The following is a 56,188-nucleotide window of genomic DNA, read 5'->3' on the forward strand; positions in this document are numbered from 1 at the left end:
GAGATGCACGGTCGCGGACGCCGCCGCGGGGTTGGTCCCGACGGCCAGCAGCAGCGTGGTGGAGGTGACGCCGTAGGCCATTCCCAGGCTGCCGTCCACCAGTTGGGCGCCCAGGCCCGCCAGTGCCAACAAGATGAGCGTCCGCATGCCGCTGCCCCGATCTGCTTCCCTAGCATTCCTACCGCTTTGATAGGGAAATCTGCCGGACGGGCCGAGGGCCGGTCAACAGCGTCTCGCCGACTGGACACGATCACGGACAGCATGCGGACATGATCTTGCGCCGAACTCTGGTTCTCTCAGGGGTTCGTCCACGATTCGGGCTGCTCCGCCAGCTTGTGGACACGCTCGGGAAGCCTGGAGCACGCCACGTCCGCGAGCGTCACCTCACCCAGGATCGCCCGTACGTTGGCGCGCACCGCGATCCACAGCGGCAGCAGCGACTCGGCCGGTCCGGTGTAGGAGAGCGCCGGGGGGCGTTCGCCGCGCACCGACACCAGCGGACCGTCCACGACGCGGATCACATCGGCGACGGTGATCGTCTCGGCGGGCGCGCCCAGCTTGTAGCCGCCCTGGCCGCCGCGGCGGCTGACGACGAGGCCGCCCCTGCGCATGTCGTTGAGGATGCCCTCGAGGAACTTGCGGGGCACGCCCTGCGCCTCCGCGATCGTCTCGGCCTTGACCGGGCAGTCGTCGCCCGCGGCCGCCAGTTCCAGCGCGGCACGTACCGCGTAGTCCGCTCTCGCCGAGATCCGCATACCGGCATTCTCCTGCACTCGGCGGGGCGAGGACGCCGCCCCTGCGCTCACCGGAACCGGGCCGCGACCCTGCAGGGGCGTGCGGAGTTCCCACGTGTCCGGTCCGTACGCAGCCGGTGCTTTTGTGCCGCGCCCGCCGGACGCCTCCCCGATTAACCGCCGGGCGGGTCCGGACGCGAGGCTCAGCCCCGTTCGGCCACGAACAGGCTCTGCACGCCGCGCCCGATCGGTCCCTCCTCGTCGTGGAGCGCGGCCTCGGTCATGCCGACTCCGGCCGAGTCGACGCTCGTACGCGCGTCCACGCACACCCATTCGCCCACAGGGTGCCGATGGAGGTGAACGGTCAAGTCCGGGTTGACGAAGAGGTGTTGGGAGAAGTCCAGCACGTTGCTCACGCCGTTCCCCGAGTCCGCTGCCGCCAGCACCCGGTCCAGCGGTGCCGTCTTCTCGCCCTCCACCAGCGGCACCCGCATCCGCAGCCAGCAGGCCGCGGGCCCGCGTCCGAGGAACGAGCCGTGGGCGAACCGGGCCTCCATGCCGGTGTGGTAGCCGACGTCCCAGGGGACGGGGAAGAAGGGCTCGACCGCCGCGGCCTCGGGGCCGGGGACCTCGGGCCCCGGTGCCGACTGCGGTACGGAGCCGGGGAGCGTACGGATGCGCAGCGCCCGCGCTCGCATGACCTCGTCGGCGCCCTCGGGGGTCAGCGACGCCTCGACCAGTTCGACGCTGCGTCCCTGCCGTAGCACGCGGGTCGCCACCGTCAGCGGCTTCAGCGGCACGGGGCTGGTGATCTCGAAGGTGATTCTCGCCAGGCGCATGTCCTCGCGGGCGCCGTCGCGCATCCGCACCGCCCGCCCCAGCAGGGCCGCCGGCGGGCCCGCGTGCTGGCTGTCCGCGGACCAGGGTCCGCGGGTGTACTCGGTCGGGACGAACCGGTCGTCCGCGACCCGCTCGAAGAAGGCCTCGGCCGAACTGGTCTCTTCACTCACGGCTGTTCTCCTGCCCGCTGGGTCGCACCGAAGGCTACTGGCAGGTAGTCGACGTGTCACGGCCGTCTCCGCTGCTCCCGCCTCCGCTCGTCCCGCGACGGCCGCGGGGGACACATTCGCGCAGGTGCGGTGCGGCGCGGGGCCCTCGTGGCGCGTTCACGAAGTTGGAGGTGAAGCCATGTTCATGTATATGTTGACCATGGCTATGACCACGTCCGCCGCCGACGACTGGGACGGCGCACCGCTGCCCTCGATGGTGAATCCGGCCCTCCTGCGCGAGACTCCGGCCACCGAACGCGGCGCACGGCGGCGGGCGACGCTGATAGCGGCGGCCCGCAAGGTCTTCGAGCGCTCCGGTTATCTGGACGCCCGCCTCACCGACATCACCAAAGAGGCGAAGTGCTCGACGGGGTCCTTCTACACGTACTTCAAGAACAAGGAAGAGATCTTCGCCGCCGTACTCGAAGTCGCCCAGCAGGACATGCTCCACCCCGGCATGCTGCGGCTGCCCGACAGCGGCGACCCGTACCTCGTGCTGGAGGCGAGCAACAGGGCCTATCTGGAGGCCTATCGGCGCAATGCGAAGCTGATGGCGCTGCTGGAGCAGGTCGCCAGCGTCGACCACACCTTCCGTGAGCTGCGAAGGCGGCGCGGTGAGGCGTTCGTGCACCGCAACGCCCGCGGCATCGCCGACCTTCAAAAGCGCGGCATCGCCGATCCCGACCTCGATCCGATGCTGGCCTCGCGGGCGCTGTCGGGCATGGTCAGCCGCTTCGCGTTCAGCGTGTTCGTGCGGGGCGTGGACCAGCCCGTGGACTTCGAGCAGGTCGTCTACACCGTGACCCGGATCTGGGCCAACGGGCTGCGCTTTCCCGGCCACCGCTGAACGCCGGTCTCGATTCCGCGCTCATCCGGGGCCTCACCCGGTGCTCGGTCCGGCGCTCGACTTCCCGCTGACGCAAGCGAATCGACGCGCCCCGCGCGTGCTGAAGTCCGCCCCCGCCCACCGCAGGGCCCGGGGGCGGTATGTCATCCTCCGCTTCGCCCTGCCGATCTGTGCCCTCCGCTGTCGCCGCAGCGCATGAGGGCGCAGAAGCCTCTGCCGCGACTGTTGACAGCACAACGGCCTTCGCTCAGGCTTCGGCCCAGAAGTTGAACATGACGTCAGCTTACGGCTAGCCCGGTCGCAGCCCTGCCCTTCGAAGGAGTGCCTGATGACTGAAACGGCAGAACCGAGCGGGGAGGCGGCCGGGGAACGGCAGCCCGCGATCCCGCCGAAGAGCCACCGCAAGCTGCTCGCCGCGGGGCTGATCGGCAGCTCCATCGAGTGGTACGACTTCTTCCTCTACGGAACGGCCGCCGCCCTGGTCTTCCCCCACGTCTTCTTCCCGTCCAGCTCGCCGCTGACCGGGACGCTGCTGTCGTTCAGCACCTTCTGGGCGGGCTTCATCGCGCGCCCGCTGGGCGGCATCCTCGCCGGGCACTTCGGCGACCGTTACGGCCGTAAGCCGGCGGTCGTCGCATGTCTGCTCGGCATGGGCCTGGCGACGTTCCTCATCGGATGCCTCCCGAGCGCGGCCTCGATCGGAATGGCCGCCCCGGTGCTGCTCGTCACGCTGCGCTTCGTGCAGGGACTGGCGTGCGGGGGCCAGTGGGGCGGGATCGTGCTGCTGCTGATCGAGTCGACGAGTCCCAAACGACGGGGATTCGCGGGCACCTTCGGGCAGATGGGAGTGCCGTTCGGTGTGATCCTCGGAAACGTGGCGTTCCTGGCGGCCACCGCCGTGATGCCGGAGGCGTCGTTCATGGACTGGGGCTGGCGCATCCCGTTCTTCTTCTCCGCGCTGCTCTTCCCCGTGGTCCTCTACATCCAGACGAAGGTCGAGGACACCCCTGAGTTCCGTGCGCTACAGGCCGAGGTGTCGAAGAAGAAGCCGCAGCGTGTGGCGCGTGCACCGCTGAGCGAGGCCATACGGAAGGACTGGCGGAGGATTCTGCTCGCGTGCGGAATGCTGGCCGCCACCAACTGCCTCTTCTACATCAGCATCGCGGGCGTACTCAGCTACGCGACCGAGAAGCTGGGCATGAGCCATGAGTCGCTGCTGGCCGTCTCGCTCGTCACCTCGCTGATCAGCGCCGCGGCGATCCTCTGGTCCGGCGCGGTCTCCGACCGGGTGGGGCGCAGGCCGATGGTGCTCATCGGCGCGGCGCTGCTGGCGGTGTGGGCGTTCCCCTACTTCTGGCTCGTCGACACCAGGAGCCTGTGGCTGTTCTTCGTGGCGCTTGCTGTCGGCGGCATCTTCCAGTCGATGACATACGGGCCGGTCGCGGCCTACATCGGGGAGATGTTCGCGCCCAACATCCGTTTCTCCGGGGCCTCGTTGGCCTACCAGCTCGCGGCGATCACCGTCAGCGGCGCGACTCCGCTGGTGATGACGGCGCTCATCGCGGAGACGGGGTCGACCACGCTGGTGTCGGTCTTCGTGGCGCTGATGGGGCTGATCACCTTCGGCTGCACCTGGGCGCTGCGGGAGACGAACCCGGCGGAGGTACGGGCCGATCCCGACGCCGTCCCCGGCGAACTGCTGCACGCCTGAAGGTAGTTCGGGCGGCGGTGCCTCGCCACGCCGGGGGAGAGTCAATCGCCTTCGGAGGCAGGGGACTTCGACGCATTCGCGGCTTCCCTGCGTATGCGGGGCACCGTCAGCGCGGTGAGGGCGGCGGCGAGCAGGAACGCGCAGCCTGCCGCCGCCAGCGCCGTATGCATCCCGTCGGGTGCGAAAGCCCCGGCTGACGGCGGCCCGGACGAGGACGAGGGCGCCCCCGGGGAGGAGCCCTCCGCGCCGTACGCCAGTGCGCCCAGCAGTGCGACGCCGATGACTCCTCCCGTCTGTCTCGCTGCGTTGATCACTCCGGAGGCCAGCCCGGCGTGTTCGGCCGGTGCCGCGTCCACGACCGCCGTGGTGGCCGCGGGCATGGTGAAGGACATGCCGAAGCCGACGGCGACGAGCGGTGCGACGAGCACCGCGTACCCGGTCGTCCCCGTACCGGCCCCGGCCATGGCGAGCGCGAAGAGTCCGGCGCTTCCCGTGAGCAGCCCGGCCAGCATCGTCGGCCGTGGGCTGCCGGTGCGCGCCGTGAAGCGGCCGGAGAGCGCCGAGCCGATGGTGGCTATGCCCATCTGAGGGAGGAGTGCGAGCCCCGCGGCCAGCGCGGAGTGACCGGACGTCTGCTGGAAGGCGAGGTTGAGCACGAGGAGTTCGCCGTAGAAGCCGAGATTGATCAGCAGCCCCACCAGGGTGGCGCCGGTGAAGGCACGGTCGCGGAAGAGCCCCAGCGGCAGCATCGGGTGGGCCACTCGGCGCTCGACCGTCAGGAACACGGCGGCTGCCACGACGCACAGGGCGCCGGCGGCGAGCACGGGACGGCCGGCCCCCATGCGTCCGCCTTCGATCAGCGCGTAGGTCAGCGCCGCGAGTGCGACCGCACCGGCGGTCTGCGCCGCGGGGTCCAGGGGGCGCGGGCGTGGGGCGGGTGCCGGGACGTGCCGCGCGGTCAGCACCATCGCGACCACGGCGACGGGCAGATTGACGTAGAAGACGAGCCGCCAGTCGGCATGGCTGACCAGCAGGCCGCCCAGGACGGGGCCGGAGGCCGCGGCCAGCCCCGCGACCGCGCCCCACGCACCGATCGCCCTCGCCCTGGAGGCACGTTCGGGGAACGCGGCCCGCAGCAGCGCCAGCGAGGCGGGCACGCTGAGCGCGGCTGCGGCGCCCTGTACGAGCCGGGCGAGGACCAACAGCCAGATATGCGGCGCGAGTCCGCATGCCGCGGAGGAGAGCGCGAACAGCGCGAGCCCGGCCTGGAACACCCGTCGGGCACCCATGCGGTCGGCCAGCGCGCCTCCGGTGAGAAGCCCCGCGGCGAGCGTGAGCATATAGCCGTCGACGACCCACTGGAGCCCGGACATTCCGGCGTGCAGGTCCCAACGGAGCGCGGGAAGCGCCGCGTTGACGATGGTCGTGTCCAGGATGACCATGAAGTAGCCCAGACATACGGCTACCAGCGCGGGGGAGAGCGTCCGCCCGCCATGGCCGAGGTGCCCGTTGCCCGCCGAGCCCGTGCCCGTGTCTGTGCCCGTGTCCGTGTCCGTGTCTGTGCCTCTGTCGCCGCGCGGATCGGCCCTCTTCGCTCGCATCGCAGCAGTCTCGCCGCGGAACGCTTAGGCCCCCGCCGAAGTGAGCCGTACGTACCGGTCACGCCCAAGCGTTCAAGTCCGCGGGTACCGCCCAGGAGTAACGCCCAGCGCCCTCGTACCGGGTCAGCCGTAAGTGCCGAAGCGTTCCGCGACGGCGGGCAGACGGTCGGCGGCGACGGCGTGCGCGGCGGCACGCGGGGTCGTTCCGGCGGCCTCGGAGCGGTCCATCATCAGGCCGGTCAGTGCGCGCATCGACGCGCGGATGTGGGCGAACGCCTCTTCCGCGTCCGCGCCGATGTCGCCGAACAGGGTCCACCACCACCAGGCGTTGGTGGCGGAGTTGACGGCCACGTCCGGCAGTACGGTGACGCCGCGTGCCGCGAGCAGTTCCTCCGCCTCGGGCAGCACCGGCATGTTGGCGGCCTCGGCGATCCAACTCGCCTTGATCCGTGCCTGGTTGTCGGTGTCGATCGCATAGGAGACGGCTGCCGGTACGAGTATCTCGGCGTCGGTGGACAGCCAGGCGTCGCCCGGCAGCCGGGCGTCCCCGGACCGCAGGGCGGAGCGGTTCACGCTGCCGTACTCGTCGCGGGCGGCGAGCAGCCTCTCCACGTTCAGCCCTTCGGGGTTGGCGATCGTGCCCCGCACGTCGGCGACCGCGACGATGCTCAGGCCCGCACGGGAGAGGAAGCGCGCCGTCGCCCCGCCCATGGTGCCGAAGCCCTGCACCGCCACCCGCGTCCCGCTGTAGGGGACTTGGGCCCTGTCGAGGACGGTCAGCACGGTCTCGGCGACGCCGCAGCCGCCCGCCAGTTCGTCGAGTCCGATGCCGTCGACGGTGACGGCGAAGGCGTCCTCCAGCCGCCGGCGCGCGGCGAGTTCGTCGTCGAGAAGGGGGTGGACGGCCTCGATGGTGGAGGTCAGCCCGGCCTCCGCAGCGGCGGCGTCGACGGTGCCGCGGCTCAGGCCGAGGTCCTCACCGGTGGTCCAGAAGTCCCGGATGTACGGGCGCATCGCACGCAGATACCGCACGAGCACCCCGTACGCGTCCGGGTCGCGGGGGTCGCAGTCGATGCCGCCCTTGGCGCCGCCGAGGGGGATGTAGCGGGCGTGCGGGTCGTAGTGCAGCGCCTCCTTCATCGTCATCCCCCGCGCCAGGCCCGCGACTTCGTCGAGGGTGCAGCCCTTGCGCATCCGCAGACCGCCGCTGGCCACGCCTCGAATCAGCCGGTCGATCACCAAGTGACCCTCGCGGCCGGTCACTTGGTCGGTCCAGGTGAGGGAGATCAGCGGGGCGTCCGTGGCCCGCGGCGGTCTGTGCGGCTGTCCGTCCGCGCCGTGCGGCGGCGGGGCAGCGCTCATCGTGGCTTCACCGTGCTCATCGTGGCCTCCCCGCTTCCCTTCGACTGCGCGCGGCGCGAACCGCGTCGAGTGCTCAGCGTCCGGCTTCGCCGCCGGAGTCCTCGCCGTTCCCGCCGTCCGGGCCACTCTCGCCGTCCTGCCGCTTGCCGCCGTTCCCGGAAGGGAGATTGGCCAGACGTACCTCGCCGCGTGCGACGTGCCGGTCCTTGTCGTCGGTGACGGTGACGAGCCAGAGCTGCTGGGTGCGGCCCCGGTGAATGGGGGTCGCCGTGGCGGTGACCGTCCCGGTCCCGATGGCGCGCAGGAAGTTGGTGTGGTTGGAGACGCCGACGACGTTGCCGCGGTCCCCGTACCAGATGGCCGCGGCGAGACTGGCGGCCGTCTCCACGAGCGAGCAGTACACACCGCCGTGGACGATGCCGTACGGCTGTAGGAGTTCGGGCGTGATCTCGCAGGTCACGACGGTCCTGTCGGCCGTCATCTCGGGGAACTCCATCCCCACGGTCTTCTCGAATCCCGACCCGAATCCGTCGGCGTTCATTCACTCTCCCCGTCGTCGAGGGCTTTCCAGTGGCGGTCCGCGGCGGGCCGCCAGGCGCTGTGGCGTTCATGGAAGAGCGCGGCGGCCTGTGCGCCGCGCCACTCGTCGGGCAGCAGGCGGTGCGGCAGGCCCGGGTCGAGAAAGGGGAAGCGCCGCCACTCCTGCACGAGGCGGGTGTGGGCGGCGAACGTCTCGACGTCGTCCGCCGGTTCGAGGGCGCGTACCTCGTCGAGGAAGCGTTCGTAGGCGCGCTCGACGGCGTCGAGGTCCCATGCCTGACGAGCGACCTCGCGTGCCTCCGCGAGATCGCCGAGGCGGGCGTGGAAGATCCGGGAGGTCTCGCCGACGCCCACGTCGTGCAGCACCTGCCGCACCTCCGGTTCGCGGTCCGGGTGGGGGCTGAGCCAGACGCCGGTCGAGAGATTGCCCAGCCCGTTCCAGGACAGGCGGGTACGCAGCAGATGGCGCAGCCTGCGGTTGGTCTCGGGAACGGTGACGAGGACCATCAGCCACTGTCCGTCCCATTCGCCGACCGGCCTGCCGAATCCGTAGATCCTTTCGGTGCCGTCGGTCAGCAGGCGGCGGCCCGACGACGTCAGCCGCCATGAGGTGCGCCGGCCGTGGCGCTCGCCGGTCAGCCAGCCCTCGGCGGCGCTACGGGCGAGCGCCTGGCGCACGGCCTTCTCCTCCACGCCGAGCACGCCGAGGGCGCTCAGGAACGTGGCCGTCCAGACGGGCCGTCCGCCCGGCAGTACGAACTCGCCGAGCACCGTGAGCAGCAGGGAGCGGGCGCTGGCGGCGCCGAGTTCGCGGCGGCGCAGGAACCCCGGCTCGGCTGTGTGCGATGCGTCGGGGTGCGTCGCGTCGCCAGGCATCGCGTCAGAGTGCGTCGCGCCGTGGTGCGCTGCCTCCGCGTGTGCGCCCTCGCGCCGGGGCGCGAGAGCGTCGGCGGCGTCGGCGTCTGTGGGCGGCGTCGTGCCGCGCCCGCCGTGCCGTGCGGCCATGCACCTCTCCCGCCGTCCTCTGCCGGTCTGCCGGTCGTGCGGCCCGGTCTTCCGCGCTGGTCCTCCGCGCCGGTTCTTCCAGTGCGTGCTGCCCTGCGTCTGCTTGCGTGCTGTGCTTACGTGCCCTGCGTCCCGTCTATGTGTGGGCACCAAGTATGCGCCGTACGGCCGTTGCCCTGTCCAGTCGTTCCACACTGCTATTGACGAGCGTCCGGAACGTGTAGAGCATGACGCCACGGTTCCAGGCGAAGGGGAGACCCGATGACCGCCCACAGCGCGACACCGCCCATCACTGCCGTCACACCCGTCGTCTCCGACATGTTCAACGCCTCCGACTACCTTCTCCAGGCCGCCGTACAGCCGGAGACCGCCGGGCGCATCGCGGTCACCGGCCCCGCGGGAGAGCTGACCTACGCCGGGCTCGCCGAGCTGGCCGGGCACATCGCCGCGGGGCTTCAGGCGTGGGGCGTACGGGCCGAGGAGCGGGTGATGCTGCTGATGGCCGACGGGCCCGGCGCGGCGGCGGCGATCCTGGCGGCGATGCGGCTCGGCGCCGTGCCCGTACCGGTGTCGACGATGCTCACGGGGCCCGAACTCGCCGAACTGCTGGGCGACTCGAGGGCGAGAGTGCTGCTGGTGAGCGAGGAGTTCGCCGGTGCCGCACAGCAGGCCGTGACCCGCGTACCCGGCATCCGCTACGTCGCCGTGACGGGCGAGGCGGGCGCCGCGGGCGAGGCGGGCGGACTGGCCGTGCCCGCCGGTGTGCGGCTGCGCCCCTTCGACGAGCTGGTCGAGGAGGGCAGGCGCCGTGGCGGTGAGCTTCAGGACCCGTACATCACCTGCGAGGACTCCGCAGCGCTGTGGCTCTACACCTCGGGCACCACCGGCAAGCCGAAGGGCGCGATGCACCGGCACGCCAACATCCGGCATGTGGTGGAGAGTTACGCACGCCAGGTGCTCGGCATCACCTCCGCCGACCGCTGTCTGTCCGTCGCGAAGCTCTTCTTCGCCTACGGCATCGGCAACTCCCTCTTCTTCCCGCTCGCCGCGGGCGCCGAGACGGTGCTCGATCCGCAGCGGCCCACACCGCACTCGGTCGCCGAACGCCTCACCGAGTACCGGCCCACGCTCTTCTTCGCCGTTCCCACCTTCTACGCCGCGCTGCTGCGCTCCGACGTGCCGCGAGACGCCTTCGAATCCGTGAGGCTGGCCGTATCGGCAGGGGAGGTGCTGCCCGCGGACCTGTGCCGCAGGTTCGCGGAACGCTTCGGCGTGGAGATCCTCGACGGCATCGGCTCCACGGAGGCGCTGCACATCTTCCTCTCCAACCGGCCCGGACGCTCCCGGCCCGGCACCACGGGCACCCCCGTCGACGGCTACGAACTGCGCGTCGTCGACGGCGCCGGGCGGGACGTCCCGCCAGGCGAACCGGGATCGCTGCTGGTCAAGGGCGAGTCGCTGGCCACCGGTTACTGGTGCAGGACCGATGTCACCAGGCGCGTGTTCCAGGGGGAGTGGCTGCACACCGGCGACACCTACGTCGTGGACGACGACGGCTACTACACCTGTCTCGGGCGGACCGGCGAAATGCTCAAGGCAGGCGGCATCTGGGTCGCGCCGTCGGAGGTGGAGGCCCGGCTCCTGGAGCATCCGGCGGTCACGCAGGCCGCCGTCGTGGGACTGCCGGACGAGGACGGCATCGACAAGCCGGTGGCGTGCACCGTACTGGCGGAGGGCGCGAAGGCCGGTCCCGAGGAGCTGATCGAGTTCTGCCGCGACGGACTCGCGGCGTTCAAGCGCCCGCGTGAAGTGCTCGTCGTGGACGAACTCCCCACGACGGCAAGCGGAAAGCTGCGGCGCCATGCCGTGCGGGAGCTTGCCGCGGAACGGCTGGGGCACACACGCGGGTGACGGCGGCCGGGCCCAGACGGCCGGAGCGGCAGCGGCCCTCTGGGCCTGCCACGAGGCCGGGCCGCCCCGACTGCCGTGCTGCCGCCGTCACTTGGACCCCCGACCCTCTGGCAGGTGAGAGATGCTCGACGGCCACTTCCTCGTGGACGCGCATGTGCATGCCGCGCGGCTGCCGACGCTGCGGCCCGCGTGGCGGCGCTGGGCCGAGGAGTTCGGCGACGCCGACGCGCTGGCGGGCCTCTACGACGGCAGCGGCACCCTCGTGCCCGAACGCGTCGACGCCTGCTTCGAGGCCGAAGGCGTCGATGTGGCCCTGCTGTTGTGCGAGCACAGCCCCAAGACGACGGGGGAGCAGCCGATCGAGGACGTGCTGCCGCTGGTGAAGTACAACCCCCGCCGCTTCCGCCCCGTCGCCAACGTCAACCCGCATCTGCACTATCCCGTCGACGCCGAGGTGGAGCGGCAGTTGGCCCTGGGCGCCGTGGCTCTCAAACTCCACCCCGTCCACGGCGGGTTCAGCCCCGCCGACCCCGCGCTGTATCCCGCGTATCAGGCGTGCGTGACCGCGGGCGTGCCCGTGGTGGTGCACTGCGGCACGAGTTCCTTCCCCGGGTCGATGAACAAGTACGCCGACCCGGTGCTGCTCGACGACGTGCTGCGCGACTTCCCCGGGCTGACGCTGGTGCTGGCGCACGGCGGGCGCGGGTGGTGGTACCAGGCCGCCGCCTTCCTCGCGCTCTCCCGGGAGAACGTGTGGATCGAGCTGTCCGGCTTGCCCCCGCACCGGCTGCCCGGCTACTACGCCCAGTACGAACTGCGCCGCCTGGCAAGGAAGTTCATCTTCGGCACCGACTGGCCCGGCGTGCCGGGCATCGCACGCAACGCACGGGCGCTCGCCGCGCTCGGCCTCGACGAGGAGACCCTCGCCGGAGTCTTGGGTCGCAACGCGCTGGAGGTCTACCCGGGGCTGCGCGTCGCGTAGCGGCCCCGGTCACGGGTCCCGGTCGTGCGCCTCGATCACGCCCCGGATCACGGGTCCATCGGCGGCGGGGAGGCGAGCACGACGCACGAACTGCGGCCCAGTTCCCCGAACTCCGGCCCAGCTCCCGCAGCATGGCGTGGAAGGACTCCCGGTGGTCGAGGTCGAGTACGGAGGCGGGCTCGTCCAGGACCAGCAACTCCGGCTCGTTGACGATGGCCTGGGCGATGCCGGTTCCGCGCTTCATCTCTACGGAGAGAGAGTGCGCAGCTTGCGGTCGATACGGCCGGACAGTCCCACGCGGCAGGCGGCCTCCTCCACGGCCGCGGGGACGGCCGTGCCGGGGGAATCTGCTGGAGCCAGGCGACGTAGGTGACGAACTCCCGCACCGTGACGCGCCGGCAGACGCCGAACTCCTGTGGCAGACAGCCGAGCCGGCGGCGGATCGCCGGCCGCCGGCCGAGCACGCCGGGGTCGCGGTCGAGGAGCGTGATGCCGCCCTCGTCGGGTGCGAGCGCGGGTGGCGAGAGCAGGGATGAGCGTGCTCGTGCCTGCGCCGTCGGGCCCGAGCAGGCCGTGCACGCCGGTGCCGCGCGCCCATGAAGTTCTACAAACTATTGACGTCACGGGAGAATGATGTGGAACATAGGGCTATCCCAGGCTGGAGGACGCTGGAGGAGACCGCATGACCACCACCGCCGAGACCGAGCCGGAAACAGCTGCCGACCAGCCCGTACACGTGGACTTCCGGACCGAGCCGTCCCGATACCGGCACTGGCGCATCGACGTCGAAAGCCCGGTCGCCACGCTGACCATGGACGTCGACGAGCAGGGCGGACTGCTTCCCGGCTACGAGCTGAAGCTCAACTCCTACGACCTGGGCGTCGACATCGAACTCCACGACGCCGTACAGCGGTTGCGCTTCGAACATCCCGGGGTGCGCGCCGTCGTGGTGACCAGCGCCAAGGAGAAGGTCTTCTGCGCGGGCGCCAACATCCGCATGCTGGCGGCCTCCCCGCACGGCTGGAAGGTGAACTTCTGCAAGTTCACCAACGAGACCCGCAACGGCATCGAGGACGCCACCGCCCACTCCGGGCAGACCTACATCGCCGCGGTCAACGGCGCCGCGTCCGGCGGCGGTTACGAACTGGCGCTGGCCTGCGACCGCATCATGCTCGTCGACGACCGCTCCACCACCGTCTCCCTGCCCGAACTGCCGCTGCTGGGCGTGCTTCCCGGCACCGGAGGGCTGACGCGCGTCACCGACAAGCGACATGTACGGCGTGACATCGCGGACTTCTTCGCCACCAGGTCCGAGGGCGTGGGCGGCAAGAAGGCCGTCGCCTGGCGGCTCGTCGACGAGACCGTGCCGCGCACCGCATGGGACGAGGCGGTCGCGGGACGCGCCGCGGAGGCCGCCGCAGCGGCCGGCAGCACCGTCGGCGCCGAAGCCGGGACCGCCGGGATCGAACTGACGCCGCTGGTCAAGTCCCGTACGGACAGCGCTATTTCGTACCGTCATGTCTCCGCCCGCATGGACCGGAAAGCGAAAGCCGTGGAGATCAACGTCGCGGGCCCGGAGGCGGCGCCGCCGTCCGGGATGGCCGAAGTCCACCGGCAGGGCGCGCAGTTCTGGACGCTCGCGATGACACGCGAACTGGACGACCTGATCCTCGATCTGCGTACCAACGAACCCGAGCTGGGCACCTGGGTGCTGCGCACCAGCGGCGACCCGCAGCACGTCCTCGACCACGACCGGCTGCTGCTCGACAACGACGGGGACTGGCTGGCCCGCGAGATCCTGCTCTACCTCAAGCGCACCCTGAAACGCCTCGACGTCACCAGCCGCAGCCTCATCGCCCTTGTGGAGCCCCGCAGTTGTTTCGCCGGGTCGCTGCTGGAACTCGCCCTCGCCGCCGACCGCGGCTATCAGCTCCTCGGCGTCTTCGAGGACGAGGACCCCGACGCGCCGCCGGCGACCGTGACCGCCGGGCCCGCCAACTTCGGTGCTCTGCCCATGTCCAACGGCCTCTCCCGGCTGGCGACCCGCCACTACCACGACCCGGAGGCGCTGGCCGCCGTCGAGGCCGTGGCCGGCAAGCCCCTGGGGGCCGTCGAAGCCGAACGTCTCGGCCTGGTCACCTTCGCCCCCGACGACATCGACTGGGCGGAGGAGGTCCGCATCGCCGTGGAGGAACGGGCGAGCTTCAGCCCCGACGCGCTCACCGGCCTGGAGGCCAACTACCGCTTCCCGGGCCCGGAAACGCTGGAGACCAAGATCTTCGGACGGCTCAGCGCCTGGCAGAACTGGATCTTCACCCGGCCCGGCGCCTCCGGGCCCGAGGGTGCCCTGCGCTCCTACGGCACGGGCCGCCGCGCCGACTTCGACCGAAAGCGAGTCTGAGATGCCCGTGAACGGAGCCGACTACAGCGAGAAGATCCCCAACAACGTCGACCTGCGCGAGGACCGCCGCCTCCAGCGGGCCCTGGAGTCCTGGCAGCCCGACTTCCTCAACTGGTGGGAGTCGATGGGCCCTTCACTGCCCACCCAGGACGTCTATCTGCGTACGGCGGTCGACGTGGGCCGCGAAGGCTGGGCGCACTTCGGGCACGTAGCCATGAAGGACTACCGCTGGGGGATCTTCCTCGCCGAACGCGACCGCGACCGCCGCATCGGCTTCGGCGCCCACAAGGGCGAACCGGCCTGGCAGAAGGTCCCCGGCGAGTACCGCGCCGACCTCCAGCGCCTCATCGTCATCCAGGGCGACACCGAACCGGCCAGCGTCGAACAGCAGCGCAACCTCGGTGCGACCGCGCCCAGCCTCTACGACCTGCGCAACCTCTTCCAGGTCAACGTCGAGGAGGGCCGCCACCTTTGGGCCATGGTCTATCTGCTGCACGCCTACTTCGGACGCGAAGGACGCGAGGAGGCCGAGGAGTTGCTGCACCGCAACTCCGGCAGCGACGAATCGCCGCGCATACTCGGCGCGTTCAACGAGGAGACCCCCGACTGGCTGTCGTTCTTCATGTTCACCTACTTCACCGACCGCGACGGCAAGTACCAGCTCGGCACCCTCAAGGAGTCCGGCTTCGACCCGCTCTCGCGCACCTGCGAGTTCATGCTCAAGGAAGAGGCGCACCACATGTTCGTCGGTACGACGGGCATCGACCGCGTCGTCGAGCGGACCGCCCGGCTGATGATCGACCACGACACGGACGACGTGGCCGCCCTCGGCGCCATCCCGCTCGACGTGGTCCAGAAGTACCTCAACTTCCACTACTCCGTCTCGCTCGACCTCTTCGGCAGCGAGACCTCCAGCAACGTCGCCAACTACTACACGGCGGGCCTCAAGGGCCGCTGGCGCGAGGACCGGCGCAAGGACGACCACCGGCTCACCGACGACTCGTTCCTCGTGGACGCCCTCGTCGACGGCGAGATCGGCACCACCGAGGTCGCGGCGCTCGTCGGCCTCAACACCGATCTGCGGCGCGAGTACATCGGCGACTGCCAAAGCGGCGTCAACCGCTGGAACAAGATCCTCGAAGACGCCGGGCTCGCACCGCGGTTCCGGCTGCCGAGCGTCGCGTTCAACCGCAAGGTGGGCGCCTTCGCGGGAATCGAGGCCACACCCGACGGCACGGTGCTCTCACCGCAGGAGTGGGAGCGGCGCAGGGACGCGTGGCTGCCGACGGACGCCGACAAGGCGTATGTGTGCTCCCTGATGCGGCCCGTGCACGAACGCGGCAAGATCGCCGGCTGGATCGCCCCGCCCCGCCGGGGCATCAACGGTCAGCCCTTCGACTACGAGTACGTCCATCTGGCGTGAGGGCGCGGGGAGTCGGCGGACCGGAGAAGCGGGTGTGTCGGGGAGTCGGGGAGTCGGGGAGCTGCGCCGTGGCGGCACCGGTTCGCCCCGAGACCCCGCGCTCAACTCCCGGCGCGTTCCTGCTGCTCGGCCTTCCGCCCGGCTCCCCGCGCCGCCTGCGGCTCGTCCTCGTGCACGCCCTGGTGCTGGTCGTTCTGCTCGCTCGTGGCCGGTGCGCTCGCATGCCGCCGCCCCCGTAGCCTCAGCCCGATCAGCGCGACGGCCAGCAGCACCCCGAACACGCCCGCGACAACGGGGACTCCGGTCCACTCCAGGGCGTTCGCGATGGTCCGCTGCACCGTGCCCGCCCCGTCGACCACCGGATCGCCGCCCGTGGTGCCGCCGCCGAGTGCGCGGATCTCGTACCAGCCGTAGTACGAGGTGTAGGCGCCCACGAGGACGAGCAGCGCGCCGCCCAGACGCGAGGCGACCGCGCCCAGCCGCCGCAGGCCGCCCACCGTGGCCGTACGGGCGAGGGCCACGGCCAGAGCCGCCGTGCCCACGACGGCGCCCATCCCCGCCGCGTACGCCCCGAAGAGCAGCACCCCGCCCCAGGTCGAACCGCTGCGGAACGCCGACACCACGATGGCGAGGAACGGCGCGATCGTGCAGCCGAGCGACGCCACGGCGTACGCACCGCCGAACAGTGCCATCGACGGCACGGACCGGGTGACCGACGGCGCACGGCGCACCTTCGGCAGCAGCGACGGAAGCCCGCGCCCCGCCAGCAGCCACACGCCGAGAGCGGCCAGAAGCAGCCCGAACACCACGGTGAACCACGGCAGATGCTGCTGCACCTGGCTCGCCACGGGCGCCACGACCAGCCCGAAGACGCCGAAGACGGCCGCGAAACCCACCGTCATCGCGGCGGTCGCGGCCAGCGCCCGCCCCACGGCCGCGCCCCGCGAGGGCGAGTCGTCGCCCAGCACCAGCAGCGACAGATAGGCGGGCAGCAGCGCGAAGCCGCAGGGGTTGACCGCCGCGAGCATGCCCGCGGTCAGCGCCAGTGCGAGGGGGACGTCGGCCATGTGTCGGCGGGTGCGCGGCAGTTCAGCCGGCCAGCCCGGCCACCTGCTTGGTGAGCTGGTCGGGACTCGTCGCAGCCCCCTCGTGGACCGTCTTGCCGTTCTTGTCGAGCATCACGTACGAACTCTGCTGCGAGATGCCGAACTTCTTCCAGACGGCGCCCTTCTGGTCGTTGAGGTGCGGGAAGTTGCCGACCTTCTGCGTCTTGACGAAGCCGCGTATCGGCTCGGTCTTGTCCAGACCGGCCACGCCCACGAAGTTGATCTTGCCCTTGTACTTGTCGGCGAGCTTCGCCGTCTGCGCTGCCTGCCCCTGGCACGTCCCGCACCACGGCGCCCAGAACCACAGCACGGACGGCTTCCCGGCCAGCGTCTCGCCCTTGAACGACTTTCCGTCGAGGGTCGTGCTCGCGAACCTCAGCTTCGCGGGGGCGGACTTGCCGTCCGGCGCCTTCTCGCCCGGTGCGATCCCGGCCGGGGCGTCCTTGTCCTTGCCGGCGTCGCCGCCCTTCTCGCCGCCGGCGTCGTTGCCCTTGTCCTCGTCCGCCGCGGCCTTGCCCGACGGCTTCGGCTGGTCGTCCATGCCGCAGCCCGCCACGGACAACGCGCTCGCCACGAGCAGGGCAGTGAGGACGGTACGGGTTCGACCGGCACGCATCATCTGAATCCTCTGGTCACGGATCGGGCTCGTCACGCTAGGACGTCACGCCCGGCACCAGTCGGTCTTTAGCGGCACCTGACTAATCCGCACTGATCCGCGGCGGGGAACGGGCTGTTGCCGCCCGGAGCTACGGAGGCGGATGCCCTCCCGGGCCGCCCGCGCGCTCTGTGCCCCCGTCACCGGTGAGACCTCCGCGACCTGCGCGGCCTCTGCGCCCTTTGATCCCGCTCCATCCGCGTGACCTCCACGGCCGAGGGGCGGGTCCCCGGGAAACCGGAAGCCCAGGAGGAGCACGATGCGCAGACCGTGGGGCCCGGACGGTGACGCGGCCCACGGCCCGCGGCCCTCGGGCCCCGCGTCGAGGGGCGGGCCCGCCGCCGCCCACGGCCCGGCGCCCGCTCCGCAGCGCCGGACCACCGGAAGGACGACGGGGATGGACACCCACTGGCACGCCTTCAGCTACACGGGCCACGCAAGACCCCGGGACGCCGAGGCCCGCGACCCGGAATCGGCCACTCCGCCCATCGAGTTGGACAAGTGGTTCCGCAAACCCCGCTCGATGATGTCCGGCACCTTCACCGACGCCGCCGCTGCCGCGGACTGGCTGGAGCGCGAACTCACCGAGTCGCCGCCGCCCGACGGTGCCCTCCCCGTACGTACGCACATGCGCGCCGCACGCGACGCGCTGCGCCGAGGCTCCGACGCATACGTCGGCTACTACACGGCCCACGGCCGCTTCCTCGTCCGTACGCTGCTGGCCTGCCCCCGGGGGAACCTGCGCTGCCCGGCGCCGCCTCGGCGCTAGGCGACGCCGCGCCCCGCTTCCCGGACCGCCCGTGGTTTCCCGGGACTGCCCCCGACCGTCCGGCACGTCCGGCCGCGGGGCCGGGTCACTGCCGCCGGTCACGACGACCTCCGACCCGGCCCCACGCCGGGGCCCTCACAAGTGCGAGAGCTGACCGGGCTCGTAGTCGCCCGCGGGCTGCCGCACGATGACGTTCATCCTGTTGAAGGCGTTGATGAGGGCGATCAGCGACGCCAGGGTGGCGAGCTGTTCCTCGTCGTAGTGCTTGGCCGCCCTCGCCCAGACCTCGTCGGAGACGCCACCGGCCGCGTCCGCGATACGGGTGCCCTCCTCCGCCAGCTCCAGCGCGGCCCGCTCGGCCTCGGTGAAGACCGTCGCCTCCCGCCATGCCGCGACGAGGTTGAGCCGCAGCGTGGTCTCACCGGCCGCGATGGCGTCCTTGGTGTGCATGTCGGTGCAGAAGCCGCACCCGTTGATCTGGCTCGCGCGGATCTTCACCAGCTCCTGCGTGGCCGCCGGAAGCGACGACTCCGAGAGCACCTTGTTCGCCGAGACGATGTGCTTGAGGAACTTGCCCACGGTCGGGCTGCCGAAGACGTTCAGACGGGGATCCACGGTGACTCCTTAGCGGTTGTTCGTTGACTGCACCCCTACGACGAGACGGCCCGGCGGAATGTGACACGGCGCCCGGCACGGTTTTCGCGGGCGAGGGGCTGGGGCGGTACGCGGGTGCGGCCGGGTGGGGGCGGCCAGGCCCGCAGCGGGGACCGCAGAAGCATCGGCCACGATTCACGAGGGGGCAAAAGCCACACCGGGCAGATGGAGTCATCGGAGAGCAGGCGCGCCGTTCCCGAATCCGGGTCGGCAATGGAGCGTGCTCGACGCCACGAATTCGCCAGCCGTCCAGCACGCTTTCTTCACGACTGGCGAAGGGGCGGGCCGTAGGCAGACGTCCGAAATCCGCCGCATCACCCGATACCCCTATGGAAAGCCTCCCTCGTCGAGTACGTATCTGGGAGGGGAAGGCATGGGCTGGCGCATTTTCAAGGACTGGTCGAAAGAAGTCGCCGTAATCACAAAGCGACTGGACACAATGCACAGCGACATCGTCCGTCTCAGCACCGTCGGCGAATGTCGGTCACGAACACCGGACGACGCTCAGTCCGGCCTCCCCAAGGGACTAGACGACTACCAGAAGCACGTCAAACTCCTGCGCGTCGCCGCCGATATCGCGACTGCGGAGCTTCGCTGCCACCGCGACACATGGGCCTATGTCGCCGAGAAGGCCGCGCCTCAGCCACAACACTTCCGTACCCCCGGCAGCATCGCCGACGAGGAAGGCCGTGTCCGAACCACTCTCTCCGGACGCTCACTCGTCGCCGTACTGACCGCCTTGTGGACCATCGCCCACAAGAAACACACCACCGACGCCGAACTCGTCGACTGGGCCCTCGCGGTCACCCTCTACAAACAAGTAGCCAACGCGATCGAACAATTGCGGCACGGGGAACAAGACGATTGCACGAAGGTCGTCATCATCATCGACCGCCGACGCCGGCGCCCCTTGCGGGCGGGCGCGTGTGACGACTCCGATAACGACGAAGGCAGCTAGCGGGCGTCATTCGTGAGAAAGCCCCCCGCCGCCGACGTCGGCGGGGGAGCCGCGGGTTCACGGATGCGCTCGTGCACACGCCGTCACCTTGGTCACCGTGCCGGATGCGCCTTCGTGCCCGCATATATTGCCCCGATGAGCGGCGAAAAGGTCACTTTGGCCCTGTGCGGTGACGTCATGCTCGGCCGGGGCGTCGATCAGATCCTGCCGTGCCCCGGGGACCCGGAGCTGCGGGAGGCGTACATGCGGGACGCGCGGTCGTACGTCGAGCTCGTGGAGGCGGTCAGCGGGCGCATCGATGCGCCCGTCGGGTTCTCCTGGCCGTGGGGGGAGGCACTGGAGGTGCTGGACGAGGCCGCTCCCGATGTGCGGGTGGTCAATCTGGAGACGAGCGTCACCCGGCACGGCGGGTTCGACCCCGGCAAGGGCGTCAACTACCGCATGAATCCCGCGAATCTGGGCTGTCTCGGTGCCGCACGCCCCGATGTGTGCGTACTGGCGAACAATCACGTCCTGGACTTCGGGCGGCGCGGCCTTGAGGAGACGCTGGACTCGCTCGCGGGTGCCGGGCTGCGTACGGCGGGTGCCGGGCGGAGCGCCGATGAGGCGCGCAGGCCCGCGGTGGTGCCGGTCGGCGGCGGACGGCGGGTGCTGGTGCTGTCGGTGGGGACGCCCTCCAGCGGGATTCCCGCGGCGTGGGCGGCGCGGCCGGACCGTCCCGGGGTGAACTTCCTCGACCGGCTCACCCCGGCCGCCGCCACCGGGATCGCGGCCCGCATGAGGGAGGCCAAGCGGCCGGGCGACGTCGTGGTGGTGTCGGTGCACTGGGGCTCCAACTGGGGCTATGGCGTGGCCCGTGACCAGGTCGCCTTCGCGCATGCGCTCGTCGACGCCGGCGGCGTCGACGTCGTGCACGGGCATTCGTCGCACCATCCGCGCCCGTTGGAGGTCTACCGGGGCAAGCTCGTGCTCTACGGCTGCGGCGACTTCATCGACGATTACGAGGGCGTCGAGGGATTCGAGGAGTACCGGGACGAGTTGAGGCTGCTGTATCTGGCGTCCGTCGACGCGGATACGGGCGCGCTGGCCGAGCTGCGCATGGTGCCGTTCCGTTCGAGCGGGATGCGGCTGGAACGCGCGGACGCGGCGGACAGCGAGTGGATGCGGGCCGTACTCGACCGCGTCAGCCGGGAGTTCGGCGTACGGGTCGGCAACGGCGGTGACGGGATGCTGACAGCGCGGGCCGAGGAGCGTCCGGCCCGTGGGCACACGCCCTAGGCGGGTGCGCGGCAGCCGGGTGCCGCCCGGCCGCTGCCCGTCCGGCGGGCCCCAGCGCCAGCCCCGGCCCAAGCCCCAGCGCCAGCCCCGGCCCAAGCCCCAGCCCCGGCCCCGGGCTCAGCTCCCGTCTCCCGCCGCCGCGACCTGCTCGCCGCAGCTCGGGCACCGGTCCCTGCCGTCCCACTCCTCCCAGCCGAAGGTCGCGGGCGACAGCGAACGGTCCTCCAACTCGCCCCGCACGGCGACCCGGTAGTTCCACACCGCCTCGATGTACGGGTGGTACGCGTCGTGGAAGGCGCGCGAGTCCTGGGCGGCACCGGCGGCGACCACCCGCTGAAGCGCACGCAGCCGCTCGAACATCGCCTGCCCGGCACCGGCGACCGCCGTGGTCGCGTCGATGAACAGCCGCTCGCGCACCTCGTAGACGGACGCCTCGCTCAGTGCGGCACGGGTCGCCGCTTCCAGGTCTGTGCCGGTCTGTTCCCGGCCTGTCCCGGTCGCTTCCGGGCCGGCCACGGTCCCGGGTCCGGACTTGGCGATCTCACGCAGCCGTGCGTGGCACGCACCGGCCGCCGTGATGAACTCGATGTACACCGACCGGCGGCGGGCCTCGATGCCTCGGCCGTCCTCGTGGCGGCGGCGCAGATAGTCGGCCATGACGGTGCCCGAGATCGCGATCGTGCCGCCGCTTATCGTCGCGACGAGCGTTCCCCAGTCCAAGCTCTTCCCCCGTGCCGGTGACGATGCCCGACGGGAATCTACGGCAGCCGACTCCCGGACGCCCCGGGCGGGTCGGGCGACCCGTGCCGACCCGTGCGCCAGCTCGTGTGACCCCCAACTCCCCGCCCGCGACTGCCCGTTGGGTGAACGACTCGGCCGCTGCGTTGGCGCACCCGCGACGCCCCGCTCTGCCGGGGGCGCCCGGCGACGCCCCGACACGCGACGCCTCGCCCGCCGCCGGGCGGCTCACCACTCGGCGAAGGCCCCGTCCCCGTACCGCCACAGCGGGTTGTGCCAGCTCTCCGACGCGCCGTCCGCGGCCCGTACCGCCTTCTCGTCGATCTCCACGCCCAGCCCCGGGCCCGTGGGGCGCAGCAGATGCCCCTCCTCGAAGCGGAAGACGGAACGGTCGGCGACGTAGTCGAGCAGTTCCGCGTCCTTGTTGTAGTGGATGCCGATCGACTGCTCCTGGATGAGGAAGTTCGGTGTGACGAAGGCGAGTTGGAGAGAGGCCGCCAGAGCGAGCGGCCCCAGCGGGCAGTGCGGTGCGATCGCCACGTCGAAGGTCTCGGCGAGCGTCGCGATGCGGCGGCTCTCGGAGATGCCGCCCGCATGCGACAGGTCCGGCTGGAGCACCGCGATGCCGGCACGCAGCGCGGGCAGTACGTCCGTACGGGAGTACAGCCGTTCTCCCGTGGCGACGGGAAGCGCCGTCGACTCCGTGACCCGGCCCAGCAGATGGGTGTACTCGGGCAGGACGGGCTCCTCGACGAACATCGGCGCATACGGTTCGAGTACGCCCGCTGCCCTGATCGCGCCCGCCGTGGAGAAGCGCCCGTGCAGATCGACCGCGAAGTCCCGTTCGGGGCCGAGGACTTCGCGGGCGGCTTCCGCCCTCGCCGCGACCGCGTTCAGCTCCGCGACGGTGGGCAGGCGGCCCATGCGCCCCGAGGCGTTCATCTTCACGGCGGTGAATCCGGCCTCCACCTGGGCGGCGACCTGGTCCCGTACCGCCGCCGGTTCGTCGCCGCCCACCCAGCTGTAGGCGCGTGCCCGCTCCCGTACGGGCCCGCCCAGCAGCCGGTGCACGGGCGCTCCGAGCGCCTTGCCCGCGATGTCCCACAGCGCCTGGTCGATTCCGGCGACGGCGCTGGAGAGCACCGGCCCGCCGCGGTAGAAGGAGCCCTTCGTCATCACCTGCCACAGGTCCTCGATGCGGGAGGGGTCCGCGCCGACGAGGAACTGCTCCGCGAGTTCGTGCACGGCGGTGCGTACCGTCTCGGCCCTGCCCTCCACGACCGGCTCTCCCCAGCCCACGAGCCCGTCGTCCGTCTCGATACGGCAGAACAGCCAGCGCGGCGGCACGGCGAAGGTCTCGACTCGGGTGATCTTCAAGTGGTGCTCCAGGTGGTGCGGTTCGTAACTGTCACTGCTTCGAGGCGGCAGGCCGCTGGGGTCGCGTCACATGGGTCGTGTCACCCCTTGAGGCTCCCTTCGGTCAGTCCGGTCCTCCAGTAGCGCTGGAGGACCAGCATCGCCGCGGCCAGCGGGATGACCGACAGGAACGCCCCGCCGACGGTGTACTGCACGAGCTGCGGCACCCGGTCGGCGGCGGTCTGCCAGGTGGCCAGGCCCAGGGTGATGGGGTATTTGCGGTCGTCGGAGAGCATGACCAGGGGCAGGAAGTAGTTGTTCCAGATCCCTACGAACTGGAAGAGGAACACCGTCACCAGCGCGGGCGACATCAGCCGCAGCACGAGCTGGAAGAAGATCCGCCCCTCGCGTGCCCCGTCGACGCGTGCCGCCTCCAGCAGCGTGTCGTCGACGGCCGACTCCGCGTAGATGCGGCACAGATAGACGCCGAACGGGCTGACGACGCCGGGGATCAGCACAGCCCAGTAGGTGTTGGTCAGACCGAGCTGGTTGAAGAGCAGATACAGGGGGAGGGCGAGCGCGGTGTGCGGCAGCAGCACGCCCGCGAGTACCGCCTTGAACGCCGCCTCCCGCCCGCGGAAGCGGTACTTGGCGAGCGCGAAGCCCGCGGCGGCGGCCAGCAGTGTGGCCAGCAGCGCCCCGGCTCCCGCGTACAGCAGGGAGTTGAGCGCCCACTGGAGGTAGATGTGGCCGTCGTAGCTGAGGATCTTGCCGATGTTCTCCAGCAGTTGAGGGCTGTCGAACCACAGTCCGCTGCTTCCGTAGAGCCTTTCCGTGGACTTGGTGGCGGCGATGATCAGCCAGTAGACGGGCAGCAGGAAGTAGCCGGTGGCGATCGCGAGCGCAGCGACCATCAGGATGCGTCCGGGCCGGGGCGTGCGGCGTGGCGCCGAGGGCGCGGGAGTGGGCGCGGTGCGGGTCCGGTGTTCCCCGGCTGCGTCGGCCGTGCTCGTGGTGAGGCTCATCGCCCCCTCCGTTCCTTGCGGGTGACCAGGCTGAGGAACCCGAACGACAAGGCGCACGCCACGAGGGCGAGCAGCACGGCCTTCGCGGCGGCCAGATAGACGTTGGCGTTGGCGAACGCGTCGTTGTACGCGCTGAGGTTGGGCGTGTAGTTGGCGGTGACCGCAGGGGAGAGCACCCTCATCACCAGCGGCTCCGCGAAGAGCTGCATCGTGCCGATGATGGAGAAGACGCAGGTGAGGACGAGCGCCGGGCGCACCAGCGGGATCTTGATGCGCAGCGCCGTCTGCCAGGGCCCGGCGCCGTCGATGCGTGCCGCCTCGTACAGCTCCTGAGGGATGGACTTGAGCTGGGCGACGATGATCAGCATGTTGTAGCCGGCGAACTCCCAGACGACGATGTTCGCGACGGACCACAGCATGTTGTCGTAGCTGAGGAACTCGGGGGACGCGCTGCCGAGCGCCTCGGTGATGGGGCTGATCCCCGGCACGTACAGGAAGCCCCACAGGATGGTGGCGATGACGCCGGGGATTCCGTACGGCAGGAAGTAGGAGGCGCGCAGCAGGCCCGCCCAGCGGTCGGCGAGCTGGTCCAGCAGCAGTGCGAGGACGAGCGCCAGCAGCAGCATCACCGGTACCTGGACGATGCCGAAGAGCAGCACGCGGCCGAAACTCTCGACGAAGTCGGCCTGTTGGAGGGCGAGCGCGTAGTTCTCCAGACCGGCGAAGCCGACGGTCGGCTTGCCCAGGCCCAGCGGTCCGTGCCGTTCGACCTTGAGCAAGCTCTGGTAGACGGCGTAGCCGATCGGGAGGACGAAGGCGAAGAGGAAGAGCGCCAGGAAGGGGCCGAGGAAGAACCAGGCGGCGCGGTCGGGCCGCGGGGACCGGCGCCCGCCCGCCGCCGGTGCGACAGGGGCCGGGGCCGCGGTGCTCGCCGGGCCGCCCGGCGGTGATGATGCGGAGGCGGGCCCGGGGGCGCCGTCGCCGGCCGCTTCGGTCCGGGGGGCCATCATGCGCTCCTCACCTTGAGTCCCTTGGCCTTCAAGTCGTCGACGACGCGGCCCTGTACGTCCTTCATGGCGCCGGTGATGCTGCCGTTGCCGGCGGTGGCGCGGCCGAAGGCGTCCTTGATGTGCTCGAAGGACTGGATGGTGGTCGGCGCCCACTTCCACGAGGTGTCGACGTGGCTGTCGGACTCCTGGAAGACCTCGTTGTAGCGCTGGCCGCCGAAGAACGGGTCCGGCTTGCCCAGTGCGGTGTCCTTCAGATCGATGCGGGCGGCGGGCCATCCGTAACCGGCCGCAACGAGGAGGTCGATGCTCTCGGGGTCGGTGTTCAGCCAGTGCGCGAACTCCAGCGCCTCCGCCGGGTGCTGGGTGCCCTGGAGGATCGCGGTGGACGAACCTCCCCAGTTCGCCGAGGCGTTGTCGCCCGCCTCCCACTGGGGCAGCGTCGTCACCCGCCATTTGCCCTTGGTGCCGGGGGCGTTGCCGCGCAGCAGCGCGTCGCCCCACTGCGCGGCGGGCCAGCTCACCAACTGCCCTGACTGCACGGCCTTGTACCAGGCGCTCTGCGTGTCGGGCATGACGGCGAGGAGCTTGTCGCGCAGCAGCCCGTCCCAGAAGTCGGCGACTTCGAGTGACGCCTCGCTGTCGATGTCGACGAGCCAGGTGTCGCCCTCGGAGCGGATCCACTGCGCGCCGCGCTGCCAGGGGAAAGCGGCGTACCACATGGCGTTGTTGGGCGGGAACGCGCAGATGTGGGCGCCGGCCCCGCGCTTTTTGACCTTCACGGCGGCCCGTCTGAACTCGTCCCAGGTGCGCGGGACTTCGATGTCCCAGCGTTCGAAGAGGTCCTTGCGGTAGTAGAAGCCCATGGGGCCGGAGCCCTGCGGCATGGCGAAGAGTTCACCGCCGAAGACGCCCTGCTTCCACTGCCAGTCGACGTAGGAGTCCTTGAGCTTGTCGCCGCCGTGCTCGCTGAGGTTCGTAAGGCCGTTGACGAGCATGAACTCGGGCAGCGCGTAGTACTCGATCTGGGCGAGGTCGGGTGGCGACCCGGCCTTCAGGGAGGAGTGCATCTTCTGGTAGCCGCCCTGGGTGTTGGCCGGGACGATCTGCACCTCCACGTGGATGTCGGGGCGCTTTCTGTTCCACAGCGCGACCGCCTTCTGAAGCGGCACCCACGTCCAGAAGACCAGCCTCGTCTTCTGGCCTTTCCGGCGCGGCGCCTGCCTCGTGAGCCGGGCGGCGCCCGCCGATTCGCCGCACGCGGCGAGCGCGGGCGCGGCGGCTGCGGCGGCACCCCAGGCGAGGACCTTTCTGCGGACGGGCATCCGACCTCCCTGTCAGGCCTGTCGAATCAAGCAGCCGGGCCGGCCGTCCGGCCCGGTGACCGCTCAGTGCTCCATGACGGCGACGCCGCGCGGCGGCAGCGTCACGGTGGTGACCGGGCCGTGGCCCTCGGGGCTCAGCCGGTCGCGCATCGGCTCGGGCAGTTCCACGACGGCTTCGCTGCCGCCGTGGTTGAGCAGGAACAGGAAGCGGCGCTCGTCGTCCTCGCGCACGGTTGCCTGTACGCGGTCGGGCAGCCCCTCGATCACGGGGTGCACGCCCGCCTCCTGCCTTACGTGGTCCAAGAGGCCGCGCAGATCGGCGTGCTGGAGGCGGGTGCCCACGTACCAGGCCGTGCCGGAGCCGTAGGCGTGGCGGGTGACGGCGGGGCGCCCGGACAACTCGCCGCCGGCGAAGGCCGCGACGGCCTCGGCACCCTCCAACTCGATGTGCTCCGACCACAGATCGCCCTCGACGCCGGACGCCGAGACCGGCCCTCCCGGCAGTACGCCCTCCACGGACACGGCCGCGCCCTCGTCCAGCGGCCAGAACTCCTCCACCCGCAGCCCGAGCAACTGCCGCAGCGGCGCCGGATATCCGCCGAGGTGGACGCGGTCGCACTCGTCGACGATTCCGGAGAAGAACGACACGACCAGATGTCCGCCGCCCTCCACGTACTCCTCCAGACGCCGGGCGTCGTCCTCGCCGAGCAGATACAGATTGGGCACGACGAGGAGCCGGTAGCCCGCCAGATCGGCCGACGGCGGCACCACGTCGCAGGCCACGCCCGCCTCGAACAGCGCACGGTGGTGGGCGCGGTTGAGCTGCGTCTGGTCGAGCGCCGTCGAGGGGTGGGAGTCGAGTTCGAGGGCCCACCAGCTCTGCCAGTCCACGACCAGCGCCGCGTCGGCGTGCGAGCGGGTGCCGGCGATCTCCGGCACGGACGCCAACTCCCGTCCCAGTTCGCTCACTTCGCGGAAGATGCGGGTGCCGCTGCCGCCGTGCGGAAGCATCGCCGAGTGGAACTTCTCCGCGCCGCCGCGCGACTGGCGCCACTGGAAGTACATCAGTGCGTCCGCGCCCTGGGCGACGGCCTGCCAGCTCCAAAGCCGCATCACACCGGGCGGCTTGGGGCTGTTGCGCGGACGCCAGTTGACGGCGCTGGGCGCCTGCTCCAGCAGCATCCACGGCTGGCCGTCGCGTGCCGAGCGCATCACGTCGAAGCTGAGGGCGGCGCCGAGGTGGGTGTCCGGATCGTAGGGGTCCTGGTAGAAGTCCAGCGACATCACGTCCTGGTGCCGCGCCCACTCGAAGGCGTCGACCGGCTTGTGGTGCGGCATCAGGTTCGTCGTCACGGGCACGCCAGGCGTCACGAGGCGCAGCACCGCCAGCTCCGCGAGATAGCACTGGCGGAGCGCGTCGTCGCTGAAGCGCCAATAGTCGAGCTGCTGCGAGGGGTTGGCGAAGGTGGGCGCCAGCCTGGGCGGCAGCACCTCGTCGAACGACTCGTAGCGCTGCGACCAGAAGGCCGTGGACCAGGCGTCGTTGAGGGCGTCGACCGTGCCGTAGCGCTGCCGCAGCCAGTGCCGGAAGTCCGCGGCCGACACGTCGCAGAAGCACTGCCGGATGTGGCAGCCGTACTCGTTGCCCACGTGCCACAGCTCCAGCGCCGGGTGCTGTGCGTAGCGGGTCGCGACCTGCTTGACGAGCCGGGTGGCGTACTCGCGGTACACGGGGCTGGAGGGGCAGTAGTGCTGCCTGCCGCCGGGCCATTTGCGGCGGCCGTCCTCCGTCTCGGGCAGGATCTCCGGGTGCAGTCGCGCCAGCCAGGGCGGCGGTGAGGCGGTCATCGTCGCGAGACACACGCGCAGACCGGCCTGCGAGAGGTTGTCCATTACGCGGTCGAACCAGCCGAAGTCGTACTCGCCCGGGCGCGGTTCGACTCTCGCCCATGCGAAGACGCCCGCGGTCACCATGGTGACCCCGGCCTCCTTCATCAGCCGGGTGTCCTCGGCCCACACCTCCTCGGGCCACTGTTCCGGGTAGTAGTCGCCGCCGAAGTGGATCCGCCTGTTGGGACTGTCTGCCCTCATGCCTGTGCGCACCTTCGGGTCGTCGGTTGCCGTCACATGCCAAGCCGGCCGAATACGCCGAACACCAAGCCATGGTCAATCCATTAATTATGAATTAACGTAAGGGCAGCTCAGGGAGGGGTCAACCCTCCGGACGCGGTCTACGCGCCCCGTTCACGCATCCGTTACCGGCGCCGCCGCCCGGTCCGTGCAGAAGGTGAGGAGCAGCCCATGTCAGGCCCGGAAGCAGGGCAGTTGAGCGACACCGCCACCGCCGGTGCGCGCTTCCGCGGCCGTACGGCCGTCGTCACCGGCTCCGCCACGGGCATCGGCGCGGCCACCGCACGCCGCCTCGCCGCCGAGGGTGCGGCCGTCGTCGTCGCCGACATCGACGAACGGCACGGCGCACAGGTCGCCTCTCGGATACGCGAGGCGGGCGGCGACGCCGTCTTCGTGGCCGCCGACGTCGGCCACGAGGAAGCCTGGCGGCGCATCGTCGAATCCGCCCACGCCTACGGGCCGGTCGGTGTACTCGTCAGCAACGCCGTGCGGGTCGAGGTCGCCCCAGCCCACGAGACGACGCCCGCCTCCTGGGACCGGCAGATCTCCGTCGGTCTCACCGCCGCCTACCTGGGCGTGCGCGCCTGCCTGGACGATCTGCGCACCCAGCGCGGAGCGGTCGTCCTCGTCTCCTCCGTACACGCGCACCGGGGCATCCCCGGCCACCCCGCGTACGCGGCCGCGAAGGGCGGACTGCTGTCCCTCAGCGGCCAGTTGACCGTCGAGTACGGGCCCGAGGTGCGGTTCAACACCGTGCTGCCGGGGCCGGTGCTCACCGGCCTGTGGGACCGGGTGCCGCAGGAGGAGCGGGACGCGAGCGTCGCCGAGACCGCCGCACGCCGCTTCGGCACACCGGAGGAGGTCGCCTCGGCCATCGCGTACCTTGCTTCGCCGGAGGCTTCGTACGTCACCGGCGCGAGCCTTCTCGTCGACGGGGGCTGGAGCGTCATGAAGTCCTCGGCATGACGGGGGAGTCGCGAGCGGAGCCCGCGCGGGAGACGAAGCCGCGCCGAGGGCGCCGCGTAACGGGAGCCGGGCCCGCGTGAGCGGGGCACCGGCCGTGAGGGAGAAGATCAGGGCGATGTCCGGTTACGCGCGCCGCGGGGTCCACGGCCAGACCGTCGAAGCCATAGCGCACCGGGTGCTCGGCGGCCGCATCGGCGAAGGCGACACCCTCGACCTGGGGGCGCTCCAGAGCGAACTCGGCGTCAGCCTCACGGTGTTGCGAGAATCGCTGAAGGTACTGGCCGCCAAGGGCATGGTCGACGCCCGGCAGAAGCGGGGCACGTTCGTACGGCCTCGGTCCGACTGGCACTTCCTCGACGCGGACGTACTGCGCTGGCAGTTCGAGACCGCGGAGGGCCCGGCGGGCGCCGATCATCCGCTGCTGCGCGACCTCGGCGAGGTGCGCGGCATCGTCGAACCGGCCGCGGTACGGCTCGCGGCGGAACGCCGCACCGACGCCGACCTCGCCGCCCTCGACGAGGCCATCGCCGCGATGACCAGCGCCTCGGCCGTCGGCGACGAGGCAGTGGACGCCGACCTCGCCTTCCATCGTGCGCTGCTGGCCGCGTCGCACAACGAGATGCTCGAACGCATGGAGATGGTCATCGCCACGGGTCTCGCCTTCCGCGACCGCCTGGTCCACGCGTCCGGCCACCGCCCGCAGGACCCCGTACCCAGCCACAGTGTCGTACTCGACGCCGTACGGTCACGCGACGCGGACGCGGCGGAGACGGCCATGCGTGCGCTGCTCCAGCAGTCGGCCCGCGACCTGGAGGAGATCCGCCGCACGGCGACGGGGTGAGGATCGCTACCGCGTGAGGGCCGCGGACGGCCCCGTCCCGGTGCGTCAGTGCGTGGTGCGGCCCGCGGCGTAGGTGACGAACCGGGCCCACTGGGACGTCGGTACGGCCAGGAGGGGGCCGTGGGGTGACTTGGAGTCCCGTACGTGGACGGTGTGGGGGCGTGCGGCGACTTCGACGCAGTCGCCGCCGTCCGAGCCGCTGTAGCTGCTCTTGAACCACCGCAGGTCACCTGAACCGGCCTTGTGCTGCTGGGTGTTCATAGCTCTCCCGCAAGCTGTTCGATGAACGACGTCGACTCCCTGAGGTTCAGAGCCATCGAGCGCAGCTTGCCATATCGAAGGGAGAAGGAACTCACTTCTGCGCGGTCGCTTACGACATGACCGATTCCCTGCGATTCGAAGTAGCCGAAATGCTGGTGCTCTTCGTTCTCGATGAGCACCATCGGGCCGTTCAGCCCTGGGTGGAAGCCCCGTCCCAGCGGCATGACTTGAATTTCCACGTTGCGCAACCGGCCCTGCGCCAGAAGATGACCGATCTGCTCTCGCATGGTCTCCGGCGACCCGAGTGGGTTTCGCAGCGCCGCCTCCTCGATGACGAACGAGCAGTTGACGGGCGGATGCCTGGTCAGGAGCCGCTGCCTGTTCAGCCGGGCTTCCACGTGCTGTTCGACGACGCTTTCCTCAAGGGGAGGGCACCTGCCGTCGAACACGGCACGGGCGTAGTCCTCTGTCTGGAGGAGCCCAGGTACGAGTTGCGGATCGTAGGAACTGCGGCTCACCGCCTCCATTTCGATCAGCACGAAGTCCCGGAAGAACGCCGGGAGTTTGGCGAAGTCCACCTCTTCCTGGAGGACTTGGAGCGCGCCGCCCGCTGCCAGCTCCCGCTCGGCGGCGGCGGTGAACGGCGCCTTCGCGGGGCGGCGGCCCTGTTCGATCGACGCGACCGACTCGGGTGAGTAGCTGATGCGTTCGGCCAACTCCTCTTGCGTCAGCCCGGAGTTGTCCCTGAAGAGCTTCAGCAGCTTTCCGTAGCCCACCCAGATCGCGGGCCGGTCCTCGTTCTTCCTGACGGTCTGCTTGCCGTTCGCATTGCTGCCCATGAGCGCCCCACGTCGTCAACGTTGATGAAAGGACCAACGCCGATCGCCAGAGCGGGGGCACGGGCGGCGGCCCGTACAGGACGCGGTGCCGCTCGTACACGACGGTCCGTGCCCCGCCTCGAACTGAACCGGCTGCCGTCGGAGGCGTGTTCAGCGCGCAGCGCTCTCTCCCGGAACCCCCAACGCCAGCAGCGCCGCGTCGTCTTCGAGGCCCTCGCCGAAGGCGTTGAGGAGTTGGGCCATCGCCGCGACCGTGTCCTCGGCGGTGCTGGGGGCCAGGACGGCGGCGTAGTCGAGCAGGGCGTCGTCGCCGTAGCGGTCGCCCTTGTCCGTCGCGGTGTGGGCCTCGGTGAGTCCGTCGGTGTACAGCAGCAGCGTGTCCCCGGCGCCGAGGTTGACCGTGGCGGTGGACACCCGGGGCGCGGCCAGTGCGCCGATCAACTGTCCGCCCGGGGTGGGTACGTAGACGGCACCCCCTCCGGCGCGCAGCAGCAGCGCTTCGGGGTGGCCTCCGCTGGCCAACGTGACCTCGAATCCGCCCTGCCGGGGCTTCAGCAGCCCGAACAGGACGGTGCAGAAGCGGGGATCGTGCCCGGTGTCCGCCGTGTTGAGCACGGTGTTGAGATTGCCCAGCACCCTCCCGGGATCGGAGTCGTACACGGCGGCGGCGCGCAGCGTGTAGCGGGCGAGGGAGGTCAGCACCGCGGCGGGCGCGCCCTTGCCGCACACGTCGCCGATGAACAGCCCCCATGTGTCCTTGCCGAGCGGGAAGACGTCGTAGAAGTCGCCGCTGACCGCGTCGGGGGATGCGATGTGGTAGTACGCGGTGACGTCGAGACCGGGCGGCGAGGCCAACGCCGGCGGCACCAGCGTCTGTTGGAGCGTGCTCGACAGCCGCTGGGATTTCTCGCGTTCTTCCTCGGCCTTCTTGCGGGAACGCAGCAGTTCGTCCTCGTAGGAGCGGCGGTCGCGGGCGTCGTTGACGGTCGTGCGGATCAGCCGAGGCCGGCCCGTGTCGTCCCTTTTGACCACGGAGCTGATCAGAACGGGCAGCCGGGTCCCGTCGGCGGTCTTCAGTTCGAGGGCGATGCCGTTGACCTCACGCTGAAGGTGGAGGAGCGGGGCGAAGTGGGTCTCGTGGTAGAGCTTGCCGCCGACGGTCAGCAGATCGGCGAAGCGCATGCGGCCGACGACCTCGCCGGGCGAGCGGCCCAGCCAGTTCAGCAGGGTGCGGTTGGCCTTGACGATCAGGCCGTCGCTCAGGGTGGAGAGATAGCCGCACGGGGCGTTTTCGTAGAGGTCCTCGGGGTCCTCCGCCAACTCGGCGTAGGGGAGGGCGGCTTCGTCGCGGACAGGGCCGCCGCCGGCCGCCGCGTCGTGCCACGGCGGCTCGGGCGCCGCTCGTTCCGGCCGCTCCGCCCGCTCCGGCTGCTGCTCAGGCGGTTCGGCTCGCTTCGGCTGCTGCTTCATCGGTTCGGCCGCCTCCGCACGCTCCTTCCGGCCCGGCTGCTCAGGTCGCTGTGCCCCTTCCGGGCGCCCTGCGCCCTCCGTCATCGGTCACTGGCCGCGAACTCGGCGATGGCCCTGGCCGTCAGCTCGGGCGAGCTGAGCTGAGGGCAGTGGCCCACGGCGTCGAGGGTGACCAGCTCACTGCCGTGGATCGACTCGTGCACGAACGCCCCCACTTCACGGGGGGCGATCACGTCCTGGGCCACCTCGATCACACGCGTGGGCACCGTCACGCGGCCCAGGTCGCCACGGTTGTCGGAGAGGAAGGTCGCACGGGCGAAGACCCTCGCCACGTCCGGGTCGAGCCGGCAGAAGCTGTTCGTCAGCTCCTCGGTCAGCTCGGGGCGGCCGGTGTCACCCATGACGACGGGCGCCAACGACTGTGACCAGCCGAGGTAGTTGCTCTCGAGGGACTCCAGCAGTTCGTCGATGTCCTCGGCGCTGAAGCCGCCGCGGTAGCCGGCGTCGTCGATGTAGCGCGGCGAGGGGGTGAGGAGGATCAGCTTCTCGAAGAGGTCGGGGCGCCACGCCACGGCCAGTACGGCGATGACGGCGCTCACCGAGTGGCCGACGAGCACGAGCGGCCCCAGCCGGAGGCCGTCGCAGATCGCCAGCAGGTCCTCCGCGTAGGCGTCGAGCGAGGAGTACCGCTCCTCGCTCCATGAGGAGACGTCCGCCTTTCCCGTCCCCACGTGGTCGAACTGAACGACCTTGAAGTCCCTGGCCAGTTCGGGTGTCACCAGGCGCCACATGTTCTGGTCGCAGCCGAAGCCGTTCGCCAGCATGATCACAGGCCCGTCGCCGCGGCCCGTGATCACGACGTTGTTCCTGGTCACCACATCCATAACGTCTCTATTGTCCCACTTCGCCCCGGTCGAGCCGCAGCCCGGACGAGCTCACAGACCCCGCCGGGGCGCTGCTGCGCCGACGGCGTTGCCTTCGCCACGAGGGGACGGTATGCATGAGTCATGCATGATGCAGCCCGCGGGACCGACGAAAACCGCAGGCACGGCGGCGCGGACGGGAACAGCGCGAGCCGGAACCGTACGGCCAATCTCCTCGGTGCCGCCGCGCTCGCCGTCACCGATCTGGCCGTCACCGGGGCGGCCAAGGCCGCGGGCGTCAGCACCAGCGCCGCCGCCGCCCTCGTAGTGCTCACAGCCTCGCCCGGCCTGAGCGTCACCGAACTGGGCCGCCGCATCGGCCTGTCCCAGCCCGCCGCGGCGCGCATGGTCGACTCGCTCCAGTCGGGCGGCCTGGCCGAGCGCCGCCCGGGCAGCGGACGGCAGGTCTCCGTGACGGCCACCGCCGCAGGCGCCCGTACCGCCCGGGCGGTGCTCGCCGCCCGTGGCGGACCGCTCGGCGAGATCGTGGACGTACTGGGGGAGAAGGAGCGGGAGACGCTTGACGCTCTGCTGGTGCGGCTGCTGACGCGGCTCTACGGCGAGGCCGGCGACGCGGATCTGCTGTGCCGTCTCTGCGACCGTGCGGGCTGTGTGCGCGGTGGTGCTGTCTGCCCCGTAGGCCGGGCCGAGCGCGAGGCACACCGGGACGGGCAGCGCGGCGGGCCGCCCGACGGGCATGGCCGTGGATGACGGGCGCCGTGGATGACACGCACCCGGTGACGGCGGCGCCGCGATGACGGGCGCTCTGCCGGCGCTCGCCTCGGCCGCCTGCTACGGCATAGCCGACTTCACCGGCGGCCTCCTGGCCCGCCGAGGCGGCTTCGCGCTCGTCGCCCTCGCCGGACAGGCCGGCGGCCTGGTCTTCTCGCTGGCGCTCGCCCCGCTGACGGCGGCCCCCGCGCCCACGGCGGGCGACCTCGCCTGGGGCGGCCTCTCCGGCGCGGGCACCGGCCTCGGAATGGTCTTCCTCTACCGGGGCCTGAGCCGGGGCGCGATGAGCGTCGTCGTCCCGGTCAGCGCCGTCGGAGGCGTGACGCTTCCCGTGCTGGCAGGTGTCGTCGTGCTGGGCGACCGGCCCGGCGGACTGCCGTGGCTGGGCATCCTGACCGCCGTGCCCGCCCTGTGGCTGGTCTCGCGCGACGGCCCGGCCCACGCCGCGTCTCCCGCCGCGAAAGGCGCCTCCCTGGACGGTCTGATCGCGGGCGCGGGGATCGCCCTCCAGTACATGGCCCTGTCGCAGGCCGGCCACGGCTCCGGGATCTGGCCCGTCGCCACGGGCCGGGTCACGGCACTAGCGGTGATCGTGCCCGTGGTGCTGCTGTCGGGCACACGGCTCGGAGGGCCGCCCAGGCGGCGGGCACTGACGGTTCCGCAGGCGGCGGGTGCGGCGGCGACCGGCGCCGTGGCGGCGCTCGCCCTGGTGCTGTACCTGCTGGCCGTGCGGGAGCAGATCGTCACCGTCGCCGTCGTGCTCTCCTCGCTGTATCCCGTGATCCCCGTACTCCTCGGGCTCACGGTCCTCGGCGAACGCCCCTCCCGGCTTCAGACCGCCGGCCTGCTCTGCGCGGCTGCGGCGGTGGTCCTGCTCACCGCAGACTGAAAGGCCCGCCCCCATCCCGAGTCCGCACGCGAGGGCCCGTACCCCAGGCCGTACGCCCGGGATCGCACGCCGCGAACACCGCGCCCCCACCGCCCGCCGACGTGTCGTACGGCCGTACGAGGGAACCCCGAACCGGAAGCTTGACGCAGTCGACACAGCGTGGCCCGGCGACGTCGGGTCAGCGGGACGGATACCTATGACCAGCGGGTACATGGGTCCCGAGGACTTCGGCAGGGACCCGTTCGGAGACTTCATCGCGCGCTTTCTCGGCGGCACGGGCTCGCCCGGCGGCGGCAGGCGAGACCCCCGCTACTACGACTTCCTCCGGCTGATGAGCGAACCGGCCAGGCAGTTGGTCTCCGAGGCCGCCTCCTACGCGGCGGAGCACGGCAGCAGCGATCTCGACACCGAGCATCTGCTGCGTGCCGCGCTCACCACCGAACCGACCCGGACGATGATCACCAGGGCCGGCGCCGACGCCGACACCCTCGCCCGGAACATCGACCGCGAGGTCGGGGACGGCACGCCCCGCAAGTCCATCTCCGTAAGCCCCGCCGTCAAGCGCGCCCTGCTCGACGCCCACGACATCGCCCGCACCAGGGGTGCCTCCTACATCGGCAGCGAGCACGTGCTGATCGCCCTCGCCGCCAACCGGGACTCCACGGCCGGGCAGATCCTCAACGCGGCGCACTTCGACCCCCGTTCGGCATCCTCCGGCTATCCGCCCGGGCACCCCGGCCAGGGCGGCCCCGGAATCCCCGGCGGGCAGGGCGCGGGCGGCGAGGCGGCACCCGGCCGGGGACCGCAGGGCAAACCCCGCAGTGAGACGCCCAACCTCGACAAGTACGGCACCGACCTGACCGAGATGGCACGCGACGGCCGCATCGACCCCGTCATCGGCCGCGACGAGGAGATCGAGCAGACCATCGAGATCCTCGCCAGGCGCGGCAAGAACAACCCCGTGCTCATCGGCGAGGCAGGAGTCGGCAAGACCGCCATCGTGGAGGGACTCGCCCAGCGCATCATGGACGGCGACGTGCCGGACAACCTGCTGGGCCGCCGCGTCGTACAGCTCGACGTGTCGGGCGTCGTCGCAGGCACCCGCTACCGCGGCGACTTCGAGGAACGCCTCCAGGGCATCATCGACGAAATCCGCGAACACTCCGAGAAGTTGATCATCTTCATCGACGAGCTGCACACCGTCGTCGGCGCCGGAGGCGGAGGCACCGAAGGCGGCTCGATGGACGCGGGCAACATGCTCAAGCCGCCGCTCTCCCGCGGTGAGCTGCACGTCATCGGCGCCACCACCCTCGAGGAACACCGCCGCCACATCGAGAAGGACGCGGCACTCGCACGGCGCTTCCAGCCCGTCCTCGTACCCGAGCCGAGCGTGCCCGACGCCGTGGAGATCCTGCGCGGACTGCGCGACCGCTACGAGGCACACCACCAGGTCCGCTACACCGGCGACGCGCTGATCGCCGCCGTCGAACTCTCCGACCGCTACCTCACCGGCCGCTACCTCCCCGACAAGGCCATCGACCTCCTCGACCAGGCGGGGGCCCGCGTGAGGCTGCGTACCGCGACCCGCGGCACCGACGTGAAGGCACTGGAACGCGAGGCCGAGCAGATCCACCGCGACAAGGACCAGGCCGTCGCCGCCGAGGACTACGAACGCGCCACACAGCTACGGGACCGGCTCGCCGAGGTCGAGAAGGAGATCAGCCGCGACGAGCGCAACCGCCAGCCCAACGGCCGCATCGCCGAGGTCACCGTCGAGGACATCGCCGACATCGTCTCCCGCCAGACCGGCATCCCCGTCAGCAACCTCACCCAGGAGGAGAAGGAACGCCTCCTGGGCATGGAAGACCGCCTGCGTGAACGCGTCATCGGCCAGGACGAGGCGGTCGCCGCCGTCGCCGACGCCGTGCTGCGCTCCCGCGCCGGACTCTCCAGCCCGTCCAGGCCCATCGGCAGCTTCCTCTTCCTCGGCCCCACCGGCGTCGGCAAGACCGAACTCGCCCGCGCCCTCGCGGAGTCGCTGTTCGGCTCCGACGACCGGATGGTGCGGCTCGACATGAGCGAATACCAGGAGCGGCACACCGTCAGCCGCCTCGTCGGCGCCCCTCCCGGCTACGTAGGCCACGAGGACGCCGGGCAGCTCACCGAGACCGTCCGCCGCAACCCGTACTCGCTGCTGCTGCTCGACGAGATCGAGAAGGCACACGCCGACGTCTTCAACATGCTGCTCCAAGTCCTCGACGACGGGCGCCTCACCGACTCCCAGGGCCGCACCGTCGACTTCACCAACACCGTCGTCGTGATGACCAGCAACCTCGGCTCCGAGGCGATCACCGGACGCGGCGCCGGAATCGGCTTCGGCGGCGGCGACGAGGAAGACGAGGAGGACGCACGCCGCGAACGCGTGATGCGCCCGCTGCGGGAGCACTTCAGGCCGGAGTTCCTCAACCGCATCGACGAGATCGTCATCTTCCGCAGGCTCTCCGACGAGCAACTGCGCACCATCACCGACATGCTGCTCGACGAGACCCGCCACCGCGTCCACGCGCAGGACCTCACCATCGACTTCGCGCCCGCCGCCGTCGACTGGCTCGTGCAGCGCGGCTACCAACCCGAATACGGGGCACGGCCGTTGCGCCGCACCATCCAGCGGGAAGTGGACAACAAGCTCTCGCGGATGCTGCTCAGCGGCGAACTGAAGCCGCACACCGGGCTGCTGGTCGACGTCGAGGGCGACGAGCTGGTCTTCCACGCCGACGGCGCGGAAGCCGCCGCGGACCAGGGCGGAATGGAATCCCGCAGCCGCCGCGGCGGCGAGGGTGGGGACGGCGGCGCGGAGGAAGGGTAGTAGTGCCCTGAGGGCGACTACCGGCGGCCGTAGGGTCGTTGACCGACCGGCTCACTGAACGGCCGAGCCGCCCCGCCGACTGCGGGCTGCCGGTGCAGTTGCCTGCCGACGCTGACCGACGCCCGACGACCGCTGCCCCGTGCCCGACGGCCAATGCCCGATGCCCGATGCTCGACGACCGATTGAAAGTCCCACGACGACAGGGGCCCGTGGCCCGCTGCCGAGGAGGCGACGATGCCGCTGACCTTCCGCCGGAGCTTCCGGGTGCTGCCCGGCGTCCGGCTGAACATCAACCGCAGGTCGTGGTCGGTGACCACCGGCGGCCGGTGGGGACCGCGCCGCACCTTCAGCTCCACCGGACGCCGCACGACGTCGATGGACCTGCCGGGCCCCCTGGGCTACCGGCACACCTCGACCCGCGGCAGCCGCCTGCGCAGCAGTACCCGCACGGGAGGCCGGATCGTGCCCCGCATCCTGGGAAGGCTCAGCGGCCGGAGCCGCCGCGGCTGACCGGCACCGGCCGCGGGCATCGCGGCAGCCGCATCAACGCCGCCGCTGCGCCCCGGGGATCTCCCCGGTCTCGATGACCGTACGCACTATCTCGCGCAGCTTGATGTTCCGGTCCTGGGAGCTCTTCCGCAGCACGGCGAACGCCTGCTCCTCGTCGAGCTTGTAGCGCTCCATGACGATGCCGATGGCCTCGCCGATGCTGTGCCGCGACTCCATCGCCGCATGCAGCTGCGCATGCGTACGGGCACTCGAGAAGGCGACCGCGGCGTGCGAGGCGAGCAGCCAGCCGATGTGCTCGGAACGCTTGGTGAAGGCGTTCGGTGTGGAGGAGTACAGGTCGAGAGCGCCGAGTTCGTCGTCCTCGGTGTAGAGCAGGAAGCCCATCATGCTTCCGACGCCCAGCTTCCGCGCCTCAGGGGCGTAACGGGGCCAGCGTCTGACGGTCTCCGTCATGTCCCCGATGCGGTAGACCTCCTCCGGCATGCGGGCGGCGTCGAAGCACGGGCCCTCGCACAGCTCACCCTGTATCCGGTCCGACTCCTGCACCATCTCACTGGTCCTCGCCAGCGTCCTGACCTGCTTGCTCTCCACGGTCATCACACCGGCCGCCTCACAACCGGGGACCAGCTCCACCGCATGCGCCACCACACGGTCGAGCGTCTTCTGCACCGAGCGCTGCGCGAGCAGATCCCGCGCCATATGGGCCAGGCCCGTGGCGAACTCCTCCAGCTCCTCCTCCGTCACCACTGCCCCTCTCGCCCGCTTCCCACGGCCCCCAGCGGACCCCTGCGCGACAGCCACAGTAACCGCACCCGCCACGGCACACCGCCGCCGAGCAGTACGGCTACTTCAGCAGGCGAGACATGCGGCGGTCCGCCAGCGGCTTCCCGCCGGTCTGGCAGGTCGGGCAGTACTGGAGGGAGCTGTCGCTGAAGGAGACCTCCCGCACGGTGTCCCCGCACACCGGGCACGGCTGCCCCGTGCGTCCGTGCACCCGCAGCCCCGTCTTCTTCTCCGACTTCAGCTCACCCGCGGCCAGCCCCCGCGAACGCTCGACCGCGTCGCGAAGGGTGGCACGCAGCGCCTCGTACAGGCCCGTGACCTCCTCCTCCGACAACTCCCCTGCGATCTTGAACGGGGAGAGGCGAGCAGCGTGCAGGATCTCGTCGGAGTAGGCGTTGCCCACACCGGCGATCACGCTCTGATCGCGCAGCAGACCCTTGATCCGGTGCCGTTCGCCGTGCAGCAGCCCCGCGAAGACCTCCGGCGAGAAGCCGTCCGCGAGAGGATCGGGGCCCAGCCGCGCGACGCCGGGCACCTCCAGCGGATCGCGCACGCAGTAGACGGCGAGACGCTTACGCGTCCCGGCCTCGGTGAGGTCGAACCCGCCGCCGTCGCCGCCCTGTTCGGGCCCCGCCAGCGACAGACGCAGCGCCAGCGGGCCCTTGCCCGGACGGGGCGGGCCCGGCGGCACCGAATCCCGCCACCGCAGCCAGCCCGCCCGTGCCAGATGGACGACCAGATGGAGACCGCCCGTACCGCCCGTACCGGCCGCGCCGCCGGCACCGGATGCGTCCCCGCCGCCCGTCGCGCCCGCGTCCGCCTCCCCGGGCGCGGTCTCCAGATCGAGGAACTTCCCATGCCGGGACACCCTCGTGAAGGCCCGCCCCTGAAGCGCCGACGGCTGAGGCTCGTACGTCTTGAGCACACTGATCGCGACCGGCGTGACGCGCTCCACCACACGCCCCCTGAGGCGCTCGTCGAGGAAGTCGCGCAGCGCCTCGACCTCGGGCAGTTCCGGCATGTCTCCTCCTGGGAGGGCTCAGCCCAGCTTCGCGGTGAGCGTGATCGTCGTACCCGAAAGGGCCTGTGAGACCGGGCAGTTGGCCTTGGCCTCCTCGGCCGCTGCGACGAATGCGGCCTCGTCGATGCCGGGCACCTCGCCCTGCGCGGTGAGGTGGACACCGGTGATCCCGGTGCCCGGCTGGAACGTCACATCGGCCCGCGTACTGAGCCGCGAGGGCGGACTGCCAGCCGAGGCCAGCCCGTTGGACAACGCCATCGAGAAGCAGCTCGAATGCGCGGCGGCGATCAGCTCCTCCGGGCTGGTCCTGCCGTTCGGCTCCTCCGCACGTGACGCCCACGTGACGGCCTGCTTGCCGATCCCGGACGAGTCGAAGGCGACCTCGCCCGACCCGTTCTTCAGATCCCCGTTCCACTCGGTGTGCGCGGTGCGCGTCGTCGCCATGTCCTACTCCTCGTCGGCTGTCTCTCCACCAGTGTGCCGGGTGCGCCCGCAGCGGCACCCGAACCGATCCTGCGCCCGCGGGCGCCGTCGGCGCCGGGGCGACGCGCCGGGACGAAGCGCCCTCAGCGCGCCGCGCAGCGCACCCGTGCGGTGACCCGGAGCGACTGATTCAGGGCCCGACAGCGCACCGTTCACGGTACGGTGCGCCGCGTTACGGGTATCGGAACGGATGAGCGATACGCCGCCGGACGGCAGAAGGAGTGCATCGTGATCAAAGGCGTCGACGTCTCGTCGTACCAACCGTCGGACTACAGCACGAAAGGTCTCGACTTCGTCTTCATCAAGATCACGGAAGGCACTTCGTATGTGAACCCCAAGTGGGTCGACCAGCGGCAGACCGCCCGCGACGCCGAACTCGTCACCGGCTTCTACCACTTCGGCCGCGCAGGCAGCATGAAGGAGCAGGCCGACTACTTCATGTCGAAGATCGACCTGGTCAAGGGCGACATGCTCGTACTGGACTGGGAAGACACCGAGGTCAGCAACGCGGAGAAGGACTCCTGGATCAAGTACGTCCAGGAGGAACGCCCGCACACCAGAGTGCTGCTGTACTGCAACACCAACTTCTGGCTCAACCACGACACCACGTCGTTCGCCGGCGACGGGCTGTGGATAGCGCACTACAACGGCAAGCCGGGCAAGCCCGGAATCGAACACCCCTGGCGCTTCCACCAGTACACCAACGACCCCATCGACACGAACCTCGGCAACTACGACAGCCGCGACGAACTGCGCAAGTGGACCCACAAGGAGCCCTAGACGCAAGGGAGTCGGACCCCGCACGCCGGCGCGCCCCGGCGGCCCGGGACGGGCTGCCGCCCCTGCTCACCCGGGCGCGACAGGCGGTGCCTAATGCCGATAACCTCCCGTCATGCCGGAAGCCAACATAAGCACGACGACCGACGACGAGACGACCGCACCGGCGGACCGTGCCAAAGCCGCAGCCGCAGGGGACCCGGAGAAGAAGGAGTCAGCGTCGGCGCCGGCGCAGGGGGAGGAGCGGCGGCGGAAGCCGCCGTCGGACGGCCCCGAAGACCCCGCGCAGGGCGGGGAATTCGGCGACGAGGAAGACTTCGGGGACGGCGCCGGAGACGACGCGGCTGAGGGGGCTTACCAGGGGGAGAGAGACGGCGAGGACGCCCGTACCGGACTGACGCCGCGCCAGGCACGCAGAGTCCGCGCCATCGTCTCCGCCGTCGTCATGGCGGCCGTCGCCGTCGCACTCGTCGTACGTCTCGGCAGCGCCCCCTCCGTACTCACCGTCGGCTTCTACGGCATCGCGCTCATCCTCTCCGGCGTGGCCATCGGCCTCAGCCGCCGGGGCCGTACCCGCGTCGCGACGGGCGTGCTCGCGCTGGGCTTCGCGTCGGTGGCCCTGGCCGAGTGGCTTCTGGCGTCCGTGGAGTGAGGGCCACGTCCGTACGGGGACGCCGGTGTGAGCCGATATGAGTCGGTACGAGGCAGTACGAGGCGATATGGGTCGGCACGAGAGTCGGCACGAGGGTCGGCATGAGTACGCCCGTAGAGCACGTCGGCACGGGCAGGCCATGAACGTCGAGCGAGGCGACGCCCGACGACGCCCACCGAGGCCAGACGAGGACGCCCCGGTGAGGACGACCCGGTGAGGGGAAGCGGGGGAATAAGGTGACGGCATGAGCGACGAGCTGCCCGAGATGCGTGCTTCCGACGCGGAGCGAGAGCGCGTCGCCGAGGTGCTGCGCGACGCGCTCGCCGAGGGACGGCTCGGCATGGACGAGTTCCAGGAGCGTCTCGACAGCACCTACCAGGCCCGTACACGCGGCGAGTTGGTCCCCCTCGTAAGGGATCTCCCGTACCACGACAGCCCCGACACCGACGGGGACGCGAACCCCGAGCCGGCCGCGACGGGACAGAACCCGCAGGCTCCGGCGCTGCGCAAGAAGCGGCGCTGGGCGGAGCGGATCGGCGGGAAAGCCACGTCACGCTGGGGCGTCGGCATCATGGGCGGCTTCGGGCGCAAGGGGGAGTGGACGGTGCCGCGCGTCTTCACCGGCGTAGGCATCATGGGCGGCGGTGAACTCGACCTGCGCGAGGCACGGTTCGAGGAACGCGACGTGGTGATCCGCTGCTTCGCACTGATGGGCGGCTTCAGCGTCACAGTGCCGCCGGGGATGGGCGTCGAAGTCCGAGGCATCGGCATCATGGGCGGATTCGACTCCTCCGCCTCGGGATTCGCCGACGCCGACGCACCACGCGTAGTGATCACCGGGCTGACGGTGATGGGCGGCGTAGGCGTGGAACGGAAGCTGCCGCGCGAGGAAAAGCTACGGCTGCGCTCCGAGCGCCGTGAGCGGCGCGAACTGGAACGCCGGGAACGCCGCGAGGGGCGCGAACGCAGGCGCGGGCACGGCGGACCGCACGGCGGGTACGGCGGACCGCACGGCGGTCATGGCAAGTCCCTCTGACGGGACGTCTCTCTGAGCGACAAGTCGCTTTGCAGCGGGGCGAGTTGTGCCCGGCAGCGGCAGGCGTGTGGGAGCGATAACGATTGTGCGTTCAGCGGGCCGGGCGCCGGGGCCGGGTCACCACCAGGCGGCCGGGTCGGTGCCCGCAGGGACGGTCGGCCGCGACCAGTCGGAGGGCGAGCCTTCGTAGCCGACGGGCGGCAGCACATAGCGCATCCGCCCCAGCGGGCTGTCGGCTTCGGCCAGCCAGGCGGCCGGGTCGGCGAGATCCTGCCGCCGCGATTGATCGCCCCCCGGCTCCTCCCCGGGCGTCGTACCCGGCGCTGACGTGGAGGCCGACGGGGCGTGCTGCGCTTGCGAAGTCAGGCCGTTCATCAGCCAGTCGGCAGTCTGCGCCAGCGCCACCCGTACGAGCCTGGAACCGCACCGTCCACGCCGCTGCTCGGTCAAAGCCCTCATCACGGCGGCGGCGAGCAGATAGCCCGTGCCGTGATCCAGGGCCTGCGCGGGCAGCGCTCCGGGAATCTCCTCGCCTTCCTCGTCCCGCTGCCCTTCGAGGAGCGAGATGCCGGTCGCCGCCTGTACGAGGCTGTCGAAACCGCGCCGCCGATGCCACGGCCCGTAAGCGCCCCAGGCACTGAGCTGGCCGACGATCACGCCGGGACGCCGGTCGGCAAGCGACTCCGGAGCGAGCCCGAAACGGTCGAGCGCGCCGGGACGGTAACCCGTGACGACGACGTCCGCCGCCGACAGCAACTCCTCGAATGCTGACTGCCCCGCGCGGGAGGCGAGATCGAGCAGCGCCGAACGCTTCCCCATGCCCGTGTCGGCGTGCGTGTCGGCGTTCTCGCGTAGCTGAGGCGAGTCGATACGGAGCACATCCGCACCGAACAGCGCGAGAGCACGCGTGGCGACCGGACCCGCCAGCACCCGTGTGAGATCCAGTACGCGCACCCCGTGCAGCGGGCCGGGCCCCGCCGGTTCGGGCAGGGTCCGGAGAGGCGTCTGGTCCATGCGCACGGTGGTGAGCAGCGGGCGCTCGGAGACTCGGACGCCCTGAGGATGCTCGGCCCACTCCGCCGAGGTGCGTACGGCGACGGCCAGGCCCCCGGCCGCGAGCACCGTCTCCTCGACCTCCACGGCATCGCGCCCGGCCAGCTCCGCGGCGAGCATCTCCGCGAGCATGGCGTCGTCGCGCTCGTCGCGCTCGTCGCGCTCGTCGCGGGCGTCGCGGGCGTCGGGGGCCGTGCGGGGGGCGGGGTCCCTGCGCGTGCCGGGGGCGTCGAGGTCGTCGAGGTCGTCGCGGTGCTCTCCGTTCTCGGCGGAGATACCGAGGGCGGCGAGCAGCCGAGCCCGGTGGTGCGGGTAGTTGGCGTGGGTACGCAGCCAGCCGTCCCGCGTGCGCCAGAAACGAGACAGCGCGGAGAACGTCACCGGCGCGCGCCCGTCCGTCCGCAGATGACGCTCGCTGGTGAACGCGGCGGCCACCGCGCCATCGTCCACATGCACAGCAGGAACGGGCGCCGGGCCGCCGCCCGCGCCCTCGGACCGTACGGACGACAACTCCGCGGCCGCCAGCGAGCACACGGACACCGTCGCGCGGGCCAGCGCCAGTACGGGCAGCCGAGCCGGGAGCACCGCACGCGGGGTGCATGAGACCCGGTCGAGCAGCGCGGGATCGCCGCCGAGCGCTCTCCAGGCGTGGGCGGCGCCGGGCACCGACGGAGCGTAATCAGCCGCGTCCGCCTGCGCCGTGGGGAGGCCCGCACTCAGCGCGTCGCCGCCGAAGTGGCCCGACCGGGCCGCGGGTGCTGCTGTACCGACTGCCGCTGGTGAAGATCGTTCCATGACGGGCATTCTGGCACCGGCGCCTCGATCCCCGGCGGTAACGAACCTTGCGGGCGGCAATGAGCCCCGCGGGCGGTAGCGAACCGCGCGGGGGCAATGAACCCTGTGGGCGGCAATGAACCATGTGGCCAGCGGCGTCGCGGATAGGGATGCGGGAGACGGTCCGGGTAGCGGGGGGGAGTAGGGCGGGGATGGGACGGTGCGCGGCGGGGGGCGACGGGGCCGCGAGGCGAGTAGCGGGAGAGCGTGCTGCCGAGTGTGCTGCCGGGGGCCCTCCCCCTCCCCCCTCCCTCCCCCCGGCGTCCTTCTGTGTCCAGCAGGAACCGTCGCTGTGCCCACCGCCCACCATTCGCCGTCGGCCTGCCCGTCGCCCTGGCGTGGGTCTAACGCGGGTCTCCCCGTCCAGGCGCGCAGTCCCTCAGCGTCCGGCCGTCGATGGCGCCGCTGCCACCACGCGCAGCCCCTGGTCGGTGAACTCCTGCTGTGATTCCTCGTCCATGCCCGTGTCCGTTATGAGCGTGCCGAAGACGTCGGCTCCGCCTACGCGTGCGAAGCAGCGCAGCCCCAGCTTCGAGGAGTCCGCGACCATCACGGCGCGTTCCGCCCGTTCGGCCATCAGTCTGTTCGTCGTCGCCTCGGCCTCGTCGTGGACGGTGCCGCCCCACTGTGTGTCGACTGCGTTCACGCCGATGAAGGCGATGTCCAGGGTGAGCTGGCGCAGCACGGACTCGCTGTAGGGGCCGGTGAGTTCGAACGACCGTGAATGGGCGACGCCTCCGGTCAGCACTATCTTGATCTGCGGGCGGACCGCCAACTCGTAGGCGATGTTCAGGGAGTTGGTGACGATCGTCAGCCGCGGGTCGGGTCCTGTCTCCGCGAACTCCGGTCGGGTGGCGAGGGTGCGGGCGATCTCCGTCGTCGTCGTGCCGCCGCTGAGTCCCACGATGTCGCCCGGCTCGACCATCTCCGCCGCCGCTTCCGCTACGGCGTGCTTCTGCACGGCGTGGTGGCTGTGCTTGTAGCGGATCGGCAGGTCGTAGGTGACGGAGCTGAGCACCGCGCCGCCGCGGGTGCGTGTCAGCAACTGCTGTTCGGCGAGGGCGTCCATGTCGCGGCGCATTGTCGCCACCGACACCTCAAGCGATGTGGCCGCCTCCTCCACGTCGAGCCGCCCCCGTTCGCCGAGGAGTTCCAGCAGGGCGTTCAGCCGTTCGTGCCGTCTCATGGCGCCTCCGTTCCCAGCAGCCGAAGCAGCCGTTCCGCCTCTGTCGACACGGCGTCCCTGGCGGGCCCCACGTACTTACGGGAGTCGATGAGCGTCGGGGTCTGCGCCAACGTTCGGCGCACTTCCCCGGTGAAGACCGACACCAGATGCGTCGAGATATTGATCTTCGTCATGCCGGCGGCGACGGCGGCGCGCAGTTCCTCGTCCGGCACTCCCGAGGAGCCGTGCAGCACGAGGGGCACGGGGAGACGCTGCCGCAGGCTGCGGATCAACTCCTTGTCCAGTACCGCCGTACGCTCCCGCATGGCGTGTGAGGAGCCCACGGCGACCGCGAGGGCGTCGACGCCCGTGGAGTCCACGAAGGCGAGCGCCTCCGCCGGGTCCGTGCGCGCACCGGGCGCGTGCACACCGTCCTTTCCTCCGACCTCTCCCAACTCGGCCTCGACGTAGACCTGGTGGCGACGGCACCAGTCCGCCAGCTCGGCGGTGGTGGCGACGTTCTCCTCGTAGGGCAGAGCGGAGGCGTCGATCATCACTGAGCGGGCCCCCGCGTCGACGCCTTCCCGCAGCAGACCGGGGTCGGTGATGTGGTCCAGATGCACGGAGACTTCCGCGTCGGAGGTCTCGGCGAGGGCGAGGGTGGCGAGCAGGAGGGGCCGCAGACTCCCGTGGTAGCGAACGCAGTTCTCGCTGATCTGGAGTATGAGCGGCGTGGCGGCCCGTTCCGCCGCGGCGATGAGCGCCTCGGCGGTCTCCAGGTGCAGCACGTTGAAGGCGGGCGCACCGACACCTGCCGCTCGCGCCCCGTCGACGATGGACGCGGTGGAGACAAGGGGCATGCTGCGAACCTCCGTTGGACGCATGACAGTTGAGCACAGGCCGAGCACAGGCCGAGCACAGGCCGAGGACAGGCCGAGCACATGACGGACGTGATGGACGTGATGGAACAAGCGGGCCGGGTCGGCCCCCGGGATGGACAAGCGCGAGGGGCTGGGGCACCGCTCGGTGCCTCGCACCGCCGCGTACGGCACGCGGGGCGCCGCTTCCTGCGACCCGGCCGCGACGGCGGCAGGGTCAGGACGCGTCCAGCATGACCGAGCGGGTCAGGCTGCGTGGGGTGTCGGGGTCGAGGCCGCGTGCCTGTGCGCGAGCCAGCGCTATGCGCTGCACCAGCACCAGCTCGGCCAGCGGATCACGCTGCTCGTGGTGTACGAACGTGCCCCCGGTGCGGGCGACTTCGTCTCCGAGTCCTTCCGGCGGCGGCCCGAACATCCATGTCACCCGGCCCGGTGCGGCGATGGATATCGGTCCGTGCCGGTACTCCATGGCCGGGTAGGACTCCGTCCAGGACTGCGACGCCTCTCGCATCTTCAGTGCCGCCTCGTGCGCCAGTCCGACCGTCCAGCCGGTGCCGAGGAAGGTGAACTGTTCGGCGTCGACCCACTCCTGCCGGATCTCCGCCGTCAGTGCCCCCTCGGCGTCGTGTGCCGCCGCGCCCATGTCCTCCCCGAGGTGGGCGCGCAGCAGTGCGAGGGCGCTGGTGGCGAACCGGGTCTGCACGACGGACCGTTCGTCGGCGAAGGGGAGGGCGACCGTCTCGTCCGAAAGGCCGGTCGCCGGTGTGCCGGGGTCGCCGATGACGGTCACCGTGGGAACGCGTCCCCGAAGCGACTCCAGCAGCCGCAGCACCTCCGTCGTCGTGCCGGAGCGGGTGAGGGCCAGCACCTCGTCGTACTCCCGGTCCGCTCCCAGCAGCGCCTCGGACGCCGCGAACGCGTCCGTCACGCCGTGCCCGGCTCCCTCGCGCAGGGCGGCGTACGCCTGAGCCATGAACCACGAGGTGCCGCATCCGACCGCGGCGACCCGCAGCCCGTGCCGTGGCAGCCGTGCCGATCCGGCCAGTCGCGCGGCCTCTCGCCACGTATCCGGCTGGCTGCTCAACTCCCGCTCCATATATGTGTTTCCGCTCATCGCGCCCCGCCCCTTTCTCGCCTGACCGGCGCTTCCACTCCGCCCGGCGGTCCGCTCGCGAGCGTTGCCGCGAACCGAACTCGTAGTGCGCGAAACTGATTGTTTCCTCCAAGCTGCAATCAGTATCGCGCATTCGCCGTGCGGGGCGCCATTGCACGTAAGGGTGGGCTGCGGTGGACGATGTTGACGCTTGCGGCGACCGGCGCCCGCCTCGCCGACCCGCCTGTCGCCGCCGCTCTCCGCCCCCGCCCCGGGCGGCCCTCGCCCATGTGGTGCATGCCACGCAGCGGCCGTGCCCGACCGGTCCTCCCGGGCTTGTGGAATGGGCAGCGCCTCCTTAGCATCCCTGGTGTTACATCAGTTGTGTCAAAGTGTCGGAGGACGGGGCGAGATGACGGCAGCGACGCAGCGGGACGGAGGTCGCCAAGGTCCGCTCCGCGGCGTACGCGTCGTGGAGTTGGCAGGGATCGGCCCCGGCCCGTTCGCCGGGATGCTGCTCGGCGATCTGGGCGCCGACGTCGTACGCGTCGACCGCCCCGGCGGCGCCCCGCTCGGCATCGACCCCGCCGGTGACATCACCAACCGCAACAAGCGCTCCGTGACCCTCGACCTCAAGGACCCCGCCGGTCTGGCCACCGCGCTCGACCTCGTCGAGCGCGCCGACGTGCTCATCGAGGGCAACCGGCCCGGTGTCGCCGAACGCCTCGGCATCGGGCCCGAAGACTGCCTCGCCCGCAACCCCTCCCTCGTCTACGCCCGCATGACCGGCTGGGGCCAGGACGGCCCCCTCGCACAGCGCGCGGGACACGACATCGGCTACATCGCCCTCACCGGCGCCCTCGGGATGACCGGCCCCGCCGGCGGCCCCTTACGCGGCCGCGAACCTGCTCGGGGACTACGCCGGCGGTTCGCTCTATCTGGTGGTCGGCGTGCTGGCCGCCCTGCATCACGCACGCACCCCGGAGGGCCGGGGCCAGGTCGTCGACGCCGCCATCGTGGACGGCACGAGCCATCTCACGGCCATGATCCACGGAATGCTCGCCGCCGGTGCCTGGCAGGACAGGCGAGGCTCCAACCTGCTGGACGGAGGCGCTCCCTTCTACGGCACCTACGAGACCGCCGACGGCGGGCACATGGCCGTCGGAGCGCTGGAACCGCAGTTCTACCGGGAGTTCGTGCGCCTGCTCGGAATCGGGGGCGCGGACGGCGGCGAGGCGGAGCTGCCCGACCGTGAAGACCCCGGCGCCTGGGGCGAGTTGCGTGCCCTCGTCGCCGACCGGTTCAAGACCCGTACCAGGGACGAGTGGGACGAGGTCTTCCGCGACTCGGACGCCTGCGTCGCCCCCGTGCTGTCCCTGCGGGAAGCGCCGCGGCACCCCCATCTCGTCGCGCGGGACACCTTCGTCGAGCACTCGGGCATCACACAGCCCGCGCCCGCACCGCGCTTCTCCGCCACCCCGGCCGCCGTCTCGCGACCGCCCGCCGTGCCCGGCGCCGACGCCGCCGACGTGGCGCGCGACTGGCACTTGCCCGCCCTGGCGGAACCGTCCGCCGCCCACACCCGCAGCGGCTCCGACAGCGGCCGAGACACCCACACCGGCACCAGCCCCGCCCCCGACCCCGTCAAGGACAGTGACGCATGAAGATCGCCACGCCCCTCCAGTACGCCGACAACCCCCGTACCGCCGCCGAAGAGGTCGTGAAGCTGGAGGCCGCGGGCCTCGACGCGGTGTGGGTCGCCGAGGCGTACGGCTTCGACTCGCCCACCGTGATGGGCTACATCGCCGCCCGCACCGAGCGCCTGCTCATCGGCGCCGGCATCCTCAACGTCTACTCCCGTACGCCCGCGCTCATCGCGCAGACCGGTGCGGGCCTCGACGTGCTCTCCGAGGGGCGTGCCCTGCTGGGCCTCGGCGCCTCCGGACCGCAGGTCGTGGAGGGCTGGCACGGCAAGGCCTACGACAAGCCGCTGGGCCGCACCCGGGAGACCGTGGAGCTGTGCAGGCGGATCTGGCGGCGCGAGGTCATCGACCACCACGGCATCACCGACATGCCGCTGCCCGCCGAGAAGGGCGGCAAGCTCGGCAAGCCGCTGAAGTTCCTCAACCGGCCGCAGCGGGCGGAGATTCCGCTGTACATCGCCTCGCTGGGACCGGCCAACGTCCGCATGACCGCCGAGATCGCCGACGGATGGCTGCCGCATCTCTTCGTGCCCGAGAAGGCGAAGCAGGTGTGGGGCAAGGCCCTGGAGGAAGGCACCGCGCTGCGCGACCCCGAGCGCGGCCCCCTGGAGATCTCCGCGGGCACGCTCCTGGCGATCGGGGAGGACGCCGCCGCCGTACGGGAGCATGTGCGGCCGCTGATCGCCCTGTACATCGGGGGCATGGGGGCCAAGGGGAAGAACTTCTACAACGACGTGGCCCGGGCGTACGGTTATGAGGAGGCGGCCGAGAAGGTGCAGGACCTCTACCTCGCGGGAAAGAAGCGGGAGGCTGAGGCCGCGGTCCCCGCCGAGTTCTGCGAACTGGTCTCCCTCTGCGGTCCCGAGGGATATGTGCGTGAGCGCATCGAGGCGTTCCGCGAGGCCGGGGTGACGATGCTCAACGTCACGCCCGTCGGGCCCGAACCGGCCAGGCTCATCGAGAAGATCAAGAGCTGGGTCTGAAGGGCGCGGCAGGCCAGCGCACGGCCGGACGGCACACGCGCAGACGGGCATCCATGCAGACGGCCAGGCCACGCAGGGCAGCGAGCAGCGGGCAGCGAGACGCGAAGGCTCAAAGGGGAGCACCGACCATATGAAGCGCCAGATCTTCACCGAGGACCACGAAGCGTTCCGGCAGACCGTCCGCACCTTCCTCGCCAAGGAGGTCGAGCCGCACTACGAGCAGTGGGAGAAGGACGGCATCGTCTCCCGTGAGGCGTGGCTGGCGGCCGGACGTCAGGGACTGCTGGGCCTGGCCGTGCCCGAGGAGTACGGAGGCGGCGGCAACGGCGACTTCCGCTACGCCGCGGTGCTCGGCGAGGAGTTCGCCCGCGCCGGGGTCGCGGGCCTCGCGCTCGGCCTGCACAACGACATCATCGGCCCCTATCTCACCTCGCTGGCCACCGAGGAGCAGAAGAGACGCTGGCTGCCCGGCTTCTGCTCCGGCGAGATCGTCACGGCCATCGCCATGACCGAGCCCGGCGCCGGCTCCGACCTCCAGGGCATCCGCACCACCGCGCAGGACGAGGGCGACCACTGGGTGCTCAACGGCTCCAAGACGTTCATCTCCAACGGCATCCTCGCCGACCTGGTGATCGTCGTGGCCCGTACGAAGCCCGAGGGCGGCGCGAAGGGGCTCAGCCTCCTCGTCGTCGAGCGGGGCATGCCCGGCTTCGAACGCGGCCGCAACCTCGACAAGATCGGGCAGAAGTCGCAGGACACCGCCGAACTGTTCTTCAACGACGTGCATGTGCCGAAGGAGAACCTGCTGGGCGAGCTGCACGGCGCCTTCGTCCATCTGATGACGAACCTCGCGCAGGAGCGGCTGGCCATCGCCGTCGGGGCCGTCGCCGGCGCGGAGGAGATCCTGGAGCAGACGACCCGGTATGTGAAGGAGCGCGAGGCGTTCGGCCGCCCGCTCGCGAAGCTCCAGCACGTCCGGTTCGAGATCGCCGAACTGGCGACGGAGTGCGCCGTGACCCGCAGCTTCCTCGACCGCTGCATCGAGGACCACGCGAAGGGCGAACTGGACGCCGCGCACGCCTCCATGGCGAAGTGGTGGACGACCGAGCTGCAAAAGCGCGTCACCGACCGCTGCCTCCAACTCCACGGCGGCTACGGCTACATGAACGAATTCCCCGTCGCCCGTGCCTACACCGACGGGCGGATCCAGACGATCTACGGCGGCACGACCGAGATCATGAAGGAGATCATCGGCCGTTCGATCCTGGACTGATCAGCCATGCACGCGACCTCGTACCCGACCCGGCCCGGAACCCGGCGTCCAGCCCGGCTCCGCAGCGGCCCCGTAGCGACCCGGTCGTCCCCTCCGGCCGGCCCGACCGACCCGTACGCACCGAAAGGCTGCCGATCTTGAGCACCGAAGCGTATCTCTACGACGCGATCCGCACCCCGCGCGGCCGAGGCAAGGCCAACGGCGCCCTGCACGGCACCAAGCCCATCGACCTCGTCGTCGGGCTCATCCACGAAATGCGCCGCCGCTTCCCCGACCTGGACCCGGGCGCGATCGACGACATCGTGCTCGGTGTCGTAAGTCCCCTGGGAGACCAGGGTTCCGACATCGCGAAGACCGCCGCCACCGTCGCCGGGCTGCCCGACACCGTCGCCGGAGTGCAGGAGAACCGCTTCTGTGCCTCGGGTCTGGAGGCGGTCAACCTCGCGGCGGCGAAGGTGCGTTCGGGATGGGAGGACCTCGTGCTCGCGGGCGGCGTCGAGTCGATGTCCCGGGTGCCGATGGGCTCCGACGGAGGCGCCTGGGCCATGGACCCCATGACGAGTCTGGAGACGGGATTCGTACCGCAGGGCATCGGCGCCGATCTGATCGCCACCATCGAGGGCTTCTCCCGGCGCGACGTCGACGAATACGCCGCCCGCTCGCAGGAGCTGGCCGCCGAGGCGTGGAAGGACGGCCGCTTCGACCGCTCCGTCGTGCCCGTCGTCGACCGCAACGGACTGACCGTCCTCGACCGCGACGAGCACATCCGCCCCGGCACCACCGCCGACTCGCTGGCCGGGCTGAAGCCGTCGTTCAAGGACATCGGCGAGATGGGCGGCTTCGACGCCGTGGCGTTGCAGAAGTACCACTGGGTCGAGGAGATCGACCACGTCCACCACGCGGGCAACTCCTCCGGCATCGTCGACGGCAGCGCCCTGTGCGCCATCGGCAACGAGGAGACGGGCAGGCGCTACGGGCTGCGGCCCCGCGCCCGCATCCTGTCGGCCGCGGTCTCCGGCGCCGACCCCACCATCATGCTCACCGGCCCCGCGCCCGCCTGCCGCAAGGCCCTCGCCAAGGCCGGGCTCACCGCCGCCGACATGGACCTGGTGGAGATGAACGAGGCGTTCGCCGCGGTCGTGCTGCGCTTCGCCCGGGACATGGAACTCCCGCTGGAGAAGGTCAACGTCAACGGCGGCGCCATCGCCATGGGACACCCGCTGGGCGCCACCGGCGCGATGCTGCTGGGCACCCTCGTCGACGAACTGGAGCGCCGCGACAAGCGCTACGGCCTGGTCACGCTGTGCGTCGGCGGAGGCATGGGCAGCGCCACCGTCGTCGAACGGCTCTGACAGACCGCTTGGACGCACGGCTCCGACGCACGCTCAGCAGCAGCCCCGACCCCAGGCGCCGCCACCGGCCGCCGACTCCCGCGCCCCCGCCCCGTCCTCACGTACGGAGAGAAAACCCACCATGCCCGAGTCCACGACCATCCGCTGGGAGCAGGACGACACCGGAGTCGTCACGCTCGTACTGGACGACCCCGACCAGTCCGCCAACACCATGAACGCCGCGTTCAAGGAGTCGCTCGGCGTCGTAGCCGACCGGCTGGAGCGCGAGAACGAAGCAGGCAACGTCCGCGGCGTGATCGTCACGTCCGCCAAGAAGACGTTCTTCGCGGGCGGCGACCTCAACGACCTCATCCGCGCCCGCCCCGAGGACGCCGAGGAGGTCTTCGAAGGCAGCATGCAGATCAAGCGCGATCTGCGCCGCATCGAGACCCTCGGCAAGCCCGTCGTCGCCGCCATCAACGGAGCGGCGCTCGGCGGCGGTTTCGAGATCGCGCTGGCCTGCCACCACCGTGTCGCCCTCGACGCGAAGGGCTCCAAGATCGGCTGCCCCGAGGCCACCTTGGGTCTGCTTCCCGCCGGAGGCGGCGTGACCCGTACCGTCCGCCTCCTCGGGATCGCGGACGCGCTGCTGAACGTGCTCCTCCAGGGCCAGCAGTACTTCCCCGCCAAGGCCAAGGAGAAGGGCCTGGTGCACGAGGTCGTCGACAGCCAGGAGGAGATGCTGGCCGCCGCCCGCGCCTTCATCGACGCCAACCCCGAGTCGCAGCAGCCCTGGGACGTGAAGGGCTACAAGATCCCCGGCGGCACCCCGTCCAACCCGAAGTTCGCCGCCAACCTCCCCGCGTTCCCGGCCAACTTGAGGAAGCAGACCGGCGGTGCGCCCTACCCCGCCCAGCACAACATCCTCGCCGCGGCCGTCGAGGGCTCCCAGGTCGACTTCGAACTCGCCCAGGTCATCGAGGCCCGCTACTTCGTCGAGCTGGTCACCGGGCAGATCTCGAAGAACATGATCCAGGCGTTCTTCTTCGACATGCAGGCCGTCAACGCCGGACGCAGCCGCCCCAAGGGCATCGAGCCGCGCCCCGTACGCAAGGTCGCGGTCCTCGGCGCCGGCATGATGGGCGCGGGCATCGCCTACTCGTGCGCCAAGGCAGGCATCGACGTCGTACTGAAGGACGTCTCGGCCGAGGCCGCCGAGAAGGGCAAGGGCTACTCCGAGGGCCTGCTGAAGAAGGCCCTCGGGCGGGGCCGTACGACGCAGGACAAGGCCGACGCGCTCCTCGCCCGCATCACCCCCACCGCCGACCCGCAGGACCTCGCGGGCTGCGACGCCGTCATCGAGGCCGTCTTCGAGGACCCGGCGCTCAAGCACAAGGTGTTCCAGGAGATCCAGGACATCGTCGAGCCGGACGCGCTGCTGTGCTCCAACACCTCGACGCTGCCCATCACTTCACTCGCCGAAGGCGTCGAGCGCCAGGCCGACTTCATCGGCCTGCACTTCTTCTCACCCGTCGACAAGATGCCGCTCGTGGAGATCATCAAGGGCCGCGCCACGGGCGATGAGGCACTGGCACGAGCCTTCGACCTGGTGCAGCAGATCAAGAAGACCCCGATCGTCGTCAACGACTCCCGAGGCTTCTTCACCTCCCGAGTCATCGGCCACTTCATCAACGAAGGCGTCGCGCTCGTAGGGGAGGGCGTGGAGCCCGCGACCGTCGAACAGGCCGCCGCACAGGCCGGATACCCGGCCAAGGTGCTCTCCCTCATGGACGAGCTGACCCTCACCCTTCCCCGCAAGATCCGCGAGGAGACCCGGCGCGGACTGGAGGCCGAAGGCGTCGAGTGGCAGCCGCACCCCGCGGACGCCGTCATCGACAGGATGGTCGACGAGTTCGGACGCACCGGGCGCAGCGGAGGCGCCGGCTTCTACGACTACGGCGAGGACGGCAAGCGCGGCAGGCTCTGGCCCGGACTGCGCGAGCACTTCAAGAAGGACGCCGACCCCGGCATCCCCTTCGAGGACATGAAGGAGCGGATGCTCTTCGCCGAGGCCCTGGACACCGTGCGCCTCTTCGAGGAGGGCGTCCTCACCTCCGTCGCCGACGCCAACATCGGCTCCATCATGGGCATCGGCTTCCCGCCGTGGACGGGCGGAGTGATCCAGTACATCAACGGCTACGAGGGCGGTCCCGCCGGATTCGTCGCCCGCGCACGCGAACTGAAGGACCGCTACGGCGA

General features: G+C 70.9%; 49 protein-coding genes and 1 pseudogene (2 of these 50 only partly in view). 23 read left to right on the forward strand and 27 right to left on the reverse strand.

Annotated elements, in window-relative coordinates; genetic code table 11:
• The 3 genes from MMA15_RS24970 to MMA15_RS24980 all read right to left on the reverse strand — a co-directional run.
• A protein-coding gene (locus MMA15_RS24970; RefSeq protein WP_241062416.1) for a sulfite exporter TauE/SafE family protein crosses the window boundary here: on the reverse strand, positions 1 to 147 show its 5' end (the start). The gene continues 798 nt to the left of window position 1, outside the view; 147 of the gene's 945 nt are visible here — the first part of the coding sequence; its start codon is at positions 145 to 147; its stop codon lies beyond the left edge, outside the window.
• Between the two features lie 149 nt (positions 148 to 296).
• A complete protein-coding gene (locus MMA15_RS24975) occupies positions 297 to 755 on the reverse strand; it encodes an RrF2 family transcriptional regulator (RefSeq protein WP_241062417.1) in 459 nt (152 codons plus the stop codon).
• Positions 756 to 937: 182 nt separating this feature from the next.
• Positions 938 to 1,744 (reverse strand): thioesterase family protein, encoded by an 807-nt coding sequence (locus MMA15_RS24980; protein WP_241062418.1) that lies wholly within the window; start codon positions 1,742 to 1,744, stop codon positions 938 to 940.
• 199 nt (positions 1,745 to 1,943) lie between these two features.
• Between MMA15_RS24980 and MMA15_RS24985 the strand changes: the two genes are divergently transcribed.
• Positions 1,944 to 2,630, forward strand: coding sequence for a TetR/AcrR family transcriptional regulator (locus MMA15_RS24985; protein ID WP_241062419.1), 687 nt, complete (start codon positions 1,944 to 1,946; stop codon positions 2,628 to 2,630).
• A gap of 328 nt (positions 2,631 to 2,958) precedes the next feature.
• Positions 2,959 to 4,341 carry an MFS transporter gene (locus MMA15_RS24990; protein ID WP_241062420.1) on the forward strand — a complete coding sequence of 461 codons (1,383 nt, stop codon included), beginning with the start codon at positions 2,959 to 2,961 and terminating at the stop codon, positions 4,339 to 4,341.
• A 41-nt stretch (positions 4,342 to 4,382) separates the two neighbouring features.
• Here MMA15_RS24990 and MMA15_RS24995 read toward each other — a convergent pair whose 3' ends face one another.
• The 4 genes from MMA15_RS24995 to MMA15_RS25010 form a co-directional block, all read right to left on the reverse strand.
• Positions 4,383 to 5,942 carry an MFS transporter gene (locus MMA15_RS24995; protein WP_241062421.1) on the reverse strand — a complete coding sequence of 520 codons (1,560 nt, stop codon included), beginning with the start codon at positions 5,940 to 5,942 and terminating at the stop codon, positions 4,383 to 4,385.
• A 123-nt stretch (positions 5,943 to 6,065) separates the two neighbouring features.
• Entirely contained in the window at positions 6,066 to 7,304 is a 1,239-nt protein-coding gene (locus tag MMA15_RS25000; protein WP_241062422.1) for a Glu/Leu/Phe/Val dehydrogenase dimerization domain-containing protein, read from the reverse strand.
• Positions 7,305 to 7,377: 73 nt separating this feature from the next.
• Entirely contained in the window at positions 7,378 to 7,845 is a 468-nt protein-coding gene (locus tag MMA15_RS25005) for a PaaI family thioesterase (protein WP_241062423.1), read from the reverse strand.
• Positions 7,842 to 8,849: a PaaX family transcriptional regulator gene (locus tag MMA15_RS25010; protein WP_241062424.1), complete on the reverse strand. Its 1,008-nt coding sequence runs from the start codon at positions 8,847 to 8,849 to the stop codon at positions 7,842 to 7,844. The genes MMA15_RS25005 and MMA15_RS25010 overlap by 4 nt, the downstream gene beginning before the upstream one ends.
• Before the next feature lie 261 nt (positions 8,850 to 9,110).
• Between MMA15_RS25010 and MMA15_RS25015 the strand changes: the two genes are divergently transcribed.
• The 4 genes from MMA15_RS25015 to boxB all read left to right on the forward strand — a co-directional run bounded on the left by MMA15_RS25015 (position 9,111) and on the right by boxB (position 15,566).
• A complete protein-coding gene (locus tag MMA15_RS25015; RefSeq protein WP_241062425.1) occupies positions 9,111 to 10,760 on the forward strand; it encodes a benzoate-CoA ligase family protein in 1,650 nt (549 codons plus the stop codon).
• Between the two features lie 121 nt (positions 10,761 to 10,881).
• Positions 10,882 to 11,742, forward strand: coding sequence for an amidohydrolase family protein (locus MMA15_RS25020; protein ID WP_241062426.1), 861 nt, complete (start codon positions 10,882 to 10,884; stop codon positions 11,740 to 11,742).
• 682 nt (positions 11,743 to 12,424) lie between these two features.
• On the forward strand, positions 12,425 to 14,143 hold the full coding sequence (gene boxC, locus MMA15_RS25025) for a 2,3-epoxybenzoyl-CoA dihydrolase (protein ID WP_241062427.1): 1,719 nt from the start codon (positions 12,425 to 12,427) through the stop codon (positions 14,141 to 14,143).
• A gap of 1 nt (position 14,144) precedes the next feature.
• Positions 14,145 to 15,566, forward strand: coding sequence for a benzoyl-CoA 2,3-epoxidase subunit BoxB (gene boxB, locus MMA15_RS25030; protein WP_241062428.1), 1,422 nt, complete (start codon positions 14,145 to 14,147; stop codon positions 15,564 to 15,566).
• Between the two features lie 101 nt (positions 15,567 to 15,667).
• On the opposite strand, the gene MMA15_RS25035 is transcribed toward boxB, so the two are convergent.
• Both MMA15_RS25035 and MMA15_RS25040 read right to left on the reverse strand, forming a co-directional pair.
• Positions 15,668 to 16,633, reverse strand: a complete 966-nt coding sequence (locus tag MMA15_RS25035; RefSeq protein WP_241062429.1) for a cytochrome c biogenesis CcdA family protein — start codon at positions 16,631 to 16,633, stop codon at positions 15,668 to 15,670.
• Positions 16,634 to 16,655: 22 nt separating this feature from the next.
• Positions 16,656 to 17,288: a redoxin family protein gene (locus MMA15_RS25040; RefSeq protein ID WP_241062430.1), complete on the reverse strand. Its 633-nt coding sequence runs from the start codon at positions 17,286 to 17,288 to the stop codon at positions 16,656 to 16,658.
• A gap of 436 nt (positions 17,289 to 17,724) precedes the next feature.
• Here MMA15_RS25040 and MMA15_RS25045 point away from each other — a divergent pair, with 436 nt between their 5' ends.
• A complete protein-coding gene (locus MMA15_RS25045) occupies positions 17,725 to 18,096 on the forward strand; it encodes a hypothetical protein (protein ID WP_241062431.1) in 372 nt (123 codons plus the stop codon).
• 135 nt (positions 18,097 to 18,231) lie between these two features.
• Here MMA15_RS25045 and MMA15_RS25050 read toward each other — a convergent pair whose 3' ends face one another.
• Positions 18,232 to 18,711, reverse strand: a complete 480-nt coding sequence (locus tag MMA15_RS25050) for a carboxymuconolactone decarboxylase family protein (RefSeq protein WP_241062432.1) — start codon at positions 18,709 to 18,711, stop codon at positions 18,232 to 18,234.
• Between the two features lie 412 nt (positions 18,712 to 19,123).
• Between MMA15_RS25050 and MMA15_RS25055 the strand changes: the two genes are divergently transcribed.
• Positions 19,124 to 19,708: a hypothetical protein gene (locus tag MMA15_RS25055; RefSeq protein WP_241062433.1), complete on the forward strand. Its 585-nt coding sequence runs from the start codon at positions 19,124 to 19,126 to the stop codon at positions 19,706 to 19,708.
• 135 nt (positions 19,709 to 19,843) lie between these two features.
• Positions 19,844 to 20,986, forward strand: a complete 1,143-nt coding sequence (locus tag MMA15_RS25060; RefSeq protein WP_241062434.1) for a CapA family protein — start codon at positions 19,844 to 19,846, stop codon at positions 20,984 to 20,986.
• Between the two features lie 117 nt (positions 20,987 to 21,103).
• On the opposite strand, the gene MMA15_RS25065 is transcribed toward MMA15_RS25060, so the two are convergent.
• The 6 genes from MMA15_RS25065 to MMA15_RS25090 all read right to left on the reverse strand — a co-directional run bounded on the left by MMA15_RS25065 (position 21,104) and on the right by MMA15_RS25090 (position 28,528).
• The gene (locus MMA15_RS25065) at positions 21,104 to 21,706 is read right to left on the reverse strand and encodes a CchlQ (RefSeq protein WP_241062435.1); all 603 of its coding nucleotides are present in this window, start codon (positions 21,704 to 21,706) and stop codon (positions 21,104 to 21,106) included.
• A gap of 246 nt (positions 21,707 to 21,952) precedes the next feature.
• Positions 21,953 to 23,101: a galactonate dehydratase gene (gene dgoD / locus MMA15_RS25070; protein WP_241062436.1), complete on the reverse strand. Its 1,149-nt coding sequence runs from the start codon at positions 23,099 to 23,101 to the stop codon at positions 21,953 to 21,955.
• 80 nt (positions 23,102 to 23,181) lie between these two features.
• Entirely contained in the window at positions 23,182 to 24,105 is a 924-nt protein-coding gene (locus tag MMA15_RS25075) for a carbohydrate ABC transporter permease (RefSeq protein ID WP_372498300.1), read from the reverse strand.
• The gene (locus MMA15_RS25080; protein ID WP_241062437.1) at positions 24,102 to 25,115 is read right to left on the reverse strand and encodes a carbohydrate ABC transporter permease; all 1,014 of its coding nucleotides are present in this window, start codon (positions 25,113 to 25,115) and stop codon (positions 24,102 to 24,104) included. Before MMA15_RS25080 ends, MMA15_RS25075 begins: the two co-directional genes overlap by 4 nt.
• Entirely contained in the window at positions 25,112 to 26,437 is a 1,326-nt protein-coding gene (locus MMA15_RS25085) for an ABC transporter substrate-binding protein (RefSeq protein ID WP_241062438.1), read from the reverse strand. The genes MMA15_RS25080 and MMA15_RS25085 overlap by 4 nt, the downstream gene beginning before the upstream one ends.
• Before the next feature lie 63 nt (positions 26,438 to 26,500).
• Complete coding sequence (locus MMA15_RS25090; protein WP_241062439.1) at positions 26,501 to 28,528, reverse strand: beta-galactosidase; 2,028 nt, start codon at positions 28,526 to 28,528, stop codon at positions 26,501 to 26,503.
• Positions 28,529 to 28,738: 210 nt separating this feature from the next.
• Between MMA15_RS25090 and MMA15_RS25095 the strand changes: the two genes are divergently transcribed.
• Together MMA15_RS25095 and MMA15_RS25100 are read left to right on the forward strand one after the other, a co-directional pair.
• On the forward strand, positions 28,739 to 29,533 hold the full coding sequence (locus tag MMA15_RS25095) for an SDR family NAD(P)-dependent oxidoreductase (RefSeq protein WP_241062440.1): 795 nt from the start codon (positions 28,739 to 28,741) through the stop codon (positions 29,531 to 29,533).
• 115 nt (positions 29,534 to 29,648) lie between these two features.
• Entirely contained in the window at positions 29,649 to 30,374 is a 726-nt protein-coding gene (locus MMA15_RS25100) for a FadR/GntR family transcriptional regulator (RefSeq protein ID WP_241063477.1), read from the forward strand.
• Positions 30,375 to 30,419: 45 nt separating this feature from the next.
• Here the strand turns inward: MMA15_RS25100 and MMA15_RS25105 are convergent, their stop codons facing one another.
• The 4 genes from MMA15_RS25105 to MMA15_RS25120 form a co-directional block, all read right to left on the reverse strand.
• Positions 30,420 to 30,635 carry a DUF397 domain-containing protein gene (locus tag MMA15_RS25105; RefSeq protein ID WP_241062441.1) on the reverse strand — a complete coding sequence of 72 codons (216 nt, stop codon included), beginning with the start codon at positions 30,633 to 30,635 and terminating at the stop codon, positions 30,420 to 30,422.
• The gene (locus MMA15_RS25110; RefSeq protein ID WP_241062442.1) at positions 30,632 to 31,474 is read right to left on the reverse strand and encodes a helix-turn-helix domain-containing protein; all 843 of its coding nucleotides are present in this window, start codon (positions 31,472 to 31,474) and stop codon (positions 30,632 to 30,634) included. The genes MMA15_RS25105 and MMA15_RS25110 overlap by 4 nt, the downstream gene beginning before the upstream one ends.
• A 150-nt stretch (positions 31,475 to 31,624) precedes the next feature.
• Positions 31,625 to 32,944, reverse strand: coding sequence for a PP2C family protein-serine/threonine phosphatase (locus MMA15_RS25115; RefSeq protein ID WP_241062443.1), 1,320 nt, complete (start codon positions 32,942 to 32,944; stop codon positions 31,625 to 31,627).
• An 80-nt stretch (positions 32,945 to 33,024) separates the two neighbouring features.
• Entirely contained in the window at positions 33,025 to 33,828 is an 804-nt protein-coding gene (locus MMA15_RS25120) for an alpha/beta fold hydrolase (RefSeq protein ID WP_241062444.1), read from the reverse strand.
• A 123-nt stretch (positions 33,829 to 33,951) separates the two neighbouring features.
• Here MMA15_RS25120 and MMA15_RS25125 point away from each other — a divergent pair, with 123 nt between their 5' ends.
• The 4 genes from MMA15_RS25125 (at position 33,952) to MMA15_RS25140 (ending at position 38,864) form a co-directional block, all read left to right on the forward strand.
• Complete coding sequence (locus tag MMA15_RS25125; RefSeq protein ID WP_241062445.1) at positions 33,952 to 34,578, forward strand: MarR family winged helix-turn-helix transcriptional regulator; 627 nt, start codon at positions 33,952 to 33,954, stop codon at positions 34,576 to 34,578.
• Positions 34,579 to 34,621: 43 nt separating this feature from the next.
• Positions 34,622 to 35,488 carry an EamA family transporter gene (locus tag MMA15_RS25130; RefSeq protein WP_241062446.1) on the forward strand — a complete coding sequence of 289 codons (867 nt, stop codon included), beginning with the start codon at positions 34,622 to 34,624 and terminating at the stop codon, positions 35,486 to 35,488.
• Positions 35,489 to 35,684: 196 nt separating this feature from the next.
• Positions 35,685 to 38,354, forward strand: coding sequence for an ATP-dependent Clp protease ATP-binding subunit (locus MMA15_RS25135; RefSeq protein WP_241062447.1), 2,670 nt, complete (start codon positions 35,685 to 35,687; stop codon positions 38,352 to 38,354).
• Positions 38,355 to 38,588: 234 nt separating this feature from the next.
• Positions 38,589 to 38,864, forward strand: coding sequence for a DUF4236 domain-containing protein (locus MMA15_RS25140; protein WP_372498301.1), 276 nt, complete (start codon positions 38,589 to 38,591; stop codon positions 38,862 to 38,864).
• Positions 38,865 to 38,897: 33 nt separating this feature from the next.
• Here the strand turns inward: MMA15_RS25140 and MMA15_RS25145 are convergent, their stop codons facing one another.
• The 3 genes from MMA15_RS25145 to MMA15_RS25155 all read right to left on the reverse strand — a co-directional run bounded on the left by MMA15_RS25145 (position 38,898) and on the right by MMA15_RS25155 (position 41,112).
• Positions 38,898 to 39,563 (reverse strand): GAF and ANTAR domain-containing protein, encoded by a 666-nt coding sequence (locus MMA15_RS25145; protein ID WP_241063478.1) that lies wholly within the window; start codon positions 39,561 to 39,563, stop codon positions 38,898 to 38,900.
• A 145-nt stretch (positions 39,564 to 39,708) separates the two neighbouring features.
• Entirely contained in the window at positions 39,709 to 40,668 is a 960-nt protein-coding gene (locus MMA15_RS25150) for an Fpg/Nei family DNA glycosylase (protein WP_241062448.1), read from the reverse strand.
• Positions 40,669 to 40,686: 18 nt separating this feature from the next.
• On the reverse strand, positions 40,687 to 41,112 hold the full coding sequence (locus MMA15_RS25155; RefSeq protein WP_241062449.1) for an OsmC family peroxiredoxin: 426 nt from the start codon (positions 41,110 to 41,112) through the stop codon (positions 40,687 to 40,689).
• A 267-nt stretch (positions 41,113 to 41,379) separates the two neighbouring features.
• Between MMA15_RS25155 and MMA15_RS25160 the strand changes: the two genes are divergently transcribed.
• From MMA15_RS25160 to MMA15_RS25170, 3 genes are all read left to right on the forward strand, one after another.
• Entirely contained in the window at positions 41,380 to 41,931 is a 552-nt protein-coding gene (locus MMA15_RS25160) for a glycoside hydrolase family 25 protein (RefSeq protein WP_241062450.1), read from the forward strand.
• Between the two features lie 112 nt (positions 41,932 to 42,043).
• Positions 42,044 to 42,580, forward strand: coding sequence for a hypothetical protein (locus MMA15_RS25165; protein ID WP_241062451.1), 537 nt, complete (start codon positions 42,044 to 42,046; stop codon positions 42,578 to 42,580).
• A 244-nt stretch (positions 42,581 to 42,824) separates the two neighbouring features.
• The gene (locus tag MMA15_RS25170) at positions 42,825 to 43,616 is read left to right on the forward strand and encodes a DUF1707 SHOCT-like domain-containing protein (protein ID WP_241062452.1); all 792 of its coding nucleotides are present in this window, start codon (positions 42,825 to 42,827) and stop codon (positions 43,614 to 43,616) included.
• A 117-nt stretch (positions 43,617 to 43,733) separates the two neighbouring features.
• On the opposite strand, the gene MMA15_RS25175 is transcribed toward MMA15_RS25170, so the two are convergent.
• From MMA15_RS25175 to MMA15_RS25190, 4 genes are all read right to left on the reverse strand, one after another.
• Positions 43,734 to 45,335, reverse strand: a complete 1,602-nt coding sequence (locus tag MMA15_RS25175) for a CoA transferase (protein WP_241062453.1) — start codon at positions 45,333 to 45,335, stop codon at positions 43,734 to 43,736.
• Positions 45,336 to 45,882: 547 nt separating this feature from the next.
• Complete coding sequence (locus MMA15_RS25180; RefSeq protein WP_241062454.1) at positions 45,883 to 46,689, reverse strand: DeoR/GlpR family DNA-binding transcription regulator; 807 nt, start codon at positions 46,687 to 46,689, stop codon at positions 45,883 to 45,885.
• Positions 46,686 to 47,528, reverse strand: coding sequence for a class II fructose-bisphosphate aldolase (locus tag MMA15_RS25185; protein WP_241062455.1), 843 nt, complete (start codon positions 47,526 to 47,528; stop codon positions 46,686 to 46,688). The genes MMA15_RS25180 and MMA15_RS25185 overlap by 4 nt, the downstream gene beginning before the upstream one ends.
• Positions 47,529 to 47,763: 235 nt before the next feature.
• Positions 47,764 to 48,660 (reverse strand): SIS domain-containing protein, encoded by an 897-nt coding sequence (locus MMA15_RS25190; protein WP_241062456.1) that lies wholly within the window; start codon positions 48,658 to 48,660, stop codon positions 47,764 to 47,766.
• Positions 48,661 to 49,051: 391 nt separating this feature from the next.
• Between MMA15_RS25190 and MMA15_RS25195 the strand changes: the two are divergent.
• The 5 genes and pseudogenes from MMA15_RS25195 to MMA15_RS25215 form a co-directional block, all read left to right on the forward strand.
• A pseudogene (locus tag MMA15_RS25195) lies at positions 49,052 to 50,303 on the forward strand (CaiB/BaiF CoA transferase family protein).
• Positions 50,300 to 51,325, forward strand: coding sequence for an LLM class F420-dependent oxidoreductase (locus tag MMA15_RS25200; protein ID WP_241062457.1), 1,026 nt, complete (start codon positions 50,300 to 50,302; stop codon positions 51,323 to 51,325). The pseudogene MMA15_RS25195 and the gene MMA15_RS25200 overlap by 4 nt, the downstream one beginning before the upstream one ends.
• Before the next feature lie 130 nt (positions 51,326 to 51,455).
• Positions 51,456 to 52,598, forward strand: coding sequence for an acyl-CoA dehydrogenase family protein (locus MMA15_RS25205; protein WP_241062458.1), 1,143 nt, complete (start codon positions 51,456 to 51,458; stop codon positions 52,596 to 52,598).
• Positions 52,599 to 52,735: 137 nt separating this feature from the next.
• Positions 52,736 to 53,950 carry an acetyl-CoA C-acetyltransferase gene (locus MMA15_RS25210; RefSeq protein WP_241062459.1) on the forward strand — a complete coding sequence of 405 codons (1,215 nt, stop codon included), beginning with the start codon at positions 52,736 to 52,738 and terminating at the stop codon, positions 53,948 to 53,950.
• A 121-nt stretch (positions 53,951 to 54,071) separates the two neighbouring features.
• On the forward strand, positions 54,072 to 56,188 hold the 5' portion of the coding sequence (locus MMA15_RS25215; RefSeq protein WP_241062460.1) for a 3-hydroxyacyl-CoA dehydrogenase NAD-binding domain-containing protein. Its footprint extends 64 nt past the window's final position; only the first 2,117 of its 2,181 coding nucleotides appear in the window; it begins with the start codon at positions 54,072 to 54,074; its stop codon lies beyond the right edge, outside the window.

The sequence above is a fragment of the Streptomyces marispadix genome, assembly GCF_022524345.1.
GTDB lineage: Bacteria > Actinomycetota > Actinomycetes > Streptomycetales > Streptomycetaceae > Streptomyces > Streptomyces marispadix.

What these genes read in the sequence shown, in the direction of transcription:
- MMA15_RS25185 (WP_241062455.1), bottom strand. Translation starts at nt 47,528, where the DNA reads ATGCCCCTTGTCTCCACCGCGTCCATCGTCGACGGGGCGCGAGCGGCA.
- MMA15_RS25085 (WP_241062438.1), bottom strand. Translation starts at nt 26,437, where the DNA reads ATGCCCGTCCGCAGAAAGGTCCTCGCCTGGGGTGCCGCCGCAGCCGCC.
- MMA15_RS24975 (WP_241062417.1), bottom strand. Translation starts at nt 755, where the DNA reads ATGCGGATCTCGGCGAGAGCGGACTACGCGGTACGTGCCGCGCTGGAA.
- MMA15_RS25090 (WP_241062439.1), bottom strand. Translation starts at nt 28,528, where the DNA reads ATGAGGGCAGACAGTCCCAACAGGCGGATCCACTTCGGCGGCGACTAC.
- MMA15_RS25080 (WP_241062437.1), bottom strand. Translation starts at nt 25,115, where the DNA reads ATGATGGCCCCCCGGACCGAAGCGGCCGGCGACGGCGCCCCCGGGCCC.
- MMA15_RS25205 (WP_241062458.1), top strand. Translation starts at nt 51,456, where the DNA reads ATGAAGCGCCAGATCTTCACCGAGGACCACGAAGCGTTCCGGCAGACC.
- MMA15_RS25060 (WP_241062434.1), top strand. Translation starts at nt 19,844, where the DNA reads ATGAGCGGCGAAAAGGTCACTTTGGCCCTGTGCGGTGACGTCATGCTC.
- MMA15_RS25095 (WP_241062440.1), top strand. Translation starts at nt 28,739, where the DNA reads ATGTCAGGCCCGGAAGCAGGGCAGTTGAGCGACACCGCCACCGCCGGT.
- MMA15_RS25075 (WP_372498300.1), bottom strand. Translation starts at nt 24,105, where the DNA reads ATGAGCCTCACCACGAGCACGGCCGACGCAGCCGGGGAACACCGGACC.
- MMA15_RS24985 (WP_241062419.1), top strand. Translation starts at nt 1,944, where the DNA reads ATGGCTATGACCACGTCCGCCGCCGACGACTGGGACGGCGCACCGCTG.
- MMA15_RS25170 (WP_241062452.1), top strand. Translation starts at nt 42,825, where the DNA reads ATGAGCGACGAGCTGCCCGAGATGCGTGCTTCCGACGCGGAGCGAGAG.
- MMA15_RS25020 (WP_241062426.1), top strand. Translation starts at nt 10,882, where the DNA reads ATGCTCGACGGCCACTTCCTCGTGGACGCGCATGTGCATGCCGCGCGG.
- MMA15_RS25140 (WP_372498301.1), top strand. Translation starts at nt 38,589, where the DNA reads ATGCCGCTGACCTTCCGCCGGAGCTTCCGGGTGCTGCCCGGCGTCCGG.
- MMA15_RS25130 (WP_241062446.1), top strand. Translation starts at nt 34,622, where the DNA reads ATGACGGGCGCTCTGCCGGCGCTCGCCTCGGCCGCCTGCTACGGCATA.
- MMA15_RS25045 (WP_241062431.1), top strand. Translation starts at nt 17,725, where the DNA reads ATGGACACCCACTGGCACGCCTTCAGCTACACGGGCCACGCAAGACCC.
- MMA15_RS25150 (WP_241062448.1), bottom strand. Translation starts at nt 40,668, where the DNA reads ATGCCGGAACTGCCCGAGGTCGAGGCGCTGCGCGACTTCCTCGACGAG.
- MMA15_RS25055 (WP_241062433.1), top strand. Translation starts at nt 19,124, where the DNA reads ATGGGCTGGCGCATTTTCAAGGACTGGTCGAAAGAAGTCGCCGTAATC.
- MMA15_RS25010 (WP_241062424.1), bottom strand. Translation starts at nt 8,849, where the DNA reads ATGGCCGCACGGCACGGCGGGCGCGGCACGACGCCGCCCACAGACGCC.
- MMA15_RS24995 (WP_241062421.1), bottom strand. Translation starts at nt 5,942, where the DNA reads ATGCGAGCGAAGAGGGCCGATCCGCGCGGCGACAGAGGCACAGACACG.
- MMA15_RS25145 (WP_241063478.1), bottom strand. Translation starts at nt 39,563, where the DNA reads ATGGCGCGGGATCTGCTCGCGCAGCGCTCGGTGCAGAAGACGCTCGAC.
- MMA15_RS25000 (WP_241062422.1), bottom strand. Translation starts at nt 7,304, where the DNA reads ATGAGCGCTGCCCCGCCGCCGCACGGCGCGGACGGACAGCCGCACAGA.
- MMA15_RS25110 (WP_241062442.1), bottom strand. Translation starts at nt 31,474, where the DNA reads ATGGGCAGCAATGCGAACGGCAAGCAGACCGTCAGGAAGAACGAGGAC.
- MMA15_RS25035 (WP_241062429.1), bottom strand. Translation starts at nt 16,633, where the DNA reads ATGGCCGACGTCCCCCTCGCACTGGCGCTGACCGCGGGCATGCTCGCG.
- MMA15_RS25155 (WP_241062449.1), bottom strand. Translation starts at nt 41,112, where the DNA reads ATGGCGACGACGCGCACCGCGCACACCGAGTGGAACGGGGATCTGAAG.
- boxC (WP_241062427.1), top strand. Translation starts at nt 12,425, where the DNA reads ATGACCACCACCGCCGAGACCGAGCCGGAAACAGCTGCCGACCAGCCC.
- MMA15_RS25200 (WP_241062457.1), top strand. Translation starts at nt 50,300, where the DNA reads ATGAAGATCGCCACGCCCCTCCAGTACGCCGACAACCCCCGTACCGCC.
- MMA15_RS25120 (WP_241062444.1), bottom strand. Translation starts at nt 33,828, where the DNA reads ATGGATGTGGTGACCAGGAACAACGTCGTGATCACGGGCCGCGGCGAC.
- MMA15_RS25115 (WP_241062443.1), bottom strand. Translation starts at nt 32,944, where the DNA reads ATGAAGCAGCAGCCGAAGCGAGCCGAACCGCCTGAGCAGCAGCCGGAG.
- MMA15_RS25040 (WP_241062430.1), bottom strand. Translation starts at nt 17,288, where the DNA reads ATGCGTGCCGGTCGAACCCGTACCGTCCTCACTGCCCTGCTCGTGGCG.
- MMA15_RS25125 (WP_241062445.1), top strand. Translation starts at nt 33,952, where the DNA reads ATGCATGATGCAGCCCGCGGGACCGACGAAAACCGCAGGCACGGCGGC.
- MMA15_RS25190 (WP_241062456.1), bottom strand. Translation starts at nt 48,660, where the DNA reads ATGAGCGGAAACACATATATGGAGCGGGAGTTGAGCAGCCAGCCGGAT.
- MMA15_RS25005 (WP_241062423.1), bottom strand. Translation starts at nt 7,845, where the DNA reads ATGAACGCCGACGGATTCGGGTCGGGATTCGAGAAGACCGTGGGGATG.
- MMA15_RS25015 (WP_241062425.1), top strand. Translation starts at nt 9,111, where the DNA reads ATGACCGCCCACAGCGCGACACCGCCCATCACTGCCGTCACACCCGTC.
- MMA15_RS25100 (WP_241063477.1), top strand. Translation starts at nt 29,649, where the DNA reads ATGTCCGGTTACGCGCGCCGCGGGGTCCACGGCCAGACCGTCGAAGCC.
- MMA15_RS25105 (WP_241062441.1), bottom strand. Translation starts at nt 30,635, where the DNA reads ATGAACACCCAGCAGCACAAGGCCGGTTCAGGTGACCTGCGGTGGTTC.
- boxB (WP_241062428.1), top strand. Translation starts at nt 14,145, where the DNA reads ATGCCCGTGAACGGAGCCGACTACAGCGAGAAGATCCCCAACAACGTC.
- MMA15_RS25180 (WP_241062454.1), bottom strand. Translation starts at nt 46,689, where the DNA reads ATGAGACGGCACGAACGGCTGAACGCCCTGCTGGAACTCCTCGGCGAA.
- MMA15_RS25135 (WP_241062447.1), top strand. Translation starts at nt 35,685, where the DNA reads ATGACCAGCGGGTACATGGGTCCCGAGGACTTCGGCAGGGACCCGTTC.
- MMA15_RS25165 (WP_241062451.1), top strand. Translation starts at nt 42,044, where the DNA reads ATGCCGGAAGCCAACATAAGCACGACGACCGACGACGAGACGACCGCA.
- MMA15_RS24990 (WP_241062420.1), top strand. Translation starts at nt 2,959, where the DNA reads ATGACTGAAACGGCAGAACCGAGCGGGGAGGCGGCCGGGGAACGGCAG.